This is a genomic window from Virgibacillus subterraneus, assembly GCF_900110695.1.
Classification (GTDB): domain Bacteria; phylum Bacillota; class Bacilli; order Bacillales; family Amphibacillaceae; genus Lentibacillus; species Lentibacillus subterraneus.
Genome location: NZ_FOEH01000010.1, coordinates 1 through 57,671, shown reverse-complemented (window position 1 = coordinate 57,671; position 57,671 = coordinate 1). Strand labels below are relative to the sequence as shown.

Sequence of the window (57,671 nt, the reverse complement as noted above, 5' to 3'; positions counted from 1 at the left end):
GTCCTCCCCTACCTATTATTCATATATTTATAATACTAGACTTTTACAGTAAGCTCTATTAAAAAATAAAAACTTTAGAAAACTTGGCATTCGTTAAAGGTTTATTTTACTTACTCAGAATCCCAGTTTACCTTGGAAAGTCTTTGATATAATTACGTGCTTTTTTAAATCATGTTAATCTTCTAGGCTATTAATAGGTTCAAGACCCTTTGTTTCTTTTTCAAATATTTCCTTAAGTCCCCCTTAGTCAATATAAGATGTATTTACAACGATTTTGCTTCTTCCCAAAGTATTAAATTTTTCATTGGATATAATTCATGTTTTCTAAATCTATTTTTCCATCAACTAAATGTCCAGTATTAATGAAAGGAATATCATCATGTTATTAATTCAATATTAAAAAACGCCTACATCCCTGAGGGTATAGGCGCTTAACATAAAAGCATCAACACATATTCTAGTTACTGAACCCTTCTAGTTAAGGATTCACGACTTCAACATCACTTTTTTTAACAAATCCAAGCCGGTGATTAAAGGAAATTTGATAATATTCTTCTTCACCTATCACCACTTGGTTCGTTTTCGGATCGTTAAAATACTTTGCATGGTAATAAGTTGATTGAAACGGTCCTGTGGCTATATAGAATTGTCCTTCAGAAATTTGGTATAGTGTTTCAGTGTTTCCTTGTGCCCACTCTTCTATTCCTGTTTCGTCATAGGCAGCGACTTCAGGATAAGCAGCCCCATAAACAGGAATTGACCCCATTCCTTCCTTAGGTTTAATTACAATTCCATTCCCTGGAGAAACGTTTTTATTGTTTGGATTAAAAAACCACGCCTTCTGACCACCGTAATAAACTGCGGTCCAATCTCCCTCTTCGTCAACTTTATAATAATTTTGCCCAATAGCAGCCTTGTTCCCCCAATCATTAATACGGTTGGTTCCACTATTGCTAAGAAGTGGATCAGTGATTAGCGGAGCCTCAAAACTAGGTTCAGTGTATAGATGTATAAAACTCGATGATTGAGGCTCCAGTACTTCTGAGCCGTATGTGAATGTCGGCTTATTTGTATTGTAATTAGGATTTATCGTTATAATGTCGCTGTCTTTGTTGCCATTACTTGGGTTAACTGGTTCTCCCAAAAGATTAAAGAAGTGCGACCAATTCCAATAAGCACCTGGGTCCCAGTGCATTGTTCCCTGTCTGGCTTGAGTTAATCCCGGAACTTCGTCATGCCCAATTATATGCTGGCGATTAAGTGGAATGTCATATTTTTCTGCCAAATATTTCACCAATTTTGCAGATGAGCGATACATTTGCTCACTATACCAATCTGTCCCTTCAACCGCAAATCCTTCAAGCTCCAAGCCAATGGAGTGCGCATTAAAATACCAATTACCTGCATGCCAACCTGCATCTTCATTTCTCAACATCTGTGTAATGGCCCCTGTTTCTGAGTCAAGAACATAATGAGCGCTTACGTAAGATCTGTTTCGAAAGTGGTTAATCGCTGATTCGGCAGTGCCTTCAATATCATGAATGATTATATATCGGATATCTAGACCATCATCAGGACGATTCGCGATATCATAGTTCCCATAACTACCAGGACTACTAGAGAATTGCTCATAAAGTGCAGGAATAAATGTACATTCTAGACCGTTTGGACAATCAGCACCTGTCTTTTTGGCATTTCGTAGCGGAATATTTTTTGCAGTGTCTTTATTTGGCTCAACATTTTTCGCCTTTAATTTTACTTCATGTCCATTAATTGTTACTCTCTCTGCCCCCTCTTGAAGCGTGTTATAAACATCATCTGCAAACCCTTGAGCAACAGTTTTAATATCAGAACCACTGTATTTTACAACTGCTCCATACCAATCAGATAGATCAGATGGGGTTTCTCCGACTGTTTCCTTTGCATACATTGCAAGAAGGGCTGCTCCCCCACGAATATTTTGTTCGGGATCATTTTTTAATACTTCCAAATCCACATTGAGCAATTGAGCTGCTTTGTCCAGTGTGTTAACGGAATCATTATCGTCTGTAGAGGCTTCAATTTGTTCCTCATTCTTACCGCTGGCATCTTGATTCCCATCAATATGCACCAGGTTCATAAGACTGTAGCCACCTACTTCACTATGACCTTCATGATGATCCCATCGCGATTGATTATATGATACTGCCATCAAAACACTTTGCGGAACTCCAAATTCCTTAGCTGCCTTTTCGAACACTTCCTGTAGATCAACTGAATCTACTGTAGCCGCAACAGTTTCTCTTTCTTCATCAAGGTTAAAGAAACCTAATGAAACGAACAATAAGCTAAGTCCCAATACAATAGCGAAAGATAATTTTAAAAATATTCTGGATTCAAAGGTCATTATAATCCCTCCTCTTTTTTATTTAATATAAGTTTCTATTAAACATTAAGATAATCCTTCTAAACAATAGGAAAATAAACAAATTTGCCTATGAAATCACACATTAACTGCGATGAAATAGGGTTAAAGTACTTTCCGTGTAATAAAATAGGAGTTTTATTATAAGTGCCCTGTCACTCCTCGAATTATGAGCAAAGTTATTCGAGCTGTTATTTTTTAGGCAAACAACTTTACACATAAAAAAGACCCCCAACCAATAATGGTTGAGAGCCTTTGAATGTAGATATATTAACGTTTTGAGAATTGTGGTGCACGACGAGCGCCTTTAAGACCGTATTTCTTACGTTCTGTTTCACGTGCGTCACGTGTTAGGTATCCTTCGCGTTTTAGAGAACCGCGGTATTCAGGATCTGCTTTAAGAAGCGCACGAGCGACACCGTGGCGGATAGCACCAGCTTGGCCAGTAAATCCTCCACCATGCACGTTTACTAAAACATCATAAGTTCCTTGAGTTTCAGTAGTTGCAAGTGGTTGATTTAAAATTAATAGTTGCGTTTCATATGGAAAGTAGTCTTGTGCATCACGGTCATTTATAACTACACGGCCAGTTCCTGGAACTAGACGTACACGTGCAGTTGATCTTTTACGACGACCAGTGCCGTAGTATTGTACTTGTGCCAATTGATTAACCTCCTTTTAATTATCCACGAAGCTCGTAAACTTCTGGTTTTTGTGCTTGATGATTGTGTTCAGAACCTCTGAATACGTGCAATTTCTTACCCATTTTACGGCCTAAAGGACCTTTTGGAAGCATACCTTTTATAGCAAGCTCTATCATTTGTTCAGGGTAATTTGTACGCATTTCATTTGCATTACGTTCTTTTATTCCACCTGGGTGGCCTGTATGACGATAGTACATTTTGTCATTTAATTTATTACCTGATAGTTCTATTTTTTCAGCGTTAATAACAATTACATTATCACCTGTATCAGCGTGTGGTGTGTAAGTTGGTTTATGCTTCCCGCGAAGGATAGCAGCAACCTCACTTGCCAAGCGGCCTAAACGTAGACCTTCAGCATCCACAACTAGCCATTTACGTTCAATGTTATTTTCATTCGCCATGAAAGTTGTGCGCATGATGGTTTCCCTCCATATTTCAATAATTCGTTTCAGTTGTTATTCCTATATTTTCAACACAATTAGATTCCGGGGCTAATCGCGGTTTTAGAAATAAAATGCCAATAATCATCATATACCATCACTAATGTGTTTGTCAAGCTTTAGAGGGATTTTTTAAAAGGAGCTCTGTTCGTGAATTATGTTGCTCTTTGTCTATTGTGACACAGGCAAAGGGGAACCGATAAATCTGCGGTGCGGATCCTCGTTCCGTTAAATAGGGAAAAATCCGTCCCAAATGGGATGAGATGAATCCTCGTTCCGTTAATTGCTCAAAAAACAAGAAACTTGAGGGTGTAATGTACAAATAGCGGAAAGAGGATTACATAACGTGCTTCAAACATCCGATTTACAGGAAATTACGGAATGAGGATCCGCCAAATCTGCAAAACTGACTCCGGTTCCGCTAAATGTACTTAGGCAATATCGTCGGATGAGGACTTTGTGAAGAGTACTTAGTTCAACAAGGTTAGTAAATGATTGCATAAAAAAAAGCTCTAATTAAATCTGACCGTTTTTTGCTTGTTAAGTTTACTGGTGAGGCTCCTCATACTTTACCTGCCATAAATATAATCCCTGTGCTGGTACGGTTTCGCCGAGTAGTCGCCGGTCTTTTTTTTCCAATAAATCAGTGATATCAGTTGGCTCGCGCCTTCCCTGTCCAATATCCAGCAGGGCTCCGATGATAATCCTTACCATATTGTATAAAAAGCCGCTTCCACGAAAAATAAATTCAATCTGACTTCCCTCTTTGTGGCAAGTTACTTCGTACATATGGCGCACCTTACTACCTTTTATTGTTGCTTTTGCTGATGAAAATGTAGTGAAATCATGGGTTCCTTCAAAATAGCGGCATGCATATTGCATCGCTTGAATATCGAGAGAATACGGAAATTGATACATATAATTTTGCTTGAAAACATCTTTTTCTCGTTCATTCCAGACATAATACCGATACTCTTTCTCCGCAACATCATAGCGGGCATGAAACGATTCTGGAACTACCTCGACTTTATACACGTTTAAATCGACGGGGAGAAGGGTGTTAAGCGCCTGTTTCCAATTTTGAGGAGGCAGAGTGAATGGTGTTTCAAAATGAATTGTCTGCCCCTTCGCATGCACTCCTGTATCTGTGCGGCCAGAGGCATGCACCCGGATATGCTCCCCTTTATGAATCTTTGTTAATGCCTTTTCTAGTTCTCCTTGAACGGTACGTGTTCTTGGCTGGATTTGAAAGCCTGAAAAGTTCGTACCATCATAGCTAATAACACATTTGATTTTTTCCATGCTTCCTCCAACCCTTTCTTGCTTTCTAACTCCAGTTTCTCGTGAAAAATAGACTGGCAACTACAAATACGAATAATATATAAATAAATATATCGCGATTTTCGATTTTTAGCTCCCGCAGTTTCGTTCGGCCTTCGCCTCCCTGATACCCCCGAGCCTCCATAGCCATTGCAAGGTCTTCAGCACGCTTGAATGCACTAACGAATAGCGGAACCAATAAGGGAACAACTGCTTTCACTCGTTCTTTAAGCGGACCGGTCCGAAAATCCACACCTCGTGATGCTTGTGCTCTTGATATTTTCTCTGTTTCCTGCATGAGCGTCGGAATAAATCGTAGCGAAATAGACATCATAAGTGCAAGCTCATGGACAGGGAACTTCATTTTTTTCAGAGGATGTAGTATATTCTCGATTGCGTCTGTGATTTCAATCGGTGTTGTTGTTAAGGTCAAGAGTGATGTTACCAGAATAAGCAGGAAAAACCGCATTGAAATAGCAAAACCTTGAATAAGTGCACCAGAATAAATTTTAAAACCTAAGAATTCTATTAGTACTGATCCTTCTTTTGTAACGATTAGATGCAATAGGAAAGTAAACACAATTAGGAACCACACAGGCGTTAACCCTTTGATAATATAGTACATTGGAATTCGTGTCGTAAACATGCTCGCTAGCGCAAAAGCAGTCAGAACACCATAACTTAAAACAGAGTTTGCAAAGAATACGATGAACACGAAGAAGAAAATAATAATTATCTTTGTTCGTGGGTCCAACCGATGAATGACGGATTTTCCAGGAACGTATTGTCCAATGATTAATGAATTACTCATGATGATTCAGCTCCCTCCAAAAATTGCTGAATTTCACTTGCAATTTCTTCAATTGATTGCCGTCTATACGGAATTCTTTTCCCGAACTTTTCCTCGAAAGCATTCAAAAATTGAACTATATCCGGGACTTCGAGTTGAACCTTTTCAAGGGCTTTTTTCTGTATGAATACTTCTTCTGGCTTCCCCTCCATATATTTAGTGCCATTATTTAATATAATTACATGATCAGCATATTTAACTGCGTCTTCCATGCTATGAGTTACAAGAATTGTAGTTAGGCCTTGTCTACTATGCATTTCATAGAACATGTTCATCATTTCTTTTTGCCCTCGTGGATCAAGTCCGGCAGTAGGCTCATCCAATACGAGAACCTCAGGTTTAATGGCAAGTACTCCCGCAATGGCTACCCTGCGCATTTGTCCACCACTTAACTCGAATGGTGACCGTTTTAATAATTCTTCAGGTATTCCTACATCAGGTGTTATCTCTCGAATCCGTTTTTGTATTTCATCTTTCGGAACATCAAAATTTTCTGGGCCGAAAGCTATATCTTTTTCAACAGTTTCTTCAAATAATTGGTGTTCCGGATATTGAAATACAACGCCAACTCGACTGCGTAATTCTTTCATGTTTTTAACTTTTGCATCTTTTGTTAAATAAAAATCACCGATTGTAACATCACCAGAACTGGGACGAACCAAACCATTCAGATGCTGAATAAGTGTTGATTTACCAGAGCCAGTGTGACCAATTATCGCTACAAATGAACCCGACGGAATATCAAAAGATAAATCTTCAATTGCTTTATGTTCAAAGGGTGTACCCTTTTGGTAGATATAGTTTACGTTCTTGAATGTGATATCCATAAATCCTCCAGAAGTTCTCTTTGATTTAAGGGTTCATTTGTAATCGATACCCCAGCTTTTAATAACGCATCAGATAAAATTGCAATAAATGGAACATCTAAGCCAATTTTCCGCAGTTCAGCCCTTTTTGCAAATATTTCCCGTGGTGCAGCCTCATCCCAGATTTCACCTTCATTCATCACAATTACACGCTCAGCTCTTACTACTTCCTGAAGATCGTGGGTAATCGTGATCAATGAAAGTTGATGTTTCTCCTGGACACTAGTTATTGTTTCCATAATTTCGGTTCGACCTTTTGGATCTAGCATAGCTGTTGCTTCATCCAATATTAGAACTTGTGGGAAAATCGCTAAGACACTTGCAATTGCTACTCGCTGCTTTTGACCTCCCGAAAGTTTATGTGGCTCGATCATAAGGTAATCCAGCATACCGACAGCAGATAAAGTATCATCAATCCGTTTAACCATTTCAGCACGAGGTATCCCACGATTTTCCATACCAAATGCAACGTCATCCTGTACAGTTGTTCCAACAAATTGGTTATCGGGATTTTGGAAAACCATGCCAACATCTTTCCGGATTTCCCAGATTGACTCTTGTGTAACTTGCTGGCCGTTAATAAAAATTGCTCCCTCTTCCGGGAAAAGTAAACCATTCATTAACTTAGCAATAGTTGATTTACCTGAACCATTATGACCTATAATCGCTACTTCTTCGTTTTCATAGATTTCGAACGAACAATCTTTCAGCACCCAAGGCATTTCTTCAGTGTACCTGAATGACACGTTTCTAAATTCTATTAACTTACTTTTCATAGCAATAATACCTCCTGCTCTGCTCAATGCCCTGGGTGTAGCGTGAGTTTATATTGGTGTTCCGGTTGATGTTTTGGGCTCTTCTGTCGATGTTCACCGCTCTTCTGTTGATGTTTCCATCTTTAAGCTACTGAACAGTCATCTGAGCCTTTTGCATACAAAAAAAGGGCCTGGATTCACCTCATGGAAGAGATTCTGTCCTGCCCCTTAAGCGCACGAATTCATTAAACTAGTTCAATGATTGCCATTTTTGCTCCGTCACCTTGACGAGCACCTAGCTTAAGAACACGTGTATATCCGCCTTGTCTGTCTTCGTAGCGTGCAGCGACGTCATCGAAGAGTTTTTGCATAACACTTTCGTTTTCATTCGCTTCTTGATTATATAGGAAAGCTGCTGCTTGACGACGCGCGTGAAGATCACCGCGTTTCCCAAGTGTAATCATTTTCTCTACTGTTGACTTTAACTCTTTCGCTTTTGCTTCTGTTGTTTCAACCCGTTCGTGAATAATCAAATCAGATGCAAGGTTGCGAAGTAGTGCCATACGAGCGTCTGTTGTGCGACCTAATTTTCTAGCCATGGACTATCCCTCCCTTATACTGTTACGTAGATATTATTACTTCTAGTAACCTTGATTATTGAACATCTGCGCAGGGCCACGTCCAGCTTCGACGCACAGGACGTGCTAGTGTTGATGAAGTCACAGGACGTGACGTTTTCATCGACCAACGCGCCTGACGACTACTGAACTCCTCTCTGTACTTCAATAAGTCAATCACAAAAGAAAACCACTTTTGGATTTCCTTTATCTCGAACAGAAAATTGTTCGATTTAATCCGCCGCTTGAGCGGCAATATCGAATCACCCGTGTTGTACGGGGAAGTTCATTCGCCGTTGAGCAGGCACTTCCGCTTTTGTTCTATTCTAAAGGTGTCTGTATCGATCAGTCATCATCACGTAAGCCTAAGCCTAAATCCTCTAGTTTCACTTTTACTTCTTCTAGTGATTTGCGACCTAAGTTACGCACCTTCATCATATCTTCTTCAGATTTATTTGAAAGCTCTTGAACTGTATTAATTCCAGCACGTTTCAAGCAATTATAGGATCTGACAGATAAATCGAGTTCTTCGATTGTCATTTCCATAACTTTTTCTTTTTGATCTTCTTCTTTTTCGACCATGATTTCTGCATTTTGTGCTTCATCTGTCAACCCTACGAAAATATTTAGATGCTCTGTGAAGACTTTTGCACCTAAAGAAACTGCTTCTTCAGGACGAATGCTTCCGTCTGTCCATACATCCATTGTTAATTTATCGTAGTTTGCAACTTGCCCCACACGGGTATTTTCGACTTGATATGTTACACGTGATACTGGTGTAAAGATTGAATCAACCGGAATTACGCCGATTGGTCGCTCATCATGATTGTTTGCATCAGCTGGACGATAGCCGCGGCCACGTTCTGCCGTAATCTTCATATGCAATTTACCTTTACCGTTAATTGTAGCAAGTGGTAAGTCAGGATTTAATACCTCTACATCACTATCATATGTCAGATCTGCAGCCGTAACTTTTCCTTCTCCCTGCACATCAATCTCTAAGGTTTTCTCTTCTTCAGAGTAAATCTTTAGAGCAAGCTTTTTCAAGTTCAAAATAATTGTTGTTACGTCCTCAACAACGCCTTCGATTGTTGAAAACTCATGATGCGCTCCATCCATCTGAACTGATGTAACAGCAGCACCCGGAAGTGAGGATAATAGGATACGACGCAAGGAGTTTCCTAGAGTGGCACCATATCCACGTTCAAGCGGTTCGACGACGAACTTTCCAAATTTAGCATCATCGCTGATCTCTACCGTTTCTATTATTGGTTTTTCAATTTCGATCATTCAATAAAACCCTCCTTTAAAACGTCGAAACCCCGGTTAGACTTTTCGTGTCTAACCGAAATTCCTCAAATAGGCAGTTGGCGTTTCTGCGCTATTAAAATTTCATTCGTACTCTCTTGTCTCTGTCATGTTGTATAGTAAAGTCTGTTCAAAAAGGAAATTTCCCTTAAGCTTTATACTTTTAGCTATCATAACCCATTATAGACAGGGTGACAAATTCTATACAGTACAATTATACACGACGACGTTTTGGTGGGCGGCAACCATTGTGAGGTACTGGGGTTACGTCACGGATAGCCGTAACTTCCAAACCTGCTGCCTGTAGTGAACGAATTGCTGCTTCACGTCCAGCACCAGGGCCTTTAACAGTTACTTCTAATGTTTTCATACCGTTATCAACTGCAGTTTTAGCTGCGGTTTCAGCAGCCATTTGTGCAGCAAATGGTGTAGATTTACGAGAGCCTTTAAATCCTAGTGCGCCGGATGAGCTCCAGCCAATAGAATTACCTTGGACATCCGTAATCGTAACTATTGTGTTGTTAAACGTAGAACGAATGTGTGCTACACCCGTATCAATATTTTTTTTCACACGACGCTTACGTGTATTTGTTTTACGTGCCATTGATTAGCTTACCTCCTTTACCTTACTTTTTCTTGTTTGCCATTGTACGACGTGGACCTTTACGAGTACGTGAATTGTTTTTCGTTTTTTGACCACGTACTGGCAATCCACGACGATGTCTGATTCCTCTATAAGAACCAATTTCGATTAGGCGTTTAATGTTGAGGGATAATTCACGACGAAGGTCACCTTCAACTGTAAATTCGTTAATTGCTTTACGAATATTACCTAATTCATCTTCTGTCAAATCGCGTACACGAGTATTTTCTGAAACGCCTGCTTCTTTAAGGACTTCCTGTGCAGTATTTTTTCCAACACCGTAAATATAGGTTAATGAAATAACTACACGTTTATCACGCGGAATATCTATACCTGCAATACGTGCCATAGCTCAATGCACCTCCTTGTTTATTAGCCTTGTTTTTGCTTGTGTTTAGGGTTTTCACAAATCACCATTACTTTGCCCTTACGCTTAATGACTTTGCATTTTTCACATATTGGCTTTACAGATGCTCTTACTTTCATCATCTTTACCTCCTTTTATATCGGAGCTCACTCGTCTATTTATAACGGTACGTAATTCGTCCTCTTGTTAAATCATACGGGGAAAGTTCTACCGTCACTTTATCACCAGGTAAAATGCGGATGAAATGCATACGAATTTTGCCAGATACATGAGCTAAAACCGTATGGCCATTTTCAAGTTCGACATTAAACTGTGCATTCGGCAATGTGTCAGTAACGGTACCTTCCACTTCAATTACATCGTCTTTCGCCATCGTGTTGATCTCCCTTCATTAAATCAGTCACAATTTCATTGACAAATTTATCTATGGCAAATCGTAATTTACCATTTGTGACACGACCAGTTTCTAGAAGGCTGTTTTGGACTTCCGGAGAAATATAATCCATAACTTCAATATGATGTAGATTCTTTTTCTTTGGTCGATCATATTTACGTTTTTCCCCATCTGCAAGCAAGACAAATCGATCATCTATCATTTTTAGTACTACAGCATATTGTCCTGCTTCTCGCCCTTGCTTTATACGAACAACTTGACCTATCCGCGGAATCGAATCAGCTTCGCTCAACAACGATCACCTTCACTTAGGCTTTTATTTTAATCCTGCCAATCATAGGCACACTACCAGTTGCTATTCTGTGTCACTGTTATATCAAGTAATACACGTTCTGCCGCATATTCTACGATTTTCATTATAACTTTAACAAAAAAGAATTGCATCTATCCTGTGCTGGTAATACAGCCAAGATACTTACTTTTCTATTTTTGCTTGAATATCCTGAAAGACTTGATCAATTTCTTGATCACCATCAACGGTCACAAGATATCCTTTCTCTTGATAAAAATCCAATAACGGTTGCGTTTGTTTCATATTGACTTCCAAACGTTTTTTTACCGTGTCTGCTTGGTCATCTTCTCGTTGTATCAGTTCAGAGCCATCTTTATCACATATTCCCTCTTGTTTAGGAGGATTATATATGACATGATATGTTGCTCCACAATTCGGACAAATTCTACGACCCGTTAGACGCTCCACTAATTTTTCTTCTGGTACATCTACATGCAGGACATAGTCAATTGATTCCTTCAGATCAGCTAAAAGAGATTGCAATGCCTCAGCTTGTGCAATGGTCCTTGGAAAACCATCCAATAAAAAACCATTTTTACAATCATCTTTTCCTAAACGCTCTTTAACAATTCCTATTGTTACTTCATCCGGAACAAGTTCACCTTGGTCCATATATTCTTTAGCCTTTTTACCAAGGTCAGTTCCTTCTTTAATTGCTAATCGGAACATATCTCCTGTTGAAATATGAGGGATGTGATATTTTTCATTTATTTTTTCTGCCTGTGTGCCTTTACCAGCACCAGGTAGACCCATCAAGATTAAATTCAACAATTTTCCCCTCGCTCTCATTGGCAGCAATCTGTTACTTAATAAAACCTGTGTAGTGTCGTTTCACTAATTGACTTTCCAATTGTTTCATTGTTTGCAGTGCAACACCTACAACGATTAGTAAGCTAGTGCCACCGATTTGTACTGCTTGCGGCAGATTTGCAAGACCACCTAAGAGGATAGGAAGCACAGAAACAGCTGCTAAGAAGATAGATCCTACAAATGTTAAACGATACATAACGCGTGTAAGATACGTTTCTGTATTTTTCCCAGGACGAATACCTGGTATATATCCACCTTGTTTTTGCAAGTTCTCTGCCATTTGTTCTGGATTTACTTGAACAAACGTATAAAAATAAGTGAATGCAATGATTAATGCTACATAAATGACCATGCCAATCGGCTGGGTATAGTCAAATATCGTTCCAATTGTTTCAGCAAACTCATTACCTTCAAATAACCCTGCAACCGTTCTTGGTGCAATAATAAATGCTATTGCAAAGATTACCGGGATAACTCCGGCAGCATTTACTTTTAACGGTAAATGTGTAGAGTGTCCACCCACTGGCGAACGATTTACAAGCTTTTTAGCATATTGAATTGGAATTTTACGTAGTGCTTGCTGGATAAAGATAACACCAACAACTACCGCCACTACTACCAATGCAATTAAAGCAACAATTATGATGTTAATAAATAACTCATCACCAGGATCTACAAAATACTGGCTATATAATTGATTTACTCCATTTGGAACTGCTGCTACGATACCAGCAAAAATTAAAATAGAGATTCCGTTTCCAACACCATTTGCTGTGATTTGTTCTCCCAACCACATCAAGAATGTTGTTCCACTTGTTAGTACGAGTGCAATGATAATAAATTTTAATACGCTTGGGTCAGCTATTAATAATCCACCAGCCATTGCATTAAAACCAATTGACATCGCGATCGCCTGGACAAACGCAAGTGCAACTGTGCCGTATCGAGTAATTTGTGCTAACTTCTTGCGGCCCATTTCTCCTTGCTTTTTCCATTCGGTGAACTTTGGTACAACATCCATTTGCAGTAATTGCATAATAATCGCTGCAGTAATATAAGGCATAATCCCCATCGCAAAAATAGAGAAGTTTTGTAATGCCCCACCACCAAATGTGTTTAAAAAGCCGAATACGTTTTGTTGATTCATAAAATCGATAGCTTCTTTATCTGTATATGGCACTGGAATAAATGTACCAAGACGGAATACAACTAACATTAGTAATGTAAATATGATCTTCCGTCTAATGTCACCTACTCGCATTAAATTGGAAATCGTACGGAACATTAAATCACCTCTGTTTTACCGCCCGCTGCTTCGATAGCTTCCTTCGCTGAAGCAGAGAACTTATGAGCTTTTACAGTAAGTTTCTTTTCAACAGCACCCTTACCTAGTACCTTGATACCAGCTTTCAGATTGCTAACGGCACCTTTTTCAAGTAATAGCTCAGGTGTAATTTCTGTGCCTTCTTCAAATTTATTTAATGCATCCAGGTTTACAATCGCAAATTCTTTACGGTGAATATTTGTGAATCCTCGTTTAGGCAGGCGTTGGAATAATGGCAATTGGCCACCTTCAAAGCCCGGGCGAGTGTTTCCACCTGAACGTGCTTTTTGTCCTTTATGTCCTCTGCCGGAAGTTTTTCCGTTACCAGATGACATACCACGACCTACGCGATTACGCTTTTTGCGAGTTCCTTCTGACGCCTTCAATTCATGAAGTTTCATTCGAGCACCTCCTCTTTACGCTAATGTTTAATTAAACTTCTTTAACCGCTATGAGATGAGATACTTTGTTAACCATACCGCGTACAGCTGGAGTATCTTCACGAACTACGGATTGATGAATTTTTTTCAGACCTAGTGTTTGAACAGTTTGACGTTGTACTTCTGTTCGACCAATAACACTTCGCGTGAGGGTGATTTCTAATTTTTTAGACATAGTATTTCCCTCCTTATCCTAACAGTTCTTCTACAGACTTTCCGCGTAGTTTAGCTACGTCTTCTGCACGTTTTAAGTTTGATAGTCCACTTAGTGTTGCACGAATCATGTTGATTGGTGTATTTGAACCAAGTGACTTAGTTAAAATATCGCCGACACCTGCAAGTTCTAGTATAGCACGGACAGGTCCTCCGGAAATTACTCCAGTACCTTCAGTTGCAGGCTTCATTAATACGTTACCTGAACCAAATCTTCCATTAATTTCGTGTGGAATAGTTGTTCCAACGATAGGTACTGTGATTAGGCTTTTCTTTGCATCATCAACAGCTTTCTTAATTGCTTCTGGTACCTCTTGTGCTTTTCCAGTACCAAAACCTACATGGCCGTTTTTATCTCCAACTACAACCAATGCAGCAAAACGGAAACGACGTCCACCTTTAACAACTTTTGCAACACGGTTGATTGTAACAACACGTTCTTCAAGATCTAATTTGTTCGGATCAATGCTAGTATGCATCTATGTCCCTCCTTTATCTATCGATTAAAATTCAAGACCTGCCTCACGGGCAGCTTCAGCTAATGCTTTTACACGTCCATGATAAAGGTAGCCTCCGCGATCAAACACAACCGATTTGAAACCTTTATCCTGGGCACGTTTTGCAACTACTTCTCCGACTTGTTTAGCTGCATCTACATTGCCTGTCGCTTCAATCTTCATTTCATTATCTTTTGTAGAAGCACTTGCAACAGTAACTCCTTGAGTATCATCAATTAATTGTGCATAGATGTGTTTATTTGAACGGTACACATTTAGACGAGGCTGTTCGGTTGTTCCAAAAACGGATTTACGAACTCGCGCATGTCTTCTCTTGCGTACAGCGTTTTTGTCAGGCTTTGTGATCATCTAGGTCACTCCTTTCTGCTCCCTAACTAACCTTACTTAGCAGTTTTACCTTCTTTTTGTCTTACATATTCACCTTCATAGCGAATACCTTTACCTTTATAAGGTTCTGGTGGTCTGATTGCTCTAATGTTTGCCGCAACCTCACCAACTAACTCTTTACTAATACCTTTTACGATAATTTGTGTGTTTTTAGGAACATCTATCTCGATACCATCAATTGGGTCAAGTTCAACCGGGTGTGAATAACCTGCGTTAATCACTACTTTGTCACCTTGTTTTAAGGCACGGTAACCAACACCACTGATTTCAAGATTTTTCTCAAAACCTTTATGAACTCCTTGAACCATGTTACCAATCAAACTGCGAGTCGTACCGTGCAGAGCTCGGTGTTCTTTATGGTTACTTGGACGTTCAACAGTTAAAACATTATCTTCTATAACAACTTTCATGTCCTGATGAAAGTCTCTTGTTAATTCACCTTTTGGGCCTTTTACTGTAGCAGTGTTTCCATTAATGTTTACCTCAACACCCTCTGGAATTTCCACTGGCTTAAGTCCTATACGAGACATCCCATGCACCTCCTGTCTTAAAAGTATATATTATTACCAAACATATGCTAGTACTTCGCCACCAATAGCTTGTGTACGTGCTTCTTTGTCAGATAGCACTCCATTTGATGTTGATACAACAGCAATACCTAAGCCATTTAGTACACGAGGTACTTCATCAGCTTTTGCGTAGACACGCAAACCTGGTTTACTTATACGTTTGATACCTGTTATTACTCGTTCGTTGCTTGCGCCGTACTTAAGGAAAATACGCAGTACGCCTTGCTTATTGTCTTCAATAAATTCATAATCACGTACGAAACCTTCACGTTTAAGGATATCAGCGATTTCGTTCTTGATTTTTGAAGCCGGAAGCTCTAACTTTTCATGGCGCACCATGTTTGCATTACGAATACGAGTTAGCATATCTGCGATTGGATCTGTCATAACCATTACTACATTACCTCCTTCCCGAATCGGGGTTTACCAGCTTGCTTTTTTGACACCAGGAATTTGACCTTTATAGGCAAGTTCGCGGAAACAAATACGGCAAAGTTTAAATTTACGAATTACAGAATGCGGTCGTCCACATCGTTCACAACGTGTATATTCACGTACTTTGTACTTTTGTGGGCGTTTTTGTTTCGCAATCATTGATTTTTTAGCCACAATTTTCCCTCCTTGTATTAGCTCCTAGCTTACTTTTGGAAAGGCATGCCTAGCTGAGCTAAAAGTTCACGTGCTTCTTCGTCAGTATTGGCAGATGTTACAATAACAATGTCCATACCACGAACTTTACTTACTTTATCATAGTTGATTTCTGGGAAAATTAGCTGTTCTTTAACACCTAATGTATAGTTGCCACGACCATCAAATGCTTTCTTTGAGATACCACGGAAATCACGAACACGTGGAAGTGAAACTGCAATAAGCTTTTGTAGGAATTCATGCATACGATCGCCACGAAGCGTTACTTTTGCTCCAATTGGCATCCCTTCACGCAAACGAAATCCAGCAATTGACTTTTTAGCACGAGTCACCATTGGTCTTTGCCCAGAAATTAGTGCAAGTTCTTCGACTGCATTATCTAATGCTTTTGAGTTCTGTACTGCATCACCAACACCCATGTTGATAACAATTTTCTCGATAGACGGTGCTTGCATAACAGAATCATAATTAAATTTATTCATTAATGACGGCAATACGTCGTCATGGTACTTTTGTTTAAGTTCATTCATCATGTCGCCCTCCTTTCGTCGCTAAACTATTTATCTAATGCTTCACCGGATTTTTTAGCGATGCGGACTTTTTTTCCGTCACGATCTTCATATCCAACGCGAGTTGGTTCACCGGATTTTGGATCTAATGGCATTACGTTAGAAACATGAATTGGTGCTTCCTGATTAAGAATTCCACCTTGTGGATTGTCTTGTGAAGGTTTTGCGTGTTTTTTAATCATATTGATACCTTCTACTAGGACACGTTCTTTTTTAGGATATGCTTCTAAAATAGTACCTTGTTTATCACGGTCTTTACCGGAAATTACTTTGACTTTATCACCTTTTTTTACATGCATGCTTTACGCACCTCCTTGACAAGGCTTTTCATTACTCATTATAGAACTTCTGGAGCTAGAGATACGATTTTCATGAACTTTGCTTCACGTAATTCACGTGCAACTGGTCCGAAGATACGAGTACCTCGTGGACCTTTATCATCACGGATAATTACGGCAGCATTTTCATCAAAACGAATATATGATCCATCTTTACGGCGCATTCCTGTCTTTGAACGTACGATGACGGCTCTTACAACCTCACCTTTTTTAACAACGCCACCTGGTGTTGCGTGTTTTACGGAACAAACAATTACATCACCAATGTTAGCTGTTTTACGTCCAGAACCACCCAATACTTTAATGGTTAATACTTCACGAGCACCAGAGTTATCTGCAACTTTTAAACGAGTTTCTTGTTGAATCATATCGCTGTGACCTCCCTTCGGATACCTTCCGAGCGAACTTTATTATATTATTACCGCTTCTTCAACGATTTCAACTAGACGGAAACGTTTAGTTGCTGATAGCGGACGAGTTTCCATGATTTGAACAACATCATTATTTTTAGCTTGATTATTTTCATCATGTGTTTTGAATTTTTTAGAGTACTTTACACGCTTACCGTATAAGGAATGAAACTTGTAAGTTTCAACTAAAACAGTAATTGTTTTATCCATTTTGTCTGAAACGACACGGCCTGTATATACTTTACGATCATTACGCTCAGTCATTGAGGTTATCCTCCTCTCTTGTTTCAGTTATTCACGCTTACTTCACGTTGACGTACAACTGTTTTCATACGAGCAATAGACTTTCTTACCTCACGAATACGTGCGGTGTTTTCCAATTGGCCTGTTGCTAGCTGAAAGCGTAAATTAAATAGTTCTTCTTTTAACGATTTAACTTTTTGTTCAATTTCGGCAGTGGTTAGTTCTCTAATTTCATTAGCCTTCATTGATTTCACCACCAATTTCTTCACGTTTTACGAATTTAGTTCTAATCGGCAGTTTATGAGAAGCAAGACGCAACGCTTCACGTGCAACTTCTTCTGGTACACCAGCGATTTCAAACATTATTTTTCCTGGTTTAACTACTGCTACCCATCCTTCTGGAGCACCTTTACCGGAACCCATGCGGACCTCTAGGGGTTTTGCAGTATATGGTTTGTCTGGAAAGATTTTAATCCAAACTTTACCGCCACGTTTCATGTAACGAGTCATTGCAATACGAGCGGCCTCGATTTGACGACTTGTAATCCAAGAAGCTTCAAGTGCTTGTAGACCATATTCACCAAAAGCTACTGTAGTTCCACCTTTAGCACGGCCATTCATTTTACCACGATGTTGCTTACGATATTTCACACGTTTAGGCATTAACATAATGCATTTCCCCCTTCCTTACTTATTAGTTTTAGTTGGAAGGACTTCTCCACGATAGATCCACACTTTAACGCCCAACTTACCATAAGTTGTGTCAGCTTCAGCTGTGCCATAGTCGATATCAGCACGCAATGTGTGTAGTGGTACTGTTCCTTCACTGTAATGTTCCGCACGAGCGATGTCTGCGCCACCTAAACGTCCGGATACTTGTGTTTTAATTCCTTTTGCTCCTCCGCGCATTGCGCGTTGAATAGTTTGCTTTTGAGCACGACGGAATGAAATACGATTTTCTAATTGACGAGCAATGTTATCAGCAACTAATACAGCGTTTAAATCAACTTTCTTGATTTCAACGATATTGATGTGAACACGCTTGCCAGTCAGACTATTTAATGATTTACGTAGAGCTTCTACTTCTGAACCGCCTTTACCAATAACCATACCTGGTTTACCAGTATGAATGGTGATGTTTACACGGTTTGCTGCACGTTCGATGTCGATAGAAGAAACAGCAGCAATGCGTAAGCGATTTTCAAGATATTCTCTAATCTTAATATCTTCGTGTAGTAAGTCTGCATAGTCTTTGCCTGCATACCACTTTGACTCCCAGTCACGAATGATACCGACGCGAAGACCTTTTGGATTTACTTTTTGACCCACTGACTATCCCTCCTTCTTTTCAGTTACAACCACTGTAATATGGCTTGTGCGTTTATTGATTTTACTTGCACGTCCTTGTGCACGTGGACGAAAACGTTTCAATGTAGCACCTTCATTTACAAATACTTCAGAAACTACCAGGTTATCTGCTTCCATTTCATAGTTGTGTTCCGCATTCGCAATTGCAGAATTTAGTACTTTTTCTACAACTGGAGAAGCACCACGTTGTGTGTGGCGTAGTATTCCTACTGCTTCACCAACTTCTTTTCCTCGAATCAAATCTACGACTAAACGAACTTTACGAGGAGCAATACGAACAGATTTCGCAACGGCTTTAGCTTGCATGTGGAGCGCCTCCTCTCATTAGCGTTTTGTTTTCTTATCATCGCCACCGTGTCCTCTATAAGTACGGGTTGGCGCGAATTCACCTAATTTATGTCCGACCATATCTTCTGTAACATAGACAGGTACGTGTTTACGTCCGTCATATACAGCAATCGTATGACCAACAAAAGTAGGGAATATTGTTGAGCGACGAGACCAAGATTTAACTACTTGTTTCTTGTCAGATTCATTTAAAGTATCAATCTTTTTCAATAGATGGTCATCTGCAAAAGGTCCCTTTTTCAAGCTACGACCCATGGATAAACCTCCTTTCGTAATTGAACGACGGATCTTACCGCCCGTCGTCTCATCCGTTTATTTTTTACGCTTACGAACGATATATTTATCTGTAGGTTTATTACGCTGACGCGTTTTGTAACCAAGTGTAGGCTTACCCCAAGGTGACATTGGTGATTTACGTCCGATTGGTGCACGTCCTTCACCACCACCATGTGGGTGATCATTAGGGTTCATAACAGAACCACGAACAGTCGGGCGCTTGCCTAACCAGCGAGAACGACCAGCTTTACCTATAGTTATAAGCTCATGCTCAAGGTTTCCAACTTGGCCAATTGTTGCACGGCATGAAGATAATATTAAACGAACTTCGCCTGATTTCAAGCGTACCAACGTATATTTATCTTCACGTCCAAGAATCTGAGCTTCTGCCCCAGCTGAGCGTACAAGTTGTCCGCCACGTCCAGGCTTCAATTCAATGTTGTGGATAATAGTACCCACTGGAATGTTTTGAAGTGCAAGACTATTACCTAGCTTAATATCTGCTTGTTCGCCAGATTCAATTTTTTGTCCTACTTTGATTCCTTTTGGTGCTAATATATAACGCTTTTCTCCATCTGCATAATGAATTAATGCAATATTAGCTGAGCGGTTCGGATCATATTCCACTGTAGCAACGCGTCCAGGTATTCCATCTTTATCACGCTTAAAGTCAATTATACGGTATTGACGCTTGTGACCTCCGCCTTTATGACGAACTGTAAGCTTACCTTGGTTATTACGACCGCCACGCTTGTAAATTGAACTTAATAGAGACTTTTCCGGAGTATCCGTAGTAACCTCTGCAAAGTCAGATGAAGACATGAAACGCCTGCCGTTAGTTGTTGGTCTGAATTTTTTAATAGCCATTTTGTTTTCCCTCCTTCACTAGTTTCTCTATTTAACCTTCAAAGAAGTCTAGGTCTTTACTATCTTCTGAAAGCTGCACAATAGCTTTTTTGCGATCTGAACGGTATCCGCCGTAACGGCCCATTCGCTTGAATTTACCTTTAATATTCATTGTGTTTACTTTTTCTACCTTCACACCAAAAACCAGCTCAACAGCGTCTTTAATCTCTGTTTTGTTTGCTTTTGGAGTTACTTCAAAAGTATATTTCTTTTCTGCCATTAAGTCAGCAGAACCTTCTGTAATGACAGGGCGCTTTATAATATCACGTGGATCTTTCATTATGCAAGCACCTCCCCTGCTTTTTCAGCTGCATCCTTGGTTATGATCAGCTTGTCATGCGTAAGCAAGTCTAGTACATTCACTTCTTCTACAGTAAGTACATTTACGTTCTGTAGATTATTGGCAGAACGAACTACTGTTTCGTCTCTGTCAGCAGTTACGATTAATGCTTTTTTATCTGCATTAAGCGCATTAAGCATTTGTACAACTTCTTTTGTTTTTGGAGCATCTATTGCAATGCTTTCCACTACAATCAAGTCTTCTTCCTTTGCTTTTGAAGAAAGTGCCGACTTAAGTGCTAAACGACGTACTTTTTTCGGTAGTTTATAGCTGTAGCTACGTGGTGTTGGGCCAAATACAGTTCCACCGCCAACCCATTGTGGTGAACGAGTTGAACCTTGACGTGCACGACCTGTTCCTTTTTGTCTCCACGGTTTAGCTCCGCCGCCACGAACTTGTGAACGGTTTTTAACAGCATGTGTGCCCTGACGTAGTGATGAACGTTGCATTAATACTGCTTCATTCAAAACATGTGTGTTTGGCTCAATACCGAATACGGAGTCGTTTAATTCAAAATCTCCAGCTTTAGATCCATCTTGTTTTAATAGTGCTACTTTAGGCATGACATATCCTCCCTTCGTGTATATGATTAGTTAGCCTTTAATGCACTCGCAATTTTTACGAATGATTTTTTTGCACCAGGGATATTACCTCTGATTAAAAGCAGATTGCGTTCAGCGTCTACTTTCACAATATCAAGGTTTTCAATGGTGATTTGTTTACCACCCATTTGACCTGGAAGTTTCTTGCCTTTGAAAACACGCATTGGGTCAATTACACCCATCGCACCTGGCGATCTATGAAAATGAGAGCCGTGAGTGGACGGTCCGCGTTGTTGTCCGTGGCGTTTGATAACCCCTTGGAAACCTTTCCCTTTAGAAGTACCAGTTACATCGACTTTATCGCCAGTTTGAAAAACATCAACGCCAAGTTCTTGACCAACTTCATATTCATCAAGATTTGCGTTACGGATTTCACGAACGTAGCGCTTAGGGGCTGTGTTTGCTTTATCAGCATGGCCTTTTTCCGCTTTGTTTGTACGTGATTCCTTTTCATCTGCAAAACCGATTTGTACTGCTTCGTAGCCATCATTTTCTAATGTTCTTTTTTGTAATACTACGTTTGGCTCAGCTTGAACAACTGTTACCGGGACTAACTCTCCCTCGTCAGAAAATAACTGAGTCATGCCGATTTTACGACCTAAGATTCCTTTCGTCATCCGTTACACCTCCTATATAATTCAATAATTTATAATTTAATTTCAATATCCACACCAGATGGTAAGTCAAGACGCATCAATGAATCAACTGTTTGTGGTGTTGGATTAACAATGTCGATCAAGCGCTTATGAGTACGCATTTCGAACTGCTCACGAGCATCTTTGTATTTGTGCACCGCACGCAATACAGTGTAAACAGATCTTTCTGTAGGCAACGGAATCGGTCCAGAAACACTCGCTCCAGAACGCTTCGCTGTATCTACAATCTTTTCAGAAGACTGATCTAAAATACGGTGATCATATGCTTTCAATCGAATTCTAATCTTTTCTTTTGCCATTATTTTCCCTCCTTTTCGCCCATTTTATAATAGACATTCTCCGTGAAAATTTCTTGACCATCCGCCATGGCAAAGGGGCCGGGTGTGTCAACAACCTTTCACTTCATCGCCTTTTTTTGACCAACATTAATATTATAAAGAAAAAACGTGGTCAATGCAACCTTTTTCTATGAATAACTATTTGATTGCACATCTATGTATTATACAAACTTATTCCGCTGATTGCAAGGAGTTAGAGAAATTTTTTTGTAGAAATTTGCTCAAACTAGAATTAAATTCTGTTGAGCGGGTTTTGTGTGCGTGACCACTCGCCTTAATCTCTCATTTCATATGTGGGTTAGTATCTCGAGAATTACCGCAAATGCTAGGTACCGCCCCAACTCATAATAACTCGCCGGAAATTTACTACGCGTACTTTAGGGCATGAAGTTTGCCACTCGGAATGATAGTCTGACAAACGGGCGAAATGAATCCTCATTCCGCTAATTGGCAAAAAAGGTGCTCTTAGAAGGGTGAGACGGATCCTCGTTCCGTTAATAGCTGGAAATCAGCCAATTTTGAGGTGAAAATGACAAATAGCGGAACGAGGATCCGAACCCAGGCTTGAAACGATGGTTTTCAAGGAAATAACGGAATGAGGATCCGCCAAATCAGTTGAAGCGATTCCTAATTCCGTTAGAAATGGCTTCTGAAATAAAAGGGGCGAAATCTATCTAATTTCTACGCTACTTCTATCGTTATCCGGACAGAAGCCCTTATTTTAGCAGTTAAGTATAAATACTTTCTTACTGCATAAGTGCAACTAAGACTTATCTCTATTAAGGTTTGGCGAATGCCAAGTTTTCTAACTTATACCTTGATTAATAGAATGCTTTAAGGTCCACAGTGTCCGCAAAACCACATATTTGCTATAAAAAATGTTTCTAATTTGATTAAATTCATTTTCATAATAAATGGTGCTGCGCATTCGACAGCCAAGTTATTTTCTTACCTGCTGAATAAAACGAAACTAAAAAAGCAGACAGCGTCGTCACGCTGTCTGCTTTTTATTTAACATAATAATTATTTTTGAATTGAAGATACAACGCCTGATCCAACAGTACGTCCGCCTTCACGGATTGAGAAACGTGTACCGTCTTCAATAGCGATTTTTGAAATTAACTCAACATCCATTTCGATATTATCGCCAGGCATTACCATTTCTACTCCTTCTGGAAGTTGAATAACTCCAGTTACGTCAGTTGTACGGAAGTAGAACTGCGGACGATAGTTAGCGAAGAATGGAGTATGACGTCCACCTTCTTCTTTAGATAACACATAAACTTCTGCTTTAAAATTTGTATGTGGTGTAATTGAACCTGGTTTAGCTAGTACTTGACCACGGTTGATATCATCACGTGATACCCCACGAAGAAGTGCACCAATGTTGTCACCTGCTTCAGCATAATCAAGAAGCTTACGGAACATTTCAACACCAGTTACAGTTGTTTTAGATGGAGCTTCAGCAAGACCGATAATCTCAACATCGTCACCAACTTTAACTGAACCACGTTCAACACGGCCAGTTGCAACAGTACCACGGCCAGTAATTGAGAATACGTCCTCAACTGGCATCATGAATGGCTTGTTATTGTCACGTTCTGGAGTTGGAATGTACTCATCAACTGCAGCCATAAGTTCGAAGATTTTTTCTTCGTAATCTGCATCGCCTTCAAGAGCTTTAAGTGCAGAACCTTTAATTACCGGGATATCGTCACCAGGGAAGTCGTATTCAGTTAATAGATCGCGAACTTCCATTTCAACTAGTTCTAGTAATTCTTCGTCATCTACCATATCTGTTTTGTTAAGGAAAACAACAATCGCCGGAACACCAACGTTGCGTGAAAGCAAAATGTGTTCACGTGTTTGTGGCATAGGACCATCAGCGGCAGATACTACTAGAATAGCACCATCCATTTGTGCTGCACCAGTAATCATGTTTTTAACATAGTCAGCGTGTCCAGGGCAGTCAACGTGAGCATAGTGACGAGTATCTGTTTCATACTCAACGTGAGATGTCGCGATTGTAATACCGCGTTCTCTTTCTTCTGGAGCATGGTCGATTTGGTCAAATGCCATTGCAGTACCTTCACCAGATTGTTTGTGCAATGTAGTAGTAATTGCAGCAGTTAATGTTGTTTTACCATGGTCAACGTGTCCAATTGTTCCAATGTTAACGTGACTTTTTGAGCGATCGAACTTTTCTTTAGCCATTTATAGTTCCTCCTTTAAATAAATAAAAGTATGTTTTAGATTTTATATTTTCAGCCAAGAAATAACAATTATGTTATTTCTTAGCCTTCAATAAAAGTTATACTTCAGATTTAGAAAAAAATCAATTATTCGCCTGCATTTTTCTTGACAATTTCTTCTGAAATACTTTTCGGCACTTGTTCATAATGATCAAAGTGCATTGTAAATGTCCCGCGGCCTTGCGTGTTTGAACGTAATGCAGTTGCATAACCGAACATTTCTGCAAGTGGTACAAATGATTTAACAAGTTGTGCCGGCCCGCGTGGTTCCATTCCTTCTACACGTCCACGACGTGAAGTAACATCACCCATGATATCTCCCATGTATTCTTCAGGGATTACGATTTCAACTTTCATCATAGGCTCTAAAAGAACAGGCTGACATTTGTTTTTAGCAGCCTTTAAGGCCATTGAACCAGCTATCTTAAATGCCATTTCGTTTGAGTCTACATCATGATAACTTCCATCATAAAGTGTTGCTTTAATATCAATTAATGGGTAGCCAGCTAATACACCATTTGCTGTTGATTCTTTAATACCTTGTTCAACAGATGGAATGTATTCACGTGGTACAACACCACCAACGATTTTATTAGTGAATTCAAAGCCTGCACCTTCTTCGTTAGGTTCAAATTTAACCCAAACGTGTCCGTATTGTCCACGACCACCAGACTGACGTACGAATTTACCTTCAACTTCAGCTGATCCGCGGAATGTCTCACGGTACGCTACCTGTGGTGCACCAACAGTTGCTTCTACTTTAAATTCTCTTTTTAGACGGTCAACGATAATATCAAGGTGTAATTCACCCATACCAGAAATAATTGTTTGACCAGTTTCTACGTCTGTTTCTGTTCTGAATGTAGGATCCTCTTCTGCAAGTTTACCTAAAGCAATTGCCATTTTATCCTGGTCAGCTTTTGTTTTAGGTTCAATTGCAACACCGATAACCGGTTCAGGGAAGTCCATTGATTCCAAGATTACAAGATCCTTCTCAGCACAAAGTGTATCCCCTGTTGATGTATCTTTCAAACCAACTCCGGCAGCTATCTCTCCTGCATATACAGTTGAGATTTCTTCACGGGAATTTGCGTGCATTTGCAGGATACGTCCTACACGCTCACGCTTATCCTTTACTGAGTTCTTAACATAAGAACCAGAAGATAATGTTCCAGAATATACGCGGAAGAATGTTAACTTACCAACGTATGGGTCTGTCGCCACTTTAAATGCTAGTGCAGAGAAAGGCGCGTCATCAGATGACTCACGAACTACTTCCTCTTCCGTACCAGGGATCTTACCTTCTATTGGTGGAACATCAGTTGGTGCTGGCAAATAATCAATTACACCATCCAACATTAGTTGAACACCTTTGTTTTTGAAAGCTGACCCAACAAATACAGGGTAAAATTCAATATTTAGTGTTGCTGTACGAATCGCTTTTTTAAGTTCGTCGTTGGAGATTTCCTCTCCTTCTAGATACTTCATCATTAGCTCTTCGTCTAACTCGGAAACAGCTTCTACTAAGCTAGCACGCAGCTCTTCTGCTTTTTCTTTATATTCTGCTGGAATCTCGCGCGCTTCTGCACGTGTTCCCAGATCATCTAGATAATAGTAAGCATCCATTGTGATGAGGTCAATAATACCTTCAAAATCATCCTCAGCTCCAATTGGTAATTGAACTGGATGAGCGTTAGCACCTAAACGTTTTTTTAATGTCTCTGTGGAATAAAGGAAATCTGCTCCCACTTTATCCATCTTGTTAATAAATACCACTCTAGGTACACCATAAGTTGTTGCCTGGCGCCATACAGTTTCGGTTTGTGGTTCCACACCTGATTGCGCGTCAAGAACAGTTACCGCCCCATCAAGTACACGCAATGAACGTTCAACTTCTACTGTGAAGTCTACGTGTCCTGGTGTATCAATGATGTTTATACGATAACCTTTCCATTGAGCAGTAGTTGCTGCGGATGTAATTGTGATACCGCGCTCTTGCTCCTGCTCCATCCAGTCCATCTGAGAAGCGCCTTCATGAGTTTCGCCAATTTTATGAATACGTCCTGTATAGAAAAGAATACGCTCAGTAGTAGTGGTCTTACCTGCATCAATGTGTGCCATAATACCAAGATTACGCGTCTTTTCCAAGGAGAACTCTCTAGCCATGTATTCTTCTCCTTCCTGTAAAAATCTTTATTTTGTTTTATTACCAGCGATAGTGAGCAAATGCTTTATTGGCTTCAGCCATCTTATGCAATTCTTCGCGTTTTTTAACTGATGATCCTGTGTTGTTGGAAGCGTCAAGAATTTCATTGGCAAGTCGCTCTTCCATTGTTTTTTCTCCGCGAAGACGTGAGTAATTAACAACATAACGTAAACCTAGTGCTTGACGGCGTTCTGGGCGTACTTCCATCGGTACTTGGTAGTTTGAACCACCAACACGACGTGCTCGAACCTCAAGTACTGGCATTACATTTTTCATTGCTTGTTCAAAAACTTCCATTGCGTTTTGTCCACTTCTTTCTGCGACAAGTTCAAACGCATTATAAAGAATTTTTTGTGCTTTACCTCTTTTACCGTCTATCATGATTTGATTGATTAAACGTGTAACTAGCTTTGAATTATAAAGCGGATCTGGCAAGACATCGCGTTTAGGTACTGGTCCTTTACGTGGCATATGTCCCCCTCCTTTCCTAGAACTATATTATAAAATTATTTCTTTTTAGGTTTTTTTGCACCATATTTAGAACGGCCTTGTGCACGGCCTTCTACACCAGCGGTATCAAGTGCTCCACGTACAATGTGGTAACGAACACCCGGTAAATCTTTAACACGACCGCCACGGATCAATACTACACTGTGCTCCTGTAGATTGTGTCCAATTCCAGGAATATATGCAGTTACCTCCATGTTATTTGACAAACGAACACGTGCATACTTACGAAGTGCAGAGTTCGGTTTTTTCGGTGTTAATGTACCAACTCGTGTACAAACGCCACGTTTGTGTGGTGAATTTTCATCCGTAGCTCTTTTCTTGAAGCTGTTGTACCCTCTATTTAGTGCAGGAGAGTCAGATTTTCTTGGTTTGTTCACACGACCTTTACGTACAAGTTGATTTATTGTAGGCATAATTGTTATCCTCCCTTCTTGTTTATAAGCTTAATTTAACCCAGTTGCCACCCAATTTTTGGTTATTTGTAATCCCACATATCCAGGTGGTTCATCCTTTAGCAAAAAACAAAGCCTTCGCGAAAAAATCCGCCAAAACCTCTATTGTTTTACTGCTACTGTCGATGCACCAACGTCTATGCCGCAAGCAGCGCCTAGTCGTTCCATCGAATCAACACGGTGACAAGGCATATCCAGCTCATTAGCTAAACGCTCTACCTTTTGTGTGATTTGTTGGTCTGCATCATCAGCAATAAAAACTTCACTTACCTCGCCATTTTTCATAGCTTTAAGTGTTTGCTTCGTTCCGATTATCAGCTGTGTTTGAACCTGAGTTACTTTTTCATAAGACATCAGCATATCCTCCAAAGTAACAAGTACAATCGGAAACACCTTAAACATAGTATCATTCTCGTTTTTTAATGTCAACTGAAATTTTACTATTTTATTAGTGTTTCCGAAATTTAGTCACTTGTTTTTGGCAGGAAGAAAATTATAGAACTTTCCTTCCTGCATAAGTTCAACTAGGACTCTCAAGAGTCACGACGACGAAAGCCAAGTTAAATGGTTACTTTACCGTCTCTGTTTCTTCTTGTTCTTCCTCTTTTTCACTCGTTTGATCTAAAGATGATTTGAGCTTACGGTAACGTTGCATTCCAGTTCCAGCAGGGACCAGTTTACCGATGATTACATTCTCTTTAAGACCTAACAGTTCGTCGCGTTTACCCTTAATGGCAGCATCCGTTAACACACGAGTTGTTTCCTGGAAGGATGCAGCTGATAAGAATGAATCAGTCTCCAGTGATGCTTTTGTGATCCCCAGTAATACAGGTTTACCGACAGCTGGTCGTTTTCCTTCCTGTAATACTGCGTTGTTTGCATCTTTGAATTGGTGTATTTCGAGTAATGATCCAGGGAGTACATTTGTATCTCCGGATTCAACAACACGAATTTTACGAAGCATTTGGCGAACCATTACTTCTACGTGTTTATCCCCGATTTCAACACCTTGCATGCGATAAACACGCTGTACTTCACGTAACAAGTATGATTGAACTCCTTGTACGCCTTGTGCACGAAGAAGTTCTTTTGGATCAACAGAACCCTCGGTAAGCTCTTGACCAGCGGATACTTCATCGCCAACAGTAACTTTCATGCGTGCATTGTACGGAACAGGATAAGAGCGCTGTTCTACATCACCTTGAACAACAATTTCCTGCTTATCTTTTACTTCTTTTATTTCATAGACTGTACCATGAACTTCGCTGATAACTGCTTGCCCTTTAGGGTTACGCGCCTCAACCAGCTCCTGAATACGTGGTAAACCTTGTGTAATATCGTCTCCTGCAACCCCACCTGTGTGGAATGTACGCATTGTAAGCTGTGTACCTGGTTCACCGATAGATTGTGCAGCGATAATACCTACCGCTTCACCAACTTCTACCTCATCACCCGTTGCTAGGTTTCGGCCATAGCATTTCTTACAAACGCCATGTTTTGTATTACATGTGAAAGCAGTTCTTATGGTAACTTGCTCATGTCCTGCTTCAATAATTTGTTTTGCTTGATCCTCTGAGATAACTTCATTGATATCTACTATTACTTCACCTGTTTCAGGATGGCTAACCTTTTCAAACGCTGTACGTCCGATTAACCGATCCAACAGTGGTTCGATCAATTCTGTTCCATCCGTTAACGCTGAAACAGGTAAACCACGATCTGTACCACAATCGTCTTCACGAATTATTACATCCTGTGCTACATCGACGAGACGACGGGTTAAGTAACCAGAGTCGGCTGTTTTCAGTGCAGTATCGGCAAGACCTTTACGAGCACCGTGTGTAGAAATAAAGTATTCTAACACCGTTAAACCTTCACGGAAGCTTGATTTGATCGGTAATTCAATAATTTTACCAGCCGGGTTGGCCATCAGACCACGCATACCTGCAAGCTGTGTAAAGTTAGATGCGTTACCTCTTGCACCTGAATCACTCATCATAAATATCGGGTTTCTTGGGTTAAGTGATTGCATTAAACGTTCTTGAATATCGTCTTTTGATTTAGACCAGATTGCAATAACTCGGTCATAACGTTCTTCATCGGTAATTAAGCCGCGTCGGAACTGTTTTGACACGTTATCAACCTTAGATTGTGATTCTTCGATAATCTTTTGTTTTTCGGCTAAAACAACGATGTCGGATACACCAACAGTCATTCCTGCTTTTGTTGAATAGCTGAATCCAAGGTCTTTCATTCTGTCAAGCATTTTAGATGTTTCACTAATCTTAAACCGTTTAAACACTTCAGCAATTATATCTCCAAGTATACCTTTCTTAAATGGAGGAATAATCTCACGTGATTTAATCTCTTCCCTAATATCTGTTCCTTTTTTAACAAAATACTTCTCTGGAGTTTTAATTTCCAGATTATCATTTGTAGGTTCATTAATATACGGGAATGATTCAGGTAATATCTCATTAAAGATGAGCTTACCTACTGTCGTAATTAACAATTGAGTCTGCTGTTCATCAGTGAATGATCTCTTGTTCAAACTGGATGCCTGCACGGCAACTCTCGTGTGTAAATGAACATAACCATTTTGATAAGCTATCAGCGCCTCATTAAGATCTTTAAATACGCTGCCTTCTCCAATTGCATTCTCGCGTTCAAGTGTCACATAATAGTTACCTAACACCATATCCTGTGATGGCGTTACAACCGGTTTACCATCTTTTGGATTTAGGATGTTTTGAGCAGCAAGCATTAGAATACGTGCTTCCGCTTGAGCCTCTGCCGAAAGTGGCACGTGGACCGCCATTTGGTCACCATCAAAGTCAGCGTTATAAGCTGTACATACTAATGGGTGAAGGCGAATTGCCCGACCCTCTACTAATGTTGGTTCGAATGCCTGAATACCCAAACGGTGCAGCGTTGGAGCACGGTTAAGCAGTACAGGATGTTCTTTAATAACATCTTCTAATACATCCCAAACATCTGGATGCACCCGTTCAATTTTTCGTTTTGCCGATTTAATATTATGAGCTATACCTCTTTCAACGAGTTCTTTCATGATAAATGGCTTAAATAACTCAAGCGCCATTTCTTTCGGTAACCCGCACTGGTACATTTTAAGACTTGGGCCAACAACAATTACCGAACGCCCTGAGTAGTCTACACGTTTACCAAGTAAGTTCTGGCGGAAACGACCTTGTTTACCTTTTAACATATGAGATAAGGATTTTAATGGTCTGTTTCCCGGACCTGTAACTGGACGGCCACGACGCCCGTTATCAACCAATGCGTCAACAGCTTCCTGTAACATACGTTTCTCGTTTTGCACAATAATACTTGGTGCACCAAGATCCAATAAACGTTTCAATCGATTATTACGGTTAATAACACGACGATATAAATCGTTCAGATCCGAAGTCGCAAAACGTCCTCCATCAAGTTGCACCATTGGACGAATTTCTGGTGGAATAATTGGAAGTACATCAAGGACCATCCATGACGTGTCATTACCTGAATGGCGAAATGCCTCTAAAACATCTAAACGTTTGATTGCACGAGTTCTGCGTTGTCCTTGCGCTGTTTTTAACTCCTCTTGCAATGCTTCAACTTCTTTTTCAAGATCGATATCCTGTAAAAGCTTGCGTATTGCTTCGGCTCCCATTTGTGCTTTGAAAGTTTTGCCATACTTGTCATAATATGCCCGATACTCTTTTTCTGATAGAAGTTGTTTCTTCTCTAATGGTGTATCACCTGACTCTGTAACGATATATGCAGCAAAATAAATCACTTCTTCTAACGCACGTGGGGACATATCTAATACAAGACCCATTCGACTTGGAATCCCTTTAAAATACCAAATATGTGATACTGGTGCAGCTAATTCAATATGACCCATACGCTCACGACGTACTTTAGCTTTGGTAACTTCTACACCACATCGATCACAAACGACACCTTTATACCGTACACGCTTATATTTTCCGCAATGACATTCCCAGTCCTTTTGTGGACCGAAAATACGTTCACAAAATAATCCGTCTTTCTCTGGCTTTAGTGTGCGGTAGTTAATCGTTTCTGGTTTTTTGACCTCGCCGTATGACCAAGAGCGAATTTTTTCTGATGAAGCTAAACCTATTTTCATATACTCAAAGTTATTTACATCTAGCAAGGGGCCTACCTCCCTTTTAGTGTCCGATTTTACCAATTACTTAGAATTATATAGATGGAGGTGCTGACCCAGTATTGAGTCAACACTCCGTTATTTTTAGTTGCCTTCTACTTCTAAGTTCAGTTTGCTTGCTGCTTGCGTTTCTTCTTCTTCAAGATCACGCATTTCTATTTCTGACTCATCACTTGCGAGCATCTTAACGTCCATGCCAAGACTTTGTAATTCCTTAATAAGGACTTTAAAGGATTCTGGCACTCCTGGTTCGGCAACATTGTCGCCTTTAACAATTGATTCATACGTTTTTACGCGACCGACAATATCATCAGATTTAACCGTCAATATTTCCTGAAGTGTATATGCGGCACCGTATGCTTCAAGTGCCCAAACTTCCATCTCACCGAAACGCTGTCCACCAAATTGCGCTTTTCCGCCTAGTGGTTGCTGTGTTACAAGTGAATACGGTCCTGTTGAACGAGCGTGCAACTTGTCATCAACCATGTGCGCAAGTTTAATCATGTACATGACACCAACTGATATACGGTTGTCAAACGGCTCTCCCGTTCTTCCATCATATAATACGGTCTTGGCGTCTTTTGGCATACCCGCTTCTTCCAATGTATCCCAAACATCTTGCTCTGAGGCACCATCAAATACCGGTGTTGCCACATGAATACCAAGTTGACGTGCGGCCATACCTAAGTGCATTTCAAACACCTGTCCGATATTCATACGTGATGGTACACCCAATGGATTAAGCATGATATCGATTGGTGTCCCGTCTGGTAAGAACGGCATGTCTTCTTCAGGTAGTATTTTGGAAATAACACCTTTGTTACCATGTCGTCCGGCCATTTTGTCACCTTCAGATATCTTACGTTTCTGAACGATATATGCTCGAACAAGCTGATTAACACCTGGTGGCAGTTCATCGCCATCTTCACGATTAAAGATTTTAACATCCAAAACAATTCCGCCAGCACCATGTGGCACTCGTAGTGATGTGTCACGAACTTCACGTGCTTTTTCACCAAAGATTGCATGTAGCAAACGTTCTTCAGCGGATAGTTCGGTTACCCCTTTAGGTGTTACCTTTCCAACTAAGATATCTCCATCCGAGACTTCAGCACCTACACGAATAATTCCTTCTTCATTTAGGTCTTTTAAGGCATCCTCGCCAACATTCGGAATATCTCTGGTAATTTCTTCTGGCCCGAGTTTCGTATCACGAGCTTCAGATTCGTATTCCTCTATATGAATAGAAGTATAAACGTCATCCTTTACAAGTCGTTCACTCATGATGATTGCATCTTCGTAGTTGTAACCTTCCCAAGTCATGAAGCCGGTAAGGACATTTCGGCCTAATGCCAGCTCCCCATCTTCCATGGATGGACCATCCGCAAGAATTTCGCCTTTTGTAACACGATCTCCTTGGCTTACGATAGGACGTTGGTTATAACAACTTCCTTGGTTGGAACGAATGTATTTTTGCAAACGATAACGGTCTAAATCACCTTTTACTTCTTTTCCGTCCACTTCAGAAACACGACGAATGTGAACTTCTTTTGCTTCTACACGTTCGACAATACCATCGTTAACACAAATAATCGCTGCACCCGAGTCTTTACCGGAAACATATTCCATACCTGTTCCAACAACTGGTGCTTCAGGTTGCAACAACGGTACTGCTTGACGCTGCATGTTAGCTCCCATTAATGCACGGTTAGAGTCATCGTTTTCTAAAAACGGAATACATGCAGTCGCAGCCGAGACAACTTGTTTAGGAGATACATCCATGTAATCAAGCTGTTCACGCGGTACAGCTGTATTTTCACCGCGGAAACGTGCAATTACTTCATCGTCTGTAAAACTGCCATCTTCGTTTAAACGAGCGTTCGCCTGAGCTACAACGTAGTTATCTTCTTCATCCGCCGTTAGGTAATCAATTCGTGCTGTTACTTTACCTGTTTCAGGGTCAACTCGACGATACGGCGTTTCAATAAAGCCAAATTCATTAACCTTTGCATAACTGGACAACGAGTTTATTAAACCGATGTTTGGTCCTTCTGGTGTCTCAATTGGACACATACGGCCGTAGTGAGAATAGTGAACGTCACGAACTTCGAATCCTGCGCGCTCACGGGTCAAACCACCTGGTCCCAGGGCAGACAAACGACGCTTATGTGTTAACTCTGCTAATGGATTTGTTTGGTCCATAAACTGTGATAGCTGTGAACTCCCGAAAAATTCCTTGATTGACGCAATCACAGGTCGAATATTAATTAATTGTTGCGGTGTAATACTAGACGTGTCCTGAATCGACATTCTTTCACGCACAACACGTTCCATACGAGATAGACCGATACGGAATTGGTTTTGTAATAATTCCCCAACAGAACGAAGTCTGCGGTTACCCAGATGATCTATGTCATCTGTGCCTCCAACACGGTGAAGTAGATTAAAGAAATAGTTAACCGCCGATAAAATGTCAGCAGGCATTATGTTTTTAACGTTTCTGTCCACACCGGCATTACCAATAACATCTAATTCTCTTTCACCACTTGGGTCAGTAGGGTCTATTATTTTAATTGATTGTACAAGTATCGGATCCTCAAGAACTCCCTCTTGTAGTTCAACACTTTTTGCGCCGAGTTTATTCTCCTCATTTTCCAAATAAGGAATTATCTTATCAAGTAGTTTACGCTCTAATTTATCACCTTTTTGCGCTAAGACTTCCCCAGTTTCCGGATCGACAACTGGTTCAGCTAGCACTTGATTAAACAGGCGATTTTTAATGTCCAGCTTTTTATTCATTTTGTAACGACCTACATGGGCAAGGTCGTAACGCTTCGGATCAAAGAAACGTGAAACCAATAAACTTTTTGCGTTATCTACTGTTGGTGGTTCACCAGGACGTAGACGTTCATAAATTTCTAATAACGCTTTATCTGTTGTTTCTGTATTATCTTTTTCTAATGTATTCTTAAGGTACTCGCTTTCACCTAGTACATCGATTATTTCCTGATCAGAACCAAAACCAAGTGCACGTAAAAGTACCGTGATTGGCAATTTACGTGTGCGATCAATTCTTACGTATGCGACATCTTTGGCATCTGTTTCAAATTCCAGCCATGCACCACGATTCGGAATAACCGTTGCTGTAACACCGCGTTTTCCATTTTTGTCGAATTTCTCATTATAATAAACACTAGGTGAACGTACAAGCTGAGAAACGATGACACGCTCAGCCCCATTAATGATAAATGTACCCGTGTCTGTCATGAGTGGAAAATCACCCATAAATACTTCTTGCTCTTTCACTTCACCGGTCTCATTATTGATTAAACGAACCTTCACGCGAAGTGGAGCATTGTACGTGACATCTCGATCTTTTGATTCGTCTACAGGGTATTTCGGTTCCCCGAGACTATAATCAACAAATTCTAGCGAAAGGTTGCCTGTAAAATCTTCAATAGGAGAAATATCCTTGAACATTTCTCTCAAACCTTCTTCTAAAAACCACTGGTAAGAAGCGGTTTGAATCTCGATTAGATTTGGTAATTCTAACACCTCGCTAATACGCGCATAACTCCTGCGTTGGCGGTGCCGTCCATACTGAACTAGTTGACCTGTCAACAACTTCACCCCTCAAATCAAGCATTTTTCATAAACTATTAAAGCGTAAATACGCTCTTTAGAAAAATGACTAATAATATTTAGCAAAAACGAACTGATATAATGTAGATTAAATCAGTTGTTTTTTGAATCCTATTTGTGTGTTGATACGAAACAACAATAGCACAAGTGCTACTGTTCGAAAAACATGCTGAACAAACTTGTAATTCGGAGTTATACAAGCACATATTTTTCATTCACCAGTAATTATCACTTTTCAATATGATATAATTAAAATATTAGAAAACCCGACTCATCGTAAAAGGTCTTTTTGAAAGCATCTTTCGCTTTTTTAGAAACCCCTTATACTTTGGAATGCAAGCCCTAATAACGAAAGCCTCGGTAGACTTATGCAATAAGAAAGTATTATACTTTCTTAAATGCGAAAAAAGGCTTTTATAAAAACCTTTGTGTTTATTTTTTGGGATTTTAACAGTGTCTCCGATTACCGATGAATTATACGTTTCATTTCTCACAGAATTTCCCCTTGACAAAGGAAGTCCCATGTTAGCATTTTACTATACTATCACATGTAAAAACTAAGGTCAATCATTTGTAGCTCTCAATATAAAATATCCTTTACTGCGTACAACAACTTCAACATTCCCAAATAAATCACTTAATTTTTCCTTTGCTGAAGGTGCGCCTTGCTTCTTTTGAATAACCACCCACAATTGACCATGCTGCAATAGAGCATTCTTGCTATCTTCAAACATTTGGTGAACCACTTTTTTTCCTGCTCTAATCGGCGGATTTGTCAGTATAGCAGCAAACGACCGATTTGTTAGATTGCTCAAACGATCACTTTGCACAAATTCAACATTTACTACATTATTGTGGTCAGCATTTTGTTGGGCAAGGTTGATAGCGCGTTCGTTAATATCTGTCAAGATTATGTTTCGATCTTGATAACAATCCGCCAACGTAATTCCAATCGGACCGTAACCACAACCCAAATCCAGAAATTCGCCTGTAATCGAAGGCGGCCTGAATTGTTCTATTAGTAAACGTGAACCATAATCCACTTCATTTTTTGAAAAAACACCATAATCACTTTCAAATGTGTAAACCTTGCCTCGTAATTGGTAAATCCATTTCTTGGGTGAACTTTTAGATTGAGGATTTTGCGAAAAGTAATGCTCTGACATTAGGGCACCTACTTCGTGTGTAATATATGAAGAAATAAATATATAGAGAGCCCGTCGTGGATCCCGACGAGCTCTTTTTAGAAAACTTAGCTTATCTCTAAGCCGAGTTCAACTTATGCAGCATTCTTAACTGCTATTAAAACTATAATTACTTAACTTCTACTGCTGCTCCAACTTCTTCTAGTTTGCCTTTGATTTCTTCAGCGTCTTCTTTAGAAGTAGCTTCTTTAACTGCTTTAGGAGCATTGTCTACTAAGTCTTTTGCATCTTTAAGACCAAGACCAGTGATTTCGCGAACAGCTTTTACTACTTTAATTTTTGAATCTCCAGCACTTTCAAGTACTACGTCAAATTCAGTTTGTTCTTCAGCTTCTTCCGCGCCGCCAGCAGCACCGGCAGCAGCAACTGGAGCTGCAGCACTTACACCAAATTCTTCTTCAATTGCTTTAACAAGATCGTTTAATTCTAAAACAGACATTTCTTTAACCGCTTCAATGATTTGTTCATTAGTCATGATTTATTCCTCCATTTTTCTTTTTAAATTTAATATTTCCAGAATGCTATATTGCTCTAAAGTCAATTTATGCACCTTGTTCTTCTTCTTTTTGATCTGCGATTGCTTGTGTTGCATACGCAAGATTACGTATAGGCGCTTGCAGCACGCTAAGCAGCATAGATACCATGCCTTCGTAATTTGGCAGATCGGCAAGTTCTTTAATTTGTTCAAGCGATGCAACCTGACCTTCAATTACGCCGCCTTTAATTTCTAGCGCATTGTGATCTTTTGCAAAGTTATTCAATATTTTAGCTGGTGCCACTACATCCTCATTACTAAATGCAATTGCAGTTGGACCTACCAATGTATCAGATAACTCTCCTAATTCTACAGCATCCACAGCACGACGAGCCATTGAGTTTTTATAAACTTTGAATTCAACATCAGCTTCACGAAGCTGTTTACGTAATTCTGTTACCTCAGCTACATCAAGACCACGATAATCAACTAACAAAGTAGATTGGCTGTCACGGAATTTAGCAGAAATCTCTTGTACGATTTGTTGTTTTTGCTCAATAATATTGCTATTGGACATTGTTCCACCTCCTATTAACGTTACCGAAAAACGAGACTAATAAAGCCTCCATGTAGACATGGAGGCTTTTATGACAAATTATAATCAATAATGATCAGTTAATCTGCTTTTAAACACCTCGGCAGGAAATTAAGCGATTGCTCGCACCTACTGTCTACGGTTCAACGTATTCATTTTTACAACGCAATTCAGTATACCTAATTGTCGTTAGAATGTCAACAACAAATTAGCCGCGAACATAACTTGAGACGTCTACTTTAATTCCAGGTCCCATTGTTGATGTCACTGATGCATTACGCATGTAGATACCTTTAGCAGCTTGTGGTTTAGCTTTTACAAGTGCTTCTGTAATTGCTTCAAAGTTTTCAACTAATTTTTCATTGTCGAATGAAATCTTTCCAATTGGAACATGAATGTTAGCTGACTTATCAACACGATATTCCACTTTACCAGCTTTAATATCGTTAACAGCTTTTTCAATTTCAAATGTTACTGTACCGGTTTTCGGATTAGGCATTAGTCCTTTTGGTCCTAATACACGTCCAAGTTTACCAACTTCGGCCATCATGTCAGGAGTTGCAACAATCACGTCGAATTCAAACCAACCTTGATTGATTTTATTGATTAAATCCTGTTCTCCAACATAATCTGCGCCAGCTTCTTCAGCTTCTTTTGCTTTATCACCTTTTGCAAATACTAGTACACGTTGTGTTTTACCAGTACCATGCGGCAATACCATTGCTCCACGAATTTGCTGGTCAGCTTTCTTAGGGTCTACACCCAAACGAAATGCCGCTTCTACAGTTTCATCGAAGTTTGCTTTTGCTGTTTCTTTTAACAATGCAACAGATTCTTGCACTTCATATGATTTCGTACGATCAACAAGCTTCGCAACTTCTTGAAGTCTTTTACTTTTTTTAGCCATTTTGTTTCCTCCTCAATTGTGGTTATAGCGGTAAGACCTCCCACTTATAAAAGTATAAATACTTTTATAGCTTGCAAAAAGGTTGCGATGGATGGTGACCCATTCCCGCAACCTGTACCTATTAAAGATTGTTAGACATTAGTCTTCAATCGTAATGCCCATACTGCGTGCAGTTCCTTCAACCATGCGCATCGCTGCTTCTACGTCAGCGGCGTTTAAATCAGGCATTTTTGTTTCCGCAATTTCTTGTACTTTATCACGCTTAACAGTAGCAACTTTATTACGGTTTGGTTCACCTGAAGCAGTTTCAATCCCAGCTGCTTTTTTCAACAATACAGCAGCAGGCGGAGTTTTTGTGATAAATGTAAATGAACGGTCTTCAAATACCGTAATTTCAACCGGAATAATCATACCAGCATCATCTTGCGTACGCGCATTAAATTCTTTACAGAATCCCATGATATTAACACCTGCTTGACCTAACGCCGGCCCTACTGGTGGTGCTGGGTTTGCTTTACCAGCTGGAATTTGTAATTTAACTAACTTGATTACTTTTTTAGCCACGAGACACACCTCCTTAAAGTCCGTGATGTGGTAATTGGGGAAATTTCCCCTCCCACTCATTATTAGCCATTTTCCCCGAATATCGAGGACATAAATAACAAAAGAATTTTAGCATGAATCATAAAATTATGCAAGGTTTTGTTGAAACACTTTTATAAAACAGGCTCTTTTTTCATAGTTTATTGCTATGAACATAACATACCATTTCGTAAATACACTATGCTTTCCGCGGGAGTTTTCGTGTACTCCCTTTGCTGAATGGCTGAAATCGCGCATTAGAAGTAGGACTGCTTAATAACAAATAAATCACTGCTACCATCATTTACTATGGATTCTTTTCTTTCACTTGATAATATAGTAATATCTAGCTGCGGAAAAATACGAGACTCCTGCGGGAAAAGCAACAGCTGAAGATCCCTCAGGAAGCAATTTTTGCTTCCGAGGAAAGCGAGCTTTTTCCTCACCGGTAGTTTAGCATAAATTCCTCAGTTGATAGGCAGTGATTCTCGACGCGGTCTAGTTCTATTAGATTAGAAAACTCGGCATTCGCCAAGCCTTAATGGCGAATGCCTTAGTTGCACTTATGCAGTAAGAAAGGATTTATACTTTCTTAACTGCCAAAAAACAGCCGTAAAATAATTCCTGTTATAATTTTTCAATCTGGGAGAAATCCAGTTCAACTGGTGTCTCACGCCCAAACATATTAACATGTACCTTAACCTTTTGCTTATCAACATCAATATGCTCAATTGTTCCTGTGAAATTTGTGAATGGCCCATCATTAACTCGTACATTTTCTTTTATTTCAAAGTCGAGCTGCATAACAGGTTCGGCTACCCCCATGCGCTTCAGAACAGCATCTACCTCATCAGGTAAAAGCGACGTAGGTTTCGTTCCATGTCCACTTGATCCCACGAACCCTGTTACGCCGGGTGTGTTTCTAACAACATACCATGAATCATCAGTCATCACCATCTCCGCCAGAACATATCCAGGGAAAAATTTCTTTTTGACAACTTTTTTCTTACCGTTTTTAATTTCTGTTTCTTCATCTTCCGGCACGATTACACGAAAGATTCTATCTTCCATACCCATTGATTCTACACGTTTTTCTAAATTTGTTTTTACTTTATTTTCATACCCGGAATATGTATGAACAGCATACCAATTTTTTTCCATTTAAGCAGGACAAAATTACTTGCCCTTCCCTCCCTTAGCTTAAAAACTTTAAGTTCCCTAAAAAGATCTGCAATATTAAAAAACCCGTTTACCCCGGGTTTTTTTAAATCGAAATATTATATTCCATTATAACATAATTATAGCTTAATTATTCAAAAAATGAACTTAAAATTTCGGAAATCCCAAGATCTATTACTGTGAAAAACAATGCCACAAACACTACTGTTGATATTACAGTTATGGTGTAACTAGTTAATTCACGACCTTTTGGCCAACTAACTTTTTTCATTTCCCGAGATACATTCTTAAAAAATTGAACAAGATTCATGCTTGTACCCCCAAACTCTACCCGAAGAGTGCTATTATTTAGTCTCACGGTGCAATGTATGCTTCCCACATGTTTTGCAATACTTTCTAACTTCCATACGTACAGGTTTTGTGGATACATTTTTACTAGTTGTATAGTTTCTGCTTGAACAAATTGCACACGCTAATGTTATTTTTTTATTCATTTTATCACCCCGTTGTAGGGTTTTTTACTCATATAACTGTAGCATGGTTACTAAGATGTGTCAACGGCTATTATACGCTGGTTTCATTCGATTCCAGCAGCTGTTCCAATTTACGCTTTACCCGCTGCAAAGCATTATCTATCGATTTCACGTGACGTTTTAACTCGACTGAAATCTCCTGATAGGTTTGTCCATCTAAATATAGACGCAACACTTCTTTTTCTAACTCGCTAAGTAATTCTGACAATCTATATTCCATATCACCAAACTTTTCTCTATTTATGAGTAATTCCTGTGGGTCAATTGCTTTTGACCCTGCTACAACATCCAGTAATGTCCTGTCTGATTCTTCATCATAAATTGGTTTATCTAGTGATACATACGAGTTAAGTGGTATGTGCTTTTGTCTAGTAGCTGTTTTAATTGCCGTAATAATTTGTCGGGTCACACAAAGTTCAGCAAACGCTTTAAACGATGATAGCTTGTCCCCGTCATAGTCGCGTATTGCCTTATACAGACCTATCATGCCTTCTTGAATAATATCCTCTTTGTCAGCACCAATGATGAAATAAGTTCTTGCTTTCGCTCGTACAAAATTGATATATTTATTTATTAAAAAATCTAGTGCTTGACTATTCCCTTGATGCACAAGAAGGATAATACTATCATCATCCAGCATTTTTAGGCTTTGGTTCTTTTCTGCTGCTAGCTTAACACTCACCAAAAATGACCCCCCGACTACAATGTAGTCAATTTAAAAGTATTATACAGTAAGCGCTTCACTAACGTCAATATTAGAAAACTTTGGAAGATAGGAAAATTTATACTTTTCTTAACTGCCGATACAAGCGCAAATATTCATTCAACGTTAGTCACTAGTATATTCTATACACCAATACTGGACAATTAAAAAGTGGAGAACGAGGTGTTATTAGTCTCCCCGTCTCCACTTTTCAAATTTTTCATGTACTTCTTTTTTTAATGGGATTCTGATTTTAGGTTGTACCTTTTTGTGTACTTCTATATCTTTTTCAATTTCTCTTTCAATATCTTTAAATTCAATATATAATTCTCTCGCTGACTTCCTTAAAGCGCCACGCCCAAATATAGTTCGTTGCTCTGCGTAGTCTGACGTTGCTACATACACTTGATTTTTTACGTTCTTTAATCCTTTAACAAGCCTTTCAATACATTCGTCGGCAGTTTCGTTTTCTTTTGTGTAAATAACCTCAACATTGTATGATTTATGCTTGCTTTCGATCCCTTTTACATAGTACGCGTCAAATACGATGATAACTCGGCACCCTGAATACGATTGATACTCTGCCATCAATTCAATCAATCTGTCCCGTGCCTGTCCAATATCTTTTTCTTTAAGTTTCTGGAGTTCTTCCCATGCACCGATGATATTATAACCGTCAACAACTAGTACAAACATGTCTATTCACCAAGCGGAAATCTTTTTCGATATATTTCATACAGTAACAAACTGCATGCTACAGATGCGTTTAAGGAGGAAACATGTCCAGTCATAGGAAGGCTAACAGTCCAATCACACTTATCTTTAACTAAACGGCTTATTCCTTTACCTTCATTACCAATCACAATGGCGACAGATAAGTCACCATCAAGCTCACGGTAATCTTCTGTACCATCGGCGGCTGTTCCAACGACCCAGACATAACGTTGCTTTAATTCATCAATGGTATTAGCAATATTTGTCACCCTTACAACAGGAATATGCTCTAGTGCTCCTGCTGCAGTTTTTGCCACGGTTGAAGTAAGGCCAACTGACCTGTGTTTTGGAATAATTACCCCGTGAACACCTGTAGCATCAGCAGTCCGTAAGATAGACCCTAAATTATGAGGATCTTCCAGCTCATCCAATATAATAAAGAAAGGTGTTTCATTTTTGTCATTTGCTTTATCAAACAGATCCTCTAAAGTTGCATATTGATAGGATGCTACATAGGCTACAATCCCCTGATGTGAACCTTCCACAAGTTGGTCAAGCTTCTTTTTGGGTACTTTTTGAATTATTGTCCCGGCATTTCTGCTAAGTTTCTGCAACTTCCCGAATAATTGTTTGTTCAGTTGTTCTGATACTAATACCTTATTTACTGATCGTCCGGAGTTCAGTGCTTCGATTACAGGGTTCTTACCGATAATAATTTCCTGATCCATAATTAGCCTTTCCTCCCTTCGCTGAATTGAATTGCTTGTGTTATCAACTCGTCTAACCGGCTTCCATTCTTTTGCAAATAATGATAACCGATTAACGCCTCAAACGCCGTACTATAATTATATGCTTGTACACTCGTATTTTTAGGGACTGTTCCAGATTTTGCATTACGCCCTCTGGAAACTACTCCTTCCTCTTCTTCAGAAAGAAGTTCCGTTTCCAGCCAATATAATATAACAGCAGCTTGTGCCTTTGCCGACACAAAAGATATCGCCGACCGATGTAACTGATTCGGTTTCACTTTACCAGTTTGTAATAAATACTCTCTTACATGGACTTCATAGACAGCATCACCCATGTAAGCGAGAGCTAAACTTTTCATTTGCTTTACATCAAGACTCATTACTATCCCTTTTCCAGCGGGTTCCTTGAGGAGTATCTTCTAAAATAATACTCCTCTCTTTTAGATTATCGCGTATTTCATCTGCCCGATTAAAGTCCCGTTTCTTTCTGGCTTCCACTCGTTCTTGCAATAATGCTTCAATTTCTTCATCGAGTAAATCCTCTTCCTGCTCAATATAAATACCCAACACATCCAGTAAAGTGGTAAAGCTGTTTTGAAATGCTTCGATTACTTTTATGGAGGTGTGTTTTCCCTGCAGATAGAGATTAGCTTCTTTGGCTAAATCGAACAAGACCGAAATTGCATTTGCAGTATTAAAGTCATCATCCATTGATTCCTCAAATTGTTCATTCAGCTTCGTAACTTTTTCCAGCCACTGATCTGCATTTTTATCCATGTCCATACTTGTTTGTTTACGATGATCCAAGTTGAAATAGGCATTTTTAATACGGTCCAGGCTATTTTTAGCACCTTCCAGCAATTCTTCAGTAAAATTTATCGGATTTCGATAATGAACACTTAGCATAAAGAACCGAACCACCTGCGGGTCATGCTGCTGAATGATATCCCTCGTCAATACGAAGTTACCCAGCGATTTGGACATTTTTTCATTGTCAATATTAATATACCCATTATGCATCCAGTATTTGGCAAAAGATTTACCTGTCATTGCCTCAGATTGTGCGATTTCATTTTCATGATGCGGAAACGCCAAATCCTGTCCACCGGCATGGATATCAATTGTTTCAGCAAGGTATTTTTTGGCCATTGCAGAGCACTCGATATGCCAGCCCGGCCTGCCCTGTCCCCACGGGGATTCCCAGGCTATTTCATCATCCTTTGCTTTTTTCCACAACGCAAAATCAAGCGGGTCTTCTTTTTTCTCACCTACTTTTATACGTGCACCTGAACGCAATTCATCAATTGATTGGTGTGATAACTTCCCGTATCCATCAAATGAGCGAGGCTTAAAGTAGACATCTCCTTCAACTTCATATGCATACCCTTTTGCAATTAATGTTTCGATAAACGTCAAAATATCACTCATTGCCTCAGTAACTCGTGGATTATAGGTTGCTTTTTTTACACCCAAGGAACCGACATCCTCCAAATAGGCATCTATAAATCGATTCGCAACTTCCGATACTTCTTCGCCCACCTCATTGGCAGCCTTAATGATCTTGTCATCAACATCTGTAAAATTTAACACATAGTCAACTTGATATTCTTTATATTCCAGATACCTTCGTACTGTATCAAAAACAATAGCAGGACGGGCATTCCCAATATGAATATAATTGTAGACAGTTGGGCCACACACGTACATGCTGACTCTACCTTCTTTAAGTGGCTTAAATACTTCTTTTTGGCGTGTTAATGTATTATAAATGGTTATCGGCATTTTGCTTCCCTTCTTTCACCTTGGCTAGTTCTTCTTGTAATGAGTTAATTTCCTCTTGCAGCTGATCACAGCGATCTGCTACAGGATCTGGCAATTTATGGTGGTCGAGATTTTTACGTAATTTTTGACCGTTTTGAACGACTACACGTCCAGGCACCCCTACAACCGTTGAGTGATCAGGTACATCCTTTAATACTACCGAACCACCTCCGACCTTAGAACTTTCGCCGATGGTTATTGAGCCAAGCACCTTGGCACCTGTTGCAATAAGGGCGTTGTCTTTAATAGTTGGGTGACGTTTTCCTCTTTCTTTCCCTGTACCACCTAACGTTACCCCTTGAAAAACGGTAACATTATCACCAATTTCGCAGGTTTCACCAATCACAACTCCCATACCATGATCGATAAAAAACCTCCTGCCGATTTTCGCACCAGGGTGTATTTCAATACCAGTTAAAAAACGGCTAATTTGTGATATAACTCGCGCAATAAAATATAACCTCCGCTTAAAGAAAAAATGAGCAATACGATGATTCCAAATTGCATGTAACCCCGAGTATGTTAAACCTACTTCAAAATAATTCCTTGCTGCTGGATCTTGTTCAAAGACTACATCCATATCTTCTTTCATTCGTTTAAAAAATCCCATAATGACAACGCCTCCTCCCCATTTGGCATTAGATAACTCGGCATTCGTTTAAGGAGTTTTATCAAAGGTATTTTACTTTCTTAAAACCCCTTATACTTTAAATTGCCTTAGTTGCACTTATGCAGTAAGAATTTATTTAATCTTTCTTAACTGCTAAAAAAACGCCCCTGTGTATTCAATACACAGAGACGCTTTTGGCGCGGTTCCACTCTGTTTGGAGATATCGTTCTCCCAACTTATACTCTAATAACGGCAGAGTACCGCCGTTATGTACATTTCTTCCATAACGGGCTCAAAGGTGCATTTCAAAAACGATGCTTTAAATCGCTCGCAGCCTCAGGCGATTCTCTCTGGATAAGTCATCCGTTTTTTACTTCTCCTTATCAACGCTCCAATATTGTATTACTACTATATTATATTTTCGGCTCGATGTGAATTAATTAAGCTTTTAATTTTTTTAACACTTTATCTAATCTGCTTAAAATAATTTCTTTTCCTAATAATTCTATCGCCATTGGGAGCTCTGGACCATGTGCTTGTCCAGTTGTAGCAACTCGAATTGGCATAAATAACTTTTTACCTCTGTGGCCTGTTTCTTTTTGCGTTGCCTTAATTTCTGCTTTAATAGAATCCTTCGTAAAATCATCCAAATGGATTAGTTTGTCTGTAAAAACCTGCAATACCTCAGGTACCTGCTCCTGTTGCAATATTTCCATGGCACTTTCATCGTAATCAATTGATTCCTTGAAAAACAACTCCGTTAATTCAACGATTTCCGCTCCATATCGCAGTTGTTCCCGATATAATGTGATAACATTCTCTGCCCATTCCCTTGTAGAAGCATCCATATCTTCAGATAATCTTCCAGCCTCAATCAAGTGCGGCATTGCTAACTCAATTACTTTTTCAATATCAGTTGCTTTAATATACTCATTATTCATCCATTTTAATTTATGCTGATCAAAAATTGCCGCAGACGTTGATAACCGCTCAGGATCAAAAATCTCAATTAATTTCTCTTTATTAAAGATTTCCTCTTCACCTACCGGAGACCAGCCAAGCAACGTAATAAAGTTAAATAATGCTTCAGGCAAATAGCCTAAATTATGATATTGTTCAATAAATTGCAGAATATGCTCATCACGTTTGCTCAGCTTTTTACGATCTTCATTCAAAATGAGTGTCATATGACCAAATTTTGGCGCTTCCCATCCAAAGGCATCATATACCATCATTTGTTTAGGCGTGTTGGAAATATGCTCTTCTCCGCGCAAGATATGTGAAATACGCATTAAATGGTCATCAATCGCAACGGCAAAATTGTATGTTGGTGTGCCACTTTTTTTGACAATTACCCAGTCACCAAAATCACTTGATTCAAACTTTATGTTACCTCTTACAATATCATTAAATGTATAATTCTGATTAGCAGGAACACGCATACGAATACTCGGCTTACGTCCTTCCTGTTCAAACTGGGCAATATCTTCTGCCGTCAAATCACTATGTGCACCAGAGTATTTTGGAACTTGTCCTTTAGCACGTTGCTCTTCTCGTTCCTGATCAAGTTCTTCTTCGGTCATATAACATTTGTAGGCTAATCCCTTTTCAAGCAATTCATCTACGTACTTATCATATATATCCAACCGTTCCATCTGACGATATGGGCCATAGTCTCCACCAATGTCAGCACCTTCATCCCATTCGATGCCAAGCCATTTTAAATATTTAAGCTGACTCTCTTCTCCCCCTGCAACATTTCGCTTCTCGTCAGTATCCTCCGTACGGATAATAAATTTCCCATCAAAATGCTTAGCATATAAGTAATTAAACAGTGCCGTCCGCGCATTTCCTATGTGCAAATTACCAGTAGGACTTGGCGCATAACGAACACGAACTTGATCTGTCATGTTGGGTACCCCTTTCTATTAATTAACAATATATAAAGTATACAGTACATTTAGTATTAGAAAACTTGGCTTATCTCCAAGCCTTAGTTGCGCTTATGCAGTAAGAAAGTATTTATACTTTCTTAACTACTTAGAAAAAGTGATAACATATTACGTTATCACTTTTCCATCCTCTATAAGTTATACCTTTTTTACAGCGCTTTTTCAAGTAATTTCGGTTTAGCAAAAATCATTCTTCCTGCAGATGTTTGCAGAACACTAGTAATAAGTACCTCAATCGTTTTACCGATGTAATCGCGGCCTTCTTCAACAACGATCATTGTGCCATCATCCAAATAAGCAATACCCTGATTTTGCTCTTTACCATCTTTAATTACTTGAACCATTAACTCTTCACCAGGCAATACCACTGGTTTTACAGCATTTGCGAGATCGTTAATATTTAGAACGTGTACACCTTGAAGGTCACACACTTTGTTCAAATTAAAGTCATTCGTAACAACAATACCATTGATTACTTTCGCTAGTTTTATCAATTTGCTATCAACTTCCTGTATCTCTTCAAAATCACCTTCGTATATTTCAACTTTAACCGGCAATTCTTTTTGGATACGGTTCAAAACATCCAATCCACGTCTTCCGCGGTTACGTTTCAATACATCTGATGAATCAGCAATATGTTGTAATTCTCCTAATACAAACTGCGGAATCACAATGGTTCCTTCTAAGAAACTAGTTTGGCAAATATCAGCTATACGTCCATCAATAATAACACTTGTATCCAAGATTTTAGCCTTAGGCTGCGTCTGCTCACTAGAGTCACCATCAGTTGCAGTCCGCTTTTCGCGTTCCTTTTTACTAATATTTAATAAGTTCACGAATTCTTCTCTTCGTCTAAACCCAACTTGAAAACCAAAGTAACCAAGTAAAATGGTAACAAACAATGGAATTACCTGTGAAACAAACTCAATATCAATATCTTTCAGTGCAATATTAATCAGATATGCAACAACTAAACCAATAATTAATCCCAGGCTGCCAAAAAATAAGTCACCTACAGGCACTTTAATAAGTGCCTCCTCAATCCACCTTAATAATCCGACAATATAATCAGCCAGCCAATAAGAAATAAGAGATAGTATAATTGCACCTAAAACTAAACCAACATATGGGGATGCTACCCAACTTGCATCTGTAAAATCTAATAATTCTATAATATCCGGTATATATAAATACCCAATGGTACCTCCACTAATAATAAAAAATAAATGGACAATCTTTTTCAGCACCACCGTCACCTCCTATCTTTTTATTATTACCTATTTTTCTAAAAATAACCCTAAATAAAAATAATCTTGGAAGTGTAAAAAACTTATAATATCAACTAAACCATAGCATAACTGCAATTAACAGTCAATTTAATAAACCATAAATTTTAACACATGACATTATGTCTGTCAATTTATTTTTAACTGAATTACTGCTTATCTATCCAATCCAATATCCAATGCTTCCTGTACAGTATTAACACCAACTACCTGTATCGATTCAGGTGCTTTCCAGCCTTCCAGGTTTTTCTTTGGACAAATAACCCGTTTGAATCCCAGTTTGGCCGCTTCTTGTACACGTTGCTCAATCCGGGACACACGCCTTATTTCTCCTGTCAGTCCTACCTCTCCAATAATAATATCCTCCGGCTTGGTAGGCTGATCACGAAAGCTCGAGGCAATGCTCACTGCAATTGCCAAGTCTATTGCTGGCTCATCAAGCTTCACTCCCCCAGCTACTTTTATATAGGCATCCTGATTCTGGAGCATTAATCCAACACGCTTCTCTAATACAGCCATTAACAATGGAACACGATTTGAGTCAATTCCAGTTGCCATTCTTCTTGGATTTCCAAAGCTTGACGGTGATATTAATGCCTGGATCTCAACCAGAACAGGTCTTGTCCCCTCCATTGAGGCAACAACAGTTGACCCTGAAGTACCTTGAGAGCGTTCTTCCAAGAAAATTTCAGAAGGATTTAACACTTCTCTAAGCCCTTCTTCCTTCATTTCAAATATTCCCATTTCATGTGTACTGCCAAAGCGATTCTTAACTCCGCGTAAAATACGATGTGTATGATGTTGTTCCCCTTCAAAATAAAGAACTGCGTCAACCATATGTTCAAGCATTCGTGGCCCCGCAATCGCACCCTCTTTCGTTACGTGTCCAACAATAAAGATTGGAATTCCATTTGTTTTAGCAATCCTCATTAATTCACTCGTACATTCACGTACTTGCGATACACTCCCTGGTGCACTTGTAACTTCCTCGCGAAAAATAGTTTGAATGGAATCAATTACGACGAAAGACGGTTTGATTTGTTCAATTTGATTAGCAATATCAAGTAAATTAGTTTCGGCCAGTACGTATAACAAATCAGACTTAACTCCCAATCGGTCTGCACGGAGCTTGGTTTGGCGAGTAGATTCCTCACCAGATATATAAAGAACCGGTAATTGCTTTTCAGCTAATTGGGCTGATATTTGTAAAAGTAATGTGGATTTCCCGATACCTGGATCACCGCCAATTAGCGCTAGTGAACCTGGAACAATACCACCGCCGAGTACACGATTAAATTCCTTCATCGTTGTTGTCATGCGGGGTTCTTTCTCTGAATCAATTGCAGTAATACTCTCTGGTTTACGGGCAGCTTTTGCTTCCCCACCTACTGTATGTCTGTTTTTCATATTTGATGCTTCAATTTCTTCTACTAATGTGTTCCAATTATTACAACCTGGACATTTACCCATCCACTTTGCAGATTCATAGCCACAATCCTGACAAACAAACTTCACTTTCCGTTTTGCCAATGTGATTCAACCCTTTCAGTTCACCTTCTATTCTATACGAAAAACGTAACATGAAGGTTACAGAATTCTATCAATTAAACAAAAAAATTTACATACTTATGCCACAATAACTAGTTTAACATCTTTCCTTGTTAAGTGTGATGAATTAGAAAACCTGACTAATCGCTAAAAGGATTCTGATGTTTTGCTATGTTAAGAGCAAGAGCTTTCTTAACTGCTAATGCTCTTTTAGTAAGATTGCTGTTTTTGCCACAAAAGATATAAAATGCGAAGTAACTCTTTATAAACTCTCGTCCCGCCGTCCGAGACCGCTACGGGCGGATGCGCACCTTAGGGCACGGCCTTAGCCTCCTCGAGCAAACCACTCTGCGGGGTCTTCGGACACGTGCTGTTCCCGCTGGAGTCACCGCCCTCCGCTCACCCGGACTAGTGTAGTGCTGTCACACATTTATATAGCGATTCCTACTCCAGTCAACAGCGGAGGAAATACACGTAGACTCCTGTGGGAACTGAGGCCTAGATGAGACTACGCAGCGACGTAGGAGCAAGGAGGCTCATCAGCCGCCCACGGAAAGCGAAGTGTATTTCCGAAGCGGTGTCATAGCACTCAGCTTTTTTTTAGTTAATAACAATAAACTTTTAAGCATTGCTTTAGAAAACTTGGCTTATCGCCAAGCTTTAATATAGATAAGCCTTAGTTGCCCTTATGCAGTAAGAAAGTATTTATACTTTCTTAACTGCTAAAAAAGCTGAAAGGGAGGTCCCTTTCAGCTTTTTGCAGTATATTTAGAGCTTTCTTAGGATAAGACAGTAAATTCTCCCTTGTTATTTAACCCTATTTTTACTTTTTCACCTTTTGAAATAGTTTCTTTCAGCAATTCTTCAGATAATAAATCCTCTATATTCTTTTGAATGGATCTGCGTAATGGGCGTGCCCCATATTCAGGATTAAATCCTTCATTAGCAATCTTTTCTACCGCTTTATCTGTAAGCGTGAATTCTATTTCCTGTTGTTTCAAACGATGCTGCAATTGTTTAATCATTAATGTGACAATATCCTTCATGTGTTTGCGCTCTAATGAATGGAATACTATCGTTTCATCAATTCTATTTAAGAACTCTGGTCTAAATGCTTTTTTCAACTCTTCGGTTACTTTGGTTTTCATATTATTGTAATCCTGATTCTCTTCTTCCAAGTTAAAACCAACATATTTATTCCGTCTCAACTCATCTGCACCTACGTTGGAAGTCATAATGAGAACAGTGTTACGAAAATCAATGACACGGCCTTTTGAATCAGTTAGGCGACCATCCTCAAGTACCTGTAGTAAGATGTTGAATACTTCTGGATGGGCTTTCTCAACCTCATCTAATAATACAACTGAATATGGTTTTCTTCGTACTTTCTCAGTAAGCTGACCACCTTCTTCATAGCCTACATATCCAGGTGGGGATCCTACAAGACGGGAAGTAGAATGTTTTTCCATGTATTCAGACATATCAATTCGAATCATCGCTTCCTCATCAGCAAACATTGCCTCAGCTAACGCACGTGCAAGTTCGGTTTTACCGACCCCTGTTGGACCTAGGAAAATGAATGACCCAATTGGGCGTTTAGGATCTTTTAATCCAGCTCGAGCACGGCGGATTGCTTTTGATACTGCGTTTACGGACTCTTCCTGACCAATTACACGGTCATGTAATGTTTTCTCCAAATTTAACAGACGGTCACTTTCATCTTTGGTGAGATTAGAAACAGGCACACCAGTCCATGTAGAAACAACCTTAGCAATATCTTCAACAGATACCTCTGAAGTTTCCTGACCTTGCTTTTCTTTCCATTTACTCTTGGTTTCTTCTAATTCTTCACGCAGACGCTGTTCTGAGTCACGTAACGATGCCGCCTTTTCAAATTCCTGACTTTGTACTGCGGAGTCCTTCTCTTTACGAACTTCTTCCAGTTTCTGTTCCAAATCCTTTAAGTTTGGCGGAATTGTATAAGAGCGCAGTCGAACTTTAGAACCTGCTTCATCAATTAAATCAATGGCCTTATCTGGTAAAAACCGGTCTGTAATATAACGGTTTGACAGATTTGCTGCTGCCTCTACAGCATCATCCGGAATTGTCACACGATGATGGGCCTCATAGCGGTCACGTAACCCCTTCAAAATCTGAACCGTTTCTTCCAATGTTGGTTCATCTACCTGAATTGGCTGGAATCTCCGTTCTAACGCAGCATCCTTTTCAATATATTTACGATATTCATCAAGTGTAGTGGCACCAATACATTGCAGTTCGCCACGGGATAATGCGGGTTTAAGAATATTGGATGCATCGATAGCACCTTCTGCTCCACCAGCTCCAATTAATGTATGCAATTCATCGATGAACAGGATAATGTTGCCTGCCTGACGAATTTCCTCCATCACTTTTTTAAGCCTATCTTCAAATTCGCCACGATATTTGGTTCCTGCAACTACAGTTCCCATATCTAGTGTCATAACACGTTTATCACGTAATGTTTCTGGAATTTCATTATCGACTATTTGCTGAGCCAATCCTTCCGCAACAGCTGTTTTACCGACACCCGGCTCCCCGATTAAGACAGGATTGTTTTTAGTCCGGCGGCTAAGTACTTGAATTACTCTTTCAATTTCTTTCCCACGACCAATAACCGGATCAACATTTCCTTCTTTTGCACTAACAGTTAAGTCACGTGCCAGTGAGTCCAATGTTGGAGTGTTCGCGCTTGATGCCTGTGCATTACCACGTCCCTGGCGACCTGCTTGCGATTCGTTACTGCCTAATAGCTGAAGTACTTGTTGCCGCGCCTTATTTAGACTGACACCAAGGTTATTCAGAACACGTGCTGCAACACCTTCGCCTTCACGTATTAAACCTAATAGAATATGTTCCGTTCCTACATAAGAATGACCTAATTTACGTGCTTCATCCTGAGATAACTCGACTACTTTTTTAGCTCGTGGTGTGTAATGAATCGTTTGCATTGGTTGTTTGCCTACACCAATTAGCTTTTCCACTTCTTCTTGTATTTTTGGAACCTCTAATCCTAATGATTGCAGTGCTTTTGCAGCAATGCCTTCACCTTCACGAACAAGTCCTAATAATATATGCTCTGTGCCAATATTATTGTGGCCCAGTCGTACCGCTTCTTCCTGGGATAATGCTAACACTTTTTGTGCTCTTTCTGTAAAACGTCCAAACATCATATCGATTTCCTCCTACCTATTTCTCTAATTGCAGCCGTTCACGAACTAATGATGCTCTAAATACATCTCGCTCACTCGCTGTTAAATTCTTTTTTGCATATTGCTGTAAAAAACCAGGTTGAGTGAGAACCATTAACTCACTAAGTATATTACGAGGTACTTTTTCTATAATTCCCAAATCAATTCCAAGCCGAACATTCGATAGACACTTTGCTGCTTCTTTTGATTCCAATATTCGGCTATATTCCAATACTCCGTATGATCGATAGATTCTGTTCTCTAATTTCGTACTCGACTGATCCATTATTCTATTTCGAGCATTACGTTCATGTTCAATTAACTGCTGGACAACACTTTGTAAATCCTCAACAATATCTTCTTCGGATTTCCCTAGTGTAATCTGATTGGAAATTTGAAATATATTTCCAATAGCTTCGCTGCCTTCACCATAAATACCACGAACAACAAGGCCCAGCTGATTTATTGACGGTATCATCCGATTAATTTGCTGAGACCATGCTAATGCCGGAAGGTGCATCATAACAGAAGCCCGCATCCCTGTTCCAACATTTGTCGGGCAAGTAGTTAAATAGCCATGTTTCTCATCAAATGCATAATCAATTTTTTCTTCTAGCCAATCATCAAATTCGAAAGCTTTTTCAAGTGCCTTATTTAATTGGAAACCGGGAAAATAAAGCTGAACCCGAATGTGATCTTCTTCATTTATCATAACAGATACTTGTTCGTTTTTTGAAATGAGTGTTGCTGCGGAATTATCATGCTCCACTAAGTGCGGACTAATCAAATGTTTTTCTACCAGAACACGCTTTTCGACTGGTTTTAGACTGCTAATAGGTATAAATTCGAAATTCAGGTAATCCTGAAAAGATTTATGTTCGTATTCATCCTGAAAAAACTGACTTATGCTTTGAAGGTCTTTCTGATTAGCTAATATTGGATATGAATAATCTGCAAAATTACGTGCCAACCGAATCCGGCTGCTCAATACAATATCACTATCAGGACCTTCTTCTCTCATCCATGGGCTAATGGCTTCATTCATAAAGTTTTGTAAGGTCATGTATTATCACCTCGCATCTGTTTTTCCAATTCTTTAATTTTATCTCTAACCTTTGCAGCATCCTCGAAAGCTTCATTATCAATTAAATGGTGTAATTCTGCCTTATGTGACTCTATTTCCTTCTTCATGTGCAAATCTCCACCTTTACGGGTAGGAATCTTGCCATGATGCTTCGTATTACCACTATGCACACGACGAAGAATTGGATCTAAACGTTCAGAGAAGGTCCGGTAGCATTCAGCGCAACCAAACTTACCAACACGTTTAAATTCAGAAAATGTCATTTCACATTGCGGACATTGCAAATCTTGTGCCTGTTTATATGATGAGCCCTTTTGATTGTCTATAGATGAAGTATCAAAATTAAATAAACCAGATAATAAATTATGAAGGGAATATCCTTCTTCAGGATATGTCATATATCCTTTTTCTTTTGCACAGACTTCACAAACATGTACTTCTGTTTTATTGCCGTTAATAACTTGCGAAAAATGAAGGGTAGCTTGCCGTTTATGGCACTCTTGACATTCCATATATTCTCTCCCCTTTTATTTATTTAAATATTTTAAAGTCGAAAGCATTGAAGTTAACACACGGGCGCGAACCTCGTCTCGTAAAGGTAATTGAAATGCCAGTGTATTTCTGCCAATAGTGCTTAAAATAATTTTCGCCTCACGTTTTGTAACAATTTCTTCTTCTAGCAACCTTTCCAGTATATCAAGTGCAGCTTGTTGTGTTACTTGAGGATTTATCATCTCTATAATATCATCAATTAATTCAGACTTGTCCTGATGCTGAATCCGGATAATACGGATATATCCTCCACCACCACGCTTACTTTCAACTATATACCCTTTTTCCACTGTAAAGCGTGTATTAATCACATAATTAATTTGTGATGGCACACAATGGAATTGATCAGCGATCTCACTTCGTTTAATCTCAATCGCATCCTGCCTAGTAGCCTCCAGAATTTTCTTTAAATGTTGTTCAATTATATCTGAAATGTTACTCATATACCCTCCCCCACTTTCATCTTATGATTTACCCTTTTATGTCTTTCCAACTCTTTTTAATTTTAAGTTTTGACTTTGACTAACTTTGACTATATTTTTATTATACTTTAAATTAATTCTTATGCAAATACAATGTTCTATACATATTTTAGCCAAGTTAAAGATAAATGAAACATTAGAAAACTTGGCTTATCGCCAAGCCCTTAATATATATAGATAAGCCTTAATTGCACTTATGCATTCAAAGGATCTATTATTTTGTATGAAAACACCTCTCTAGCTCTATTACAAATTCAATTTCATAACAGATGGTTGCGCATTGCGGAGCAACGGAGGTTTAGCGAAATAAATTTTTTCAAAATTTTTTAATTTTTAGCGGACACAGGAGACGCTATTTCTATAAAAAGTTACCTTTTCGAATTTATCCGGACACAGAAGCCCTTACTTTACATATATCATGGTTAATAGAGGGGATTTGTAAGAAATAAGGTCCCTGGTGTTCGCAAAACCTTTCAACATTATTTATATGAAAATTCGATTACAACATTTTCATGACAGATGGTGGCTGCGCAATCGGCAGCCATGTTGCTTGCTTAATTGCTGAAAAAAACCTTACGATATAACTAATCGCAAGGTTCTTAATAAATTATTTTCGCTCAATGATATTTTTGACATGTTTTATTTTTGATACTTCTTCGAACAGTGATACACGATCTAAATCTTGATTTGGATAAATCTTAATAAATATATTACGAAGATTGTTATCAACTCGTTCGATTTCGACTTGTTTAATGGATAAATTATATGATTCAAAGATTGATACAATATTATTTATTTTCAAATCAGGCAGAGCAACAATTTCAATTAGATAGGAAGATCGTGCTTTAGTGAATAACTTTTCAATGTTGTTTAAAAAAACGAGACTTAACAAGATGATTAATGTTGTAAACATTGCTGGAGCATACATTCCAGCACCTACTACTAAACCTAATCCAGCAACCGTCCATATAGAAGCAGCAGTAGTTAGCCCACGGATAGTCATTCCATTTACAATAATAGTACCAGCACCAAGGAACCCAATTCCACTTATAACATAAGAAGGTATACGTGCTGGGTCAAAACGAATATTGTCGTATTCTCCAATAAATTCTTCAAAACCATATAAGGATAATAGCATCATTAAACAGGAACCTACTCCCACTAAAATGTGGGTACGAAATCCAGCTGAGTGATTTTTTAATTCTCGTTCAAACCCGATTAACCCTGAAAGGAGTAAAGCAATAAGTACGCGAACCATAATGGTTGAAAAATTATCGCCAAAAAATTGATCTATATATTCAATCATTAACTATCCTCCTCACTACTTCTATATATATCCTTTTATTTTAAACTAAATTACAGATTTTCACGAACGATAGAGCTCATCGCTTTAAGCATGGGATGAAAGTAAGGTCAGATACATCATAAACGAAAGTGATTAATTGACGATACTATAGGCGGTTTAGGACCTTGCTTGCGAGAGCCAAAAGATGCGGCCGTTCATGGTAACAGAGGTTGCTTTAACCGTAAAAGTTCTGATTGTCTCAGTATCCTGAATTACCCTAAATGCCGAGCGTATGAAAACATAAACTATGGCTGCCGGTCGGAAGAAGGACAATGGATTCATAACCCCACTGCTTTAGCTGTGTCGGAGTATCAGTTTAAGTGAATAGTATTTACTTGAGTCGTTAATTAGGCAAAATCTAATTTAAAAATTTCTCATATAGAAAAAAAGCTAAGATACAATGTTGTACCTTAGCTTTTTATAATGCCTGGCGGCGTCCTACTCTTGCAGGGGCAAAGCCCCAACTACCATCGGCGCTGGAGAGCTTAACTACTGTGTTCGGCATGGAAACAGGTGTGTCCTCTCCGCTAATGCTACCAGAC

At 39.3% G+C, this 57,671-nt stretch carries 66 protein-coding genes, 1 rRNA gene and 2 other annotated features; all 67 genes read right to left on the bottom strand.

Annotation, left to right across the window (positions count from 1 at the left end; all coding sequences use genetic code 11):
* Window positions 1–478 precede the first annotated feature (478 nt).
* Window positions 479–2,386 (bottom strand): N-acetylmuramoyl-L-alanine amidase, encoded by a 1,908-nt coding sequence (locus BMY13_RS18600; protein ID WP_092506415.1) that lies wholly within the window; start codon window positions 2,384–2,386, stop codon window positions 479–481.
* Window positions 2,387–2,674: 288 nt separating this feature from the next.
* Complete coding sequence (gene rpsI / locus BMY13_RS18595) at window positions 2,675–3,067, bottom strand: 30S ribosomal protein S9 (RefSeq protein ID WP_092494481.1); 393 nt, start codon at window positions 3,065–3,067, stop codon at window positions 2,675–2,677.
* 19 nt (window positions 3,068–3,086) lie between these two features.
* The gene (rplM, locus tag BMY13_RS18590) at window positions 3,087–3,524 is read right to left on the bottom strand and encodes a 50S ribosomal protein L13 (RefSeq protein ID WP_092494482.1); all 438 of its coding nucleotides are present in this window, start codon (window positions 3,522–3,524) and stop codon (window positions 3,087–3,089) included.
* Window positions 3,525–4,094: 570 nt separating this feature from the next.
* Window positions 4,095–4,850 carry a tRNA pseudouridine(38-40) synthase TruA gene (truA, locus tag BMY13_RS18585; RefSeq protein WP_092506413.1) on the bottom strand — a complete coding sequence of 252 codons (756 nt, stop codon included), beginning with the start codon at window positions 4,848–4,850 and terminating at the stop codon, window positions 4,095–4,097.
* Between the two features lie 25 nt (window positions 4,851–4,875).
* The gene (locus BMY13_RS18580) at window positions 4,876–5,679 is read right to left on the bottom strand and encodes an energy-coupling factor transporter transmembrane component T family protein (RefSeq protein WP_092494484.1); all 804 of its coding nucleotides are present in this window, start codon (window positions 5,677–5,679) and stop codon (window positions 4,876–4,878) included.
* Window positions 5,676–6,545 (bottom strand): energy-coupling factor ABC transporter ATP-binding protein, encoded by an 870-nt coding sequence (locus BMY13_RS18575; protein ID WP_092506411.1) that lies wholly within the window; start codon window positions 6,543–6,545, stop codon window positions 5,676–5,678. Before BMY13_RS18575 ends, BMY13_RS18580 begins: the two co-directional genes overlap by 4 nt.
* On the bottom strand, window positions 6,521–7,360 hold the full coding sequence (locus tag BMY13_RS18570) for an energy-coupling factor ABC transporter ATP-binding protein (protein ID WP_092506409.1): 840 nt from the start codon (window positions 7,358–7,360) through the stop codon (window positions 6,521–6,523). The genes BMY13_RS18575 and BMY13_RS18570 overlap by 25 nt, the downstream gene beginning before the upstream one ends.
* 224 nt (window positions 7,361–7,584) lie before the next feature.
* A complete protein-coding gene (rplQ, locus tag BMY13_RS18565) occupies window positions 7,585–7,938 on the bottom strand; it encodes a 50S ribosomal protein L17 (protein ID WP_092506407.1) in 354 nt (117 codons plus the stop codon).
* Window positions 7,939–8,301: 363 nt separating this feature from the next.
* Window positions 8,302–9,246 carry a DNA-directed RNA polymerase subunit alpha gene (locus BMY13_RS18560; RefSeq protein WP_092494488.1) on the bottom strand — a complete coding sequence of 315 codons (945 nt, stop codon included), beginning with the start codon at window positions 9,244–9,246 and terminating at the stop codon, window positions 8,302–8,304.
* 232 nt (window positions 9,247–9,478) lie between these two features.
* On the bottom strand, window positions 9,479–9,868 hold the full coding sequence (gene rpsK, locus BMY13_RS18555) for a 30S ribosomal protein S11 (RefSeq protein ID WP_092494489.1): 390 nt from the start codon (window positions 9,866–9,868) through the stop codon (window positions 9,479–9,481).
* A 22-nt stretch (window positions 9,869–9,890) separates the two neighbouring features.
* Window positions 9,891–10,256, bottom strand: a complete 366-nt coding sequence (rpsM, locus tag BMY13_RS18550) for a 30S ribosomal protein S13 (protein WP_092494490.1) — start codon at window positions 10,254–10,256, stop codon at window positions 9,891–9,893.
* A 23-nt stretch (window positions 10,257–10,279) separates the two neighbouring features.
* Window positions 10,280–10,393 (bottom strand): 50S ribosomal protein L36, encoded by a 114-nt coding sequence (gene rpmJ, locus BMY13_RS18545; RefSeq protein ID WP_010095733.1) that lies wholly within the window; start codon window positions 10,391–10,393, stop codon window positions 10,280–10,282.
* Between the two features lie 35 nt (window positions 10,394–10,428).
* Window positions 10,429–10,647: a translation initiation factor IF-1 gene (gene infA, locus BMY13_RS18540; protein WP_092494491.1), complete on the bottom strand. Its 219-nt coding sequence runs from the start codon at window positions 10,645–10,647 to the stop codon at window positions 10,429–10,431.
* On the bottom strand, window positions 10,625–10,960 hold the full coding sequence (locus BMY13_RS18535; protein WP_092494492.1) for a KOW domain-containing RNA-binding protein: 336 nt from the start codon (window positions 10,958–10,960) through the stop codon (window positions 10,625–10,627). Before BMY13_RS18535 ends, infA begins: the two co-directional genes overlap by 23 nt.
* Window positions 10,961–11,143: 183 nt before the next feature.
* Window positions 11,144–11,788, bottom strand: coding sequence for an adenylate kinase (locus BMY13_RS18530; RefSeq protein ID WP_092494493.1), 645 nt, complete (start codon window positions 11,786–11,788; stop codon window positions 11,144–11,146).
* A 34-nt stretch (window positions 11,789–11,822) separates the two neighbouring features.
* Complete coding sequence (gene secY, locus BMY13_RS18525) at window positions 11,823–13,115, bottom strand: preprotein translocase subunit SecY (protein ID WP_092494494.1); 1,293 nt, start codon at window positions 13,113–13,115, stop codon at window positions 11,823–11,825.
* Window positions 13,115–13,555, bottom strand: a complete 441-nt coding sequence (rplO, locus tag BMY13_RS18520; protein WP_092494495.1) for a 50S ribosomal protein L15 — start codon at window positions 13,553–13,555, stop codon at window positions 13,115–13,117. The genes secY and rplO overlap by 1 nt, the downstream gene beginning before the upstream one ends.
* A gap of 31 nt (window positions 13,556–13,586) precedes the next feature.
* Window positions 13,587–13,769, bottom strand: coding sequence for a 50S ribosomal protein L30 (gene rpmD / locus BMY13_RS18515; protein WP_092494496.1), 183 nt, complete (start codon window positions 13,767–13,769; stop codon window positions 13,587–13,589).
* A gap of 13 nt (window positions 13,770–13,782) precedes the next feature.
* Window positions 13,783–14,286 carry a 30S ribosomal protein S5 gene (rpsE, locus tag BMY13_RS18510; RefSeq protein WP_092494497.1) on the bottom strand — a complete coding sequence of 168 codons (504 nt, stop codon included), beginning with the start codon at window positions 14,284–14,286 and terminating at the stop codon, window positions 13,783–13,785.
* Window positions 14,287–14,310: 24 nt separating this feature from the next.
* Window positions 14,311–14,673 carry a 50S ribosomal protein L18 gene (rplR, locus tag BMY13_RS18505; protein WP_092494498.1) on the bottom strand — a complete coding sequence of 121 codons (363 nt, stop codon included), beginning with the start codon at window positions 14,671–14,673 and terminating at the stop codon, window positions 14,311–14,313.
* 32 nt (window positions 14,674–14,705) lie between these two features.
* The gene (rplF, locus tag BMY13_RS18500) at window positions 14,706–15,242 is read right to left on the bottom strand and encodes a 50S ribosomal protein L6 (RefSeq protein WP_092506405.1); all 537 of its coding nucleotides are present in this window, start codon (window positions 15,240–15,242) and stop codon (window positions 14,706–14,708) included.
* A gap of 33 nt (window positions 15,243–15,275) precedes the next feature.
* Window positions 15,276–15,674 (bottom strand): 30S ribosomal protein S8, encoded by a 399-nt coding sequence (rpsH, locus tag BMY13_RS18495; protein WP_092494500.1) that lies wholly within the window; start codon window positions 15,672–15,674, stop codon window positions 15,276–15,278.
* Window positions 15,675–15,704: 30 nt separating this feature from the next.
* On the bottom strand, window positions 15,705–15,890 hold the full coding sequence (locus tag BMY13_RS18490) for a type Z 30S ribosomal protein S14 (protein ID WP_092494501.1): 186 nt from the start codon (window positions 15,888–15,890) through the stop codon (window positions 15,705–15,707).
* Window positions 15,891–15,919: 29 nt separating this feature from the next.
* Window positions 15,920–16,459 carry a 50S ribosomal protein L5 gene (rplE, locus tag BMY13_RS18485; protein WP_092494502.1) on the bottom strand — a complete coding sequence of 180 codons (540 nt, stop codon included), beginning with the start codon at window positions 16,457–16,459 and terminating at the stop codon, window positions 15,920–15,922.
* Between the two features lie 26 nt (window positions 16,460–16,485).
* Window positions 16,486–16,797 (bottom strand): 50S ribosomal protein L24, encoded by a 312-nt coding sequence (gene rplX / locus BMY13_RS18480; protein WP_092494503.1) that lies wholly within the window; start codon window positions 16,795–16,797, stop codon window positions 16,486–16,488.
* Window positions 16,798–16,835: 38 nt separating this feature from the next.
* Window positions 16,836–17,204, bottom strand: a complete 369-nt coding sequence (gene rplN / locus BMY13_RS18475; RefSeq protein WP_092494504.1) for a 50S ribosomal protein L14 — start codon at window positions 17,202–17,204, stop codon at window positions 16,836–16,838.
* Between the two features lie 42 nt (window positions 17,205–17,246).
* Window positions 17,247–17,510: a 30S ribosomal protein S17 gene (gene rpsQ, locus BMY13_RS18470; RefSeq protein WP_092494505.1), complete on the bottom strand. Its 264-nt coding sequence runs from the start codon at window positions 17,508–17,510 to the stop codon at window positions 17,247–17,249.
* A 23-nt stretch (window positions 17,511–17,533) separates the two neighbouring features.
* Complete coding sequence (gene rpmC / locus BMY13_RS18465) at window positions 17,534–17,734, bottom strand: 50S ribosomal protein L29 (protein WP_036578662.1); 201 nt, start codon at window positions 17,732–17,734, stop codon at window positions 17,534–17,536.
* The gene (rplP, locus tag BMY13_RS18460) at window positions 17,724–18,158 is read right to left on the bottom strand and encodes a 50S ribosomal protein L16 (RefSeq protein WP_092494506.1); all 435 of its coding nucleotides are present in this window, start codon (window positions 18,156–18,158) and stop codon (window positions 17,724–17,726) included. Before rplP ends, rpmC begins: the two co-directional genes overlap by 11 nt.
* Before the next feature lie 18 nt (window positions 18,159–18,176).
* Window positions 18,177–18,818: a 30S ribosomal protein S3 gene (gene rpsC, locus BMY13_RS18455; RefSeq protein ID WP_092494507.1), complete on the bottom strand. Its 642-nt coding sequence runs from the start codon at window positions 18,816–18,818 to the stop codon at window positions 18,177–18,179.
* A gap of 3 nt (window positions 18,819–18,821) precedes the next feature.
* Entirely contained in the window at window positions 18,822–19,163 is a 342-nt protein-coding gene (gene rplV, locus BMY13_RS18450) for a 50S ribosomal protein L22 (protein ID WP_092494508.1), read from the bottom strand.
* 18 nt (window positions 19,164–19,181) lie between these two features.
* Window positions 19,182–19,460, bottom strand: a complete 279-nt coding sequence (gene rpsS / locus BMY13_RS18445) for a 30S ribosomal protein S19 (RefSeq protein ID WP_092494509.1) — start codon at window positions 19,458–19,460, stop codon at window positions 19,182–19,184.
* A 57-nt stretch (window positions 19,461–19,517) separates the two neighbouring features.
* Entirely contained in the window at window positions 19,518–20,348 is an 831-nt protein-coding gene (rplB, locus tag BMY13_RS18440; protein WP_092494510.1) for a 50S ribosomal protein L2, read from the bottom strand.
* Between the two features lie 31 nt (window positions 20,349–20,379).
* Window positions 20,380–20,667, bottom strand: coding sequence for a 50S ribosomal protein L23 (gene rplW / locus BMY13_RS18435; protein ID WP_092494511.1), 288 nt, complete (start codon window positions 20,665–20,667; stop codon window positions 20,380–20,382).
* A complete protein-coding gene (rplD, locus tag BMY13_RS18430) occupies window positions 20,667–21,290 on the bottom strand; it encodes a 50S ribosomal protein L4 (protein WP_092494512.1) in 624 nt (207 codons plus the stop codon). The genes rplW and rplD overlap by 1 nt, the downstream gene beginning before the upstream one ends.
* Before the next feature lie 26 nt (window positions 21,291–21,316).
* The gene (gene rplC, locus BMY13_RS18425; protein ID WP_092494513.1) at window positions 21,317–21,946 is read right to left on the bottom strand and encodes a 50S ribosomal protein L3; all 630 of its coding nucleotides are present in this window, start codon (window positions 21,944–21,946) and stop codon (window positions 21,317–21,319) included.
* 29 nt (window positions 21,947–21,975) lie between these two features.
* Window positions 21,976–22,284, bottom strand: a complete 309-nt coding sequence (rpsJ, locus tag BMY13_RS18420) for a 30S ribosomal protein S10 (protein ID WP_092494514.1) — start codon at window positions 22,282–22,284, stop codon at window positions 21,976–21,978.
* Between the two features lie 1,062 nt (window positions 22,285–23,346).
* Entirely contained in the window at window positions 23,347–24,537 is a 1,191-nt protein-coding gene (tuf, locus tag BMY13_RS18415) for an elongation factor Tu (RefSeq protein ID WP_092494515.1), read from the bottom strand.
* Window positions 24,538–24,662: 125 nt separating this feature from the next.
* Window positions 24,663–26,741 carry an elongation factor G gene (gene fusA, locus BMY13_RS18410; protein ID WP_092494516.1) on the bottom strand — a complete coding sequence of 693 codons (2,079 nt, stop codon included), beginning with the start codon at window positions 26,739–26,741 and terminating at the stop codon, window positions 24,663–24,665.
* A 40-nt stretch (window positions 26,742–26,781) separates the two neighbouring features.
* Entirely contained in the window at window positions 26,782–27,252 is a 471-nt protein-coding gene (rpsG, locus tag BMY13_RS18405; RefSeq protein WP_092494517.1) for a 30S ribosomal protein S7, read from the bottom strand.
* A 35-nt stretch (window positions 27,253–27,287) separates the two neighbouring features.
* On the bottom strand, window positions 27,288–27,704 hold the full coding sequence (gene rpsL / locus BMY13_RS18400) for a 30S ribosomal protein S12 (protein ID WP_092494518.1): 417 nt from the start codon (window positions 27,702–27,704) through the stop codon (window positions 27,288–27,290).
* A 141-nt stretch (window positions 27,705–27,845) separates the two neighbouring features.
* Complete coding sequence (locus tag BMY13_RS18395; protein ID WP_092494519.1) at window positions 27,846–28,097, bottom strand: 50S ribosomal protein L7ae-like protein; 252 nt, start codon at window positions 28,095–28,097, stop codon at window positions 27,846–27,848.
* Between the two features lie 214 nt (window positions 28,098–28,311).
* Window positions 28,312–31,923 carry a DNA-directed RNA polymerase subunit beta' gene (rpoC, locus tag BMY13_RS18390; protein WP_092494520.1) on the bottom strand — a complete coding sequence of 1,204 codons (3,612 nt, stop codon included), beginning with the start codon at window positions 31,921–31,923 and terminating at the stop codon, window positions 28,312–28,314.
* 96 nt (window positions 31,924–32,019) lie between these two features.
* Window positions 32,020–35,556 carry a DNA-directed RNA polymerase subunit beta gene (rpoB, locus tag BMY13_RS18385; RefSeq protein ID WP_092494521.1) on the bottom strand — a complete coding sequence of 1,179 codons (3,537 nt, stop codon included), beginning with the start codon at window positions 35,554–35,556 and terminating at the stop codon, window positions 32,020–32,022.
* A 584-nt stretch (window positions 35,557–36,140) separates the two neighbouring features.
* Window positions 36,141–36,743, bottom strand: a complete 603-nt coding sequence (locus tag BMY13_RS18375; RefSeq protein ID WP_092506401.1) for a class I SAM-dependent methyltransferase — start codon at window positions 36,741–36,743, stop codon at window positions 36,141–36,143.
* 148 nt (window positions 36,744–36,891) lie between these two features.
* Window positions 36,892–37,257 (bottom strand): 50S ribosomal protein L7/L12, encoded by a 366-nt coding sequence (rplL, locus tag BMY13_RS18370; protein WP_092494524.1) that lies wholly within the window; start codon window positions 37,255–37,257, stop codon window positions 36,892–36,894.
* Between the two features lie 67 nt (window positions 37,258–37,324).
* On the bottom strand, window positions 37,325–37,834 hold the full coding sequence (gene rplJ, locus BMY13_RS18365; RefSeq protein WP_092494525.1) for a 50S ribosomal protein L10: 510 nt from the start codon (window positions 37,832–37,834) through the stop codon (window positions 37,325–37,327).
* Between the two features lie 29 nt (window positions 37,835–37,863).
* Window positions 37,864–38,012 (bottom strand) — a sequence feature (ribosomal protein L10 leader region).
* A gap of 48 nt (window positions 38,013–38,060) precedes the next feature.
* On the bottom strand, window positions 38,061–38,759 hold the full coding sequence (rplA, locus tag BMY13_RS18360; protein ID WP_092506399.1) for a 50S ribosomal protein L1: 699 nt from the start codon (window positions 38,757–38,759) through the stop codon (window positions 38,061–38,063).
* Window positions 38,760–38,897: 138 nt separating this feature from the next.
* The gene (gene rplK / locus BMY13_RS18355) at window positions 38,898–39,323 is read right to left on the bottom strand and encodes a 50S ribosomal protein L11 (protein ID WP_139180819.1); all 426 of its coding nucleotides are present in this window, start codon (window positions 39,321–39,323) and stop codon (window positions 38,898–38,900) included.
* Window positions 39,324–39,968: 645 nt separating this feature from the next.
* Entirely contained in the window at window positions 39,969–40,502 is a 534-nt protein-coding gene (gene nusG / locus BMY13_RS18350; RefSeq protein ID WP_092494527.1) for a transcription termination/antitermination protein NusG, read from the bottom strand.
* A gap of 148 nt (window positions 40,503–40,650) precedes the next feature.
* Complete coding sequence (gene secE, locus BMY13_RS18345) at window positions 40,651–40,830, bottom strand: preprotein translocase subunit SecE (protein ID WP_092494528.1); 180 nt, start codon at window positions 40,828–40,830, stop codon at window positions 40,651–40,653.
* Window positions 40,831–40,864: 34 nt separating this feature from the next.
* The gene (gene rpmG / locus BMY13_RS18340; protein ID WP_092494529.1) at window positions 40,865–41,014 is read right to left on the bottom strand and encodes a 50S ribosomal protein L33; all 150 of its coding nucleotides are present in this window, start codon (window positions 41,012–41,014) and stop codon (window positions 40,865–40,867) included.
* A gap of 70 nt (window positions 41,015–41,084) precedes the next feature.
* Complete coding sequence (gene sigH / locus BMY13_RS18335) at window positions 41,085–41,735, bottom strand: RNA polymerase sporulation sigma factor SigH (protein WP_092494530.1); 651 nt, start codon at window positions 41,733–41,735, stop codon at window positions 41,085–41,087.
* Between the two features lie 210 nt (window positions 41,736–41,945).
* On the bottom strand, window positions 41,946–42,452 hold the full coding sequence (locus tag BMY13_RS18330; RefSeq protein ID WP_092494531.1) for an NYN domain-containing protein: 507 nt from the start codon (window positions 42,450–42,452) through the stop codon (window positions 41,946–41,948).
* Window positions 42,453–42,454: 2 nt separating this feature from the next.
* The gene (rlmB, locus tag BMY13_RS18325; protein ID WP_092506397.1) at window positions 42,455–43,198 is read right to left on the bottom strand and encodes a 23S rRNA (guanosine(2251)-2'-O)-methyltransferase RlmB; all 744 of its coding nucleotides are present in this window, start codon (window positions 43,196–43,198) and stop codon (window positions 42,455–42,457) included.
* A gap of 2 nt (window positions 43,199–43,200) precedes the next feature.
* Window positions 43,201–43,599 carry a Mini-ribonuclease 3 gene (locus BMY13_RS18320; RefSeq protein WP_092506395.1) on the bottom strand — a complete coding sequence of 133 codons (399 nt, stop codon included), beginning with the start codon at window positions 43,597–43,599 and terminating at the stop codon, window positions 43,201–43,203.
* Entirely contained in the window at window positions 43,589–45,001 is a 1,413-nt protein-coding gene (gene cysS / locus BMY13_RS18315) for a cysteine--tRNA ligase (protein WP_092494534.1), read from the bottom strand. Before cysS ends, BMY13_RS18320 begins: the two co-directional genes overlap by 11 nt.
* On the bottom strand, window positions 44,982–45,650 hold the full coding sequence (gene cysE, locus BMY13_RS18310) for a serine O-acetyltransferase (protein WP_092506393.1): 669 nt from the start codon (window positions 45,648–45,650) through the stop codon (window positions 44,982–44,984). The genes cysS and cysE overlap by 20 nt, the downstream gene beginning before the upstream one ends.
* 181 nt (window positions 45,651–45,831) lie before the next feature.
* Window positions 45,832–46,046: a binding site (T-box leader), on the bottom strand.
* 44 nt (window positions 46,047–46,090) lie between these two features.
* On the bottom strand, window positions 46,091–47,560 hold the full coding sequence (gene gltX / locus BMY13_RS18305) for a glutamate--tRNA ligase (protein ID WP_092506391.1): 1,470 nt from the start codon (window positions 47,558–47,560) through the stop codon (window positions 46,091–46,093).
* Between the two features lie 191 nt (window positions 47,561–47,751).
* Window positions 47,752–48,849, bottom strand: coding sequence for a PIN/TRAM domain-containing protein (locus tag BMY13_RS18300; protein WP_092494537.1), 1,098 nt, complete (start codon window positions 48,847–48,849; stop codon window positions 47,752–47,754).
* 195 nt (window positions 48,850–49,044) lie between these two features.
* Window positions 49,045–50,418, bottom strand: a complete 1,374-nt coding sequence (radA, locus tag BMY13_RS18295; RefSeq protein ID WP_092494538.1) for a DNA repair protein RadA — start codon at window positions 50,416–50,418, stop codon at window positions 49,045–49,047.
* A gap of 797 nt (window positions 50,419–51,215) precedes the next feature.
* A complete protein-coding gene (gene clpC / locus BMY13_RS18290; RefSeq protein ID WP_092494539.1) occupies window positions 51,216–53,648 on the bottom strand; it encodes an ATP-dependent protease ATP-binding subunit ClpC in 2,433 nt (810 codons plus the stop codon).
* Between the two features lie 16 nt (window positions 53,649–53,664).
* Window positions 53,665–54,729: a protein-arginine kinase McsB gene (gene mcsB / locus BMY13_RS18285; protein WP_092506388.1), complete on the bottom strand. Its 1,065-nt coding sequence runs from the start codon at window positions 54,727–54,729 to the stop codon at window positions 53,665–53,667.
* On the bottom strand, window positions 54,726–55,262 hold the full coding sequence (mcsA, locus tag BMY13_RS18280) for a protein-arginine kinase activator protein McsA (RefSeq protein WP_092506386.1): 537 nt from the start codon (window positions 55,260–55,262) through the stop codon (window positions 54,726–54,728). Before mcsA ends, mcsB begins: the two co-directional genes overlap by 4 nt.
* A gap of 15 nt (window positions 55,263–55,277) precedes the next feature.
* Window positions 55,278–55,745: a CtsR family transcriptional regulator gene (locus BMY13_RS18275; RefSeq protein WP_092506384.1), complete on the bottom strand. Its 468-nt coding sequence runs from the start codon at window positions 55,743–55,745 to the stop codon at window positions 55,278–55,280.
* Window positions 55,746–56,391: 646 nt separating this feature from the next.
* Window positions 56,392–57,090, bottom strand: a complete 699-nt coding sequence (locus BMY13_RS18270) for an MgtC/SapB family protein (RefSeq protein ID WP_092506382.1) — start codon at window positions 57,088–57,090, stop codon at window positions 56,392–56,394.
* Window positions 57,091–57,554: 464 nt separating this feature from the next.
* Window positions 57,555–57,670: ribosomal RNA gene (gene rrf / locus BMY13_RS18265) — 5S ribosomal RNA — on the bottom strand.
* Window position 57,671 lies beyond the last annotated feature (1 nt).

Bases quoted from the DNA above. Each gene is read 5' to 3' on its own strand.
- rplE (WP_092494502.1), bottom strand. From the start codon at position 16,459: ATGAATGAACTTAAACAAAAGTACCATGACGACGTATTGCCGTCATTA.
- rplO (WP_092494495.1), bottom strand. From the start codon at position 13,555: ATGAAACTTCATGAATTGAAGGCGTCAGAAGGAACTCGCAAAAAGCGT.
- rpsS (WP_092494509.1), bottom strand. From the start codon at position 19,460: ATGGGTCGTAGCTTGAAAAAGGGACCTTTTGCAGATGACCATCTATTG.
- nusG (WP_092494527.1), bottom strand. From the start codon at position 40,502: ATGGAAAAAAATTGGTATGCTGTTCATACATATTCCGGGTATGAAAAT.
- rpsM (WP_092494490.1), bottom strand. From the start codon at position 10,256: ATGGCACGTATTGCAGGTATAGATATTCCGCGTGATAAACGTGTAGTT.
- cysS (WP_092494534.1), bottom strand. From the start codon at position 45,001: ATGCCGATAACCATTTATAATACATTAACACGCCAAAAAGAAGTATTT.
- rplJ (WP_092494525.1), bottom strand. From the start codon at position 37,834: ATGTCCAATAGCAATATTATTGAGCAAAAACAACAAATCGTACAAGAG.
- BMY13_RS18330 (WP_092494531.1), bottom strand. From the start codon at position 42,452: ATGTTTGTACTAGTTGTTGACGGTTATAATATCATCGGTGCATGGGAA.
- rpsQ (WP_092494505.1), bottom strand. From the start codon at position 17,510: ATGACTGAGCGTAATGATCGTAAAGTATATACAGGCCGTGTCGTTTCA.
- BMY13_RS18275 (WP_092506384.1), bottom strand. From the start codon at position 55,745: ATGAGTAACATTTCAGATATAATTGAACAACATTTAAAGAAAATTCTG.
- gltX (WP_092506391.1), bottom strand. From the start codon at position 47,560: ATGACAGATCAAGTTCGTGTTCGTTATGCGCCAAGTCCTACTGGTAAT.
- rplB (WP_092494510.1), bottom strand. From the start codon at position 20,348: ATGGCTATTAAAAAATTCAGACCAACAACTAACGGCAGGCGTTTCATG.
- tuf (WP_092494515.1), bottom strand. From the start codon at position 24,537: ATGGCTAAAGAAAAGTTCGATCGCTCAAAAAGTCACGTTAACATTGGA.
- rplC (WP_092494513.1), bottom strand. From the start codon at position 21,946: ATGACGAAAGGAATCTTAGGTCGTAAAATCGGCATGACTCAGTTATTT.
- rplM (WP_092494482.1), bottom strand. From the start codon at position 3,524: ATGCGCACAACTTTCATGGCGAATGAAAATAACATTGAACGTAAATGG.
- rpmC (WP_036578662.1), bottom strand. From the start codon at position 17,734: ATGAAGGCTAATGAAATTAGAGAACTAACCACTGCCGAAATTGAACAA.
- BMY13_RS18395 (WP_092494519.1), bottom strand. From the start codon at position 28,097: ATGTCTTATGAAAAAGTAACTCAGGTTCAAACACAGCTGATAATCGGA.
- BMY13_RS18570 (WP_092506409.1), bottom strand. From the start codon at position 7,360: ATGAAAAGTAAGTTAATAGAATTTAGAAACGTGTCATTCAGGTACACT.
- rpsE (WP_092494497.1), bottom strand. From the start codon at position 14,286: ATGCATACTAGCATTGATCCGAACAAATTAGATCTTGAAGAACGTGTT.
- cysE (WP_092506393.1), bottom strand. From the start codon at position 45,650: ATGGGATTTTTTAAACGAATGAAAGAAGATATGGATGTAGTCTTTGAA.
- rplQ (WP_092506407.1), bottom strand. From the start codon at position 7,938: ATGGCTAGAAAATTAGGTCGCACAACAGACGCTCGTATGGCACTACTT.
- rplR (WP_092494498.1), bottom strand. From the start codon at position 14,673: ATGATCACAAAGCCTGACAAAAACGCTGTACGCAAGAGAAGACATGCG.
- rplL (WP_092494524.1), bottom strand. From the start codon at position 37,257: ATGACTAATGAACAAATCATTGAAGCGGTTAAAGAAATGTCTGTTTTA.
- infA (WP_092494491.1), bottom strand. From the start codon at position 10,647: ATGGCGAAAGACGATGTAATTGAAGTGGAAGGTACCGTTACTGACACA.
- rlmB (WP_092506397.1), bottom strand. From the start codon at position 43,198: ATGGATCAGGAAATTATTATCGGTAAGAACCCTGTAATCGAAGCACTG.
- BMY13_RS18560 (WP_092494488.1), bottom strand. From the start codon at position 9,246: ATGATCGAAATTGAAAAACCAATAATAGAAACGGTAGAGATCAGCGAT.
- rplN (WP_092494504.1), bottom strand. From the start codon at position 17,204: ATGATTCAACAAGAAACTCGTTTAAAAGTTGCAGATAACTCTGGTGCT.
- fusA (WP_092494516.1), bottom strand. From the start codon at position 26,741: ATGGCTAGAGAGTTCTCCTTGGAAAAGACGCGTAATCTTGGTATTATG.
- BMY13_RS18270 (WP_092506382.1), bottom strand. From the start codon at position 57,090: ATGATTGAATATATAGATCAATTTTTTGGCGATAATTTTTCAACCATT.
- BMY13_RS18580 (WP_092494484.1), bottom strand. From the start codon at position 5,679: ATGAGTAATTCATTAATCATTGGACAATACGTTCCTGGAAAATCCGTC.
- clpC (WP_092494539.1), bottom strand. From the start codon at position 53,648: ATGATGTTTGGACGTTTTACAGAAAGAGCACAAAAAGTGTTAGCATTA.
- mcsB (WP_092506388.1), bottom strand. From the start codon at position 54,729: ATGACCTTACAAAACTTTATGAATGAAGCCATTAGCCCATGGATGAGA.
- rplA (WP_092506399.1), bottom strand. From the start codon at position 38,759: ATGGCTAAAAAAAGTAAAAGACTTCAAGAAGTTGCGAAGCTTGTTGAT.
- BMY13_RS18320 (WP_092506395.1), bottom strand. From the start codon at position 43,599: ATGAGTCTTGATGTAAAGCAAATGAAAAGTTTAGCTCTCGCTTACATG.
- mcsA (WP_092506386.1), bottom strand. From the start codon at position 55,262: ATGGAATGTCAAGAGTGCCATAAACGGCAAGCTACCCTTCATTTTTCG.
- rplX (WP_092494503.1), bottom strand. From the start codon at position 16,797: ATGCATGTAAAAAAAGGTGATAAAGTCAAAGTAATTTCCGGTAAAGAC.
- rpsG (WP_092494517.1), bottom strand. From the start codon at position 27,252: ATGCCACGTAAAGGACCAGTACCTAAACGCGATGTCTTGCCAGATCCG.
- rpmD (WP_092494496.1), bottom strand. From the start codon at position 13,769: ATGTCTAAAAAATTAGAAATCACCCTCACGCGAAGTGTTATTGGTCGA.
- BMY13_RS18375 (WP_092506401.1), bottom strand. From the start codon at position 36,743: ATGTCAGAGCATTACTTTTCGCAAAATCCTCAATCTAAAAGTTCACCC.
- secY (WP_092494494.1), bottom strand. From the start codon at position 13,115: ATGTTCCGTACGATTTCCAATTTAATGCGAGTAGGTGACATTAGACGG.
- rpmJ (WP_010095733.1), bottom strand. From the start codon at position 10,393: ATGAAAGTAAGAGCATCTGTAAAGCCAATATGTGAAAAATGCAAAGTC.
- BMY13_RS18600 (WP_092506415.1), bottom strand. From the start codon at position 2,386: ATGACCTTTGAATCCAGAATATTTTTAAAATTATCTTTCGCTATTGTA.
- rplW (WP_092494511.1), bottom strand. From the start codon at position 20,667: ATGAAAGATCCACGTGATATTATAAAGCGCCCTGTCATTACAGAAGGT.
- rpmG (WP_092494529.1), bottom strand. From the start codon at position 41,014: ATGAATAAAAAAATAACATTAGCGTGTGCAATTTGTTCAAGCAGAAAC.
- rpsL (WP_092494518.1), bottom strand. From the start codon at position 27,704: ATGCCTACAATAAATCAACTTGTACGTAAAGGTCGTGTGAACAAACCA.
- rplV (WP_092494508.1), bottom strand. From the start codon at position 19,163: ATGCAAGCTAAAGCCGTTGCGAAATCTGTTCGTATTGCTCCTCGTAAA.
- secE (WP_092494528.1), bottom strand. From the start codon at position 40,830: ATGAATCTTGTTCAATTTTTTAAGAATGTATCTCGGGAAATGAAAAAA.
- rplF (WP_092506405.1), bottom strand. From the start codon at position 15,242: ATGTCTCGTATAGGACTTAAGCCAGTGGAAATTCCAGAGGGTGTTGAG.
- rpsH (WP_092494500.1), bottom strand. From the start codon at position 15,674: ATGGTTATGACAGATCCAATCGCAGATATGCTAACTCGTATTCGTAAT.
- truA (WP_092506413.1), bottom strand. From the start codon at position 4,850: ATGGAAAAAATCAAATGTGTTATTAGCTATGATGGTACGAACTTTTCA.
- rplD (WP_092494512.1), bottom strand. From the start codon at position 21,290: ATGCCTAAAGTAGCACTATTAAAACAAGATGGATCTAAAGCTGGAGAT.
- rpsK (WP_092494489.1), bottom strand. From the start codon at position 9,868: ATGGCACGTAAAACAAATACACGTAAGCGTCGTGTGAAAAAAAATATT.
- rplP (WP_092494506.1), bottom strand. From the start codon at position 18,158: ATGTTAATGCCTAAACGTGTGAAATATCGTAAGCAACATCGTGGTAAA.
- BMY13_RS18575 (WP_092506411.1), bottom strand. From the start codon at position 6,545: ATGGATATCACATTCAAGAACGTAAACTATATCTACCAAAAGGGTACA.
- rpsJ (WP_092494514.1), bottom strand. From the start codon at position 22,284: ATGGCAAAAGAAAAGATTAGAATTCGATTGAAAGCATATGATCACCGT.